Origin of the sequence: Mesorhizobium sp. WSM2240 (assembly GCF_040438645.1) — a bacterium.
GTDB lineage: Bacteria > Pseudomonadota > Alphaproteobacteria > Rhizobiales > Rhizobiaceae > Allomesorhizobium.
Genome location: NZ_CP159253.1, coordinates 1,708,507 through 1,763,670 on the forward strand (window position 1 = coordinate 1,708,507; position 55,164 = coordinate 1,763,670).

Here is a 55,164-nt window from a genome sequence, read left to right on the forward strand (position 1 = left end):
ATGGGCGAGCGCAGCGATTCTTCGAAGAGCTTGCGGCCGCCTATGACGGCGCAGCCGGCGAGAATAGTGGCGCTGCGAAAGAAGAGGATCTGCCATACGGTGATGCCGGTGACCAGCAGCTTGATCGACGCGTCCTGCAGGGAAAACAGGAAATAGGCGAGGCTGGTGAGCACGATGCCCGCATAGACCCGTTCGCGCGTGTCGAGAATGGCGGCGTCGGCCATGCGGCTGGGTTCCTGGGGCGTTCGACAAACGCAGAACGTCGGGTTGGCAGGATCAGCTATAGGGCCGTGCCGATTTGGCAAGCAGCGCCAGCGGGCGGCGAACGTTGGGGCAGCAGCTGCGGCGATGGCCGCATGACCTTGTCCGAAAAGTCTGCACCTTTTCGGGATCATGCTCTAGCATGCAGGTCCAAGCGAAGGAGGACAGCCATGGACGCGGCGGAACTGAAATCGGTGCAGGGGCCGCTGAAGCAGGCTTATCGCGACAATGCCGAAAGCGCGGTGATCACACTGCGCGCCAAAGGCTCGATCGACGATCAGGCGATCGCTTGCAAGGTCGAGACCGGCAGGGCGATCGCAGTCGCCGGGCTGCATCCGGCGACAGGCGGCTCGGGGCTCGAACTCTGCTCCGGCGACATGCTTTTGGAGGCGCTGGTGGCGTGCGCCGGCGTGACGCTGAAGGCAGTGGCGACCGCGCTGGAATTCCGGCTCGACGGCGCGAAGGTCGAGGCTGAAGGCGATCTCGATTTTCGCGGAACGCTGGGCGTCGCCAAGGATGCGCCGGTCGGCTTTCGCGCCATCCGGCTGCGCTTCGAACTGGACACCGACGAGCCGCAGGACCGCATCGACACGCTGATAAAGCTGACCGAGCGCTATTGCGTGGTGTTCCAGACCATCAACCAGAAACCGGAACTCTATGTGACCGCCGAGCCGCACCGGCCTGCAGCGCGGATGTGAGCGAGCGCCGGATCAGTTCGTGGCGAAGCAGTAGAACAGGCCGTCACCGCCCGTGCTCCTGAGTGCTTCCTGGCTGCAGCCGCCGCGCGAAGGATGCGACGAGTTCCACGATTTGGCCGCAGCCGAATCGTCGAGGCCCATGCGATCATGGTGACCAACCATGGCCACGCCTTCCGCGCCGCCTAGGGTCCAGTCGCCGCAGGTCTGGTCCGCCGCCACCGTGCCGTCCGGCATGGAGCCGGTCAGGATGTCGTGCCGGTTCGGCTCGTCGCCGCGGCCGCTGACCACCTCGCCTTTTTCGTTGAGCGCGGTCTCCTTGGTGATGTTGTTGGCGTCGCTGTGCAGCGAGGCGACGTCGTCGGCGATCTTCTCGCCCTTGGCATTGAACCAGGGGCCGGAACCGATGCGGTCTTTTGCATTTTCGCTGCTGGTCGAGAGATAGGCGCGCCAGGTCTTGCCGCTCGATCCGGCCGCTTCGGCGAGGCTTTGGCAATGGGCGTCTGCGCCGGCGAGACCGCCGAGATCCGCGCCGTTGCCGAGGCCTTGGCTGGTGATGAAGAAGCTCATCGCGTTGTCTTGCGCGCCGGCGAGCGAGATGGTCGCGGCGAACGCCGCGGACGCCAGAAAGAGGCTGCGTTTCATTGAAATTCCTCCCGGATGCAACCCGCCCGGGAGAAAACTAGGAGGGCGTCGGAGGCCGGCCAATCACAAGCGCGTGTTGGCGGAGGCGCTATTCCGGCATCCGGTAAGTGACGAAGCGCTCTTGACGCGCCTCATATCGCAGCCCCGTTTCCGTGAGCGACGGACTGGCCAGCGGAATGATCTTGGCGGCGATTTCGGCCGGGGTGGGCAGCGTCTCGGGATTTTCGCCCGGAAAGGCCTGGGCGCGCATGGCGGTGCGCGTTCCGCCGGGATTGACGCAATTGATTCTGAGCGGCAGGTTTTTCGTCTCGTCGGCCCAGGAGCGGGCGAGCGCGTCGACGGCGGCCTTGGAGGCGGCGTAGGGAGCCCAGAAGGCTTTCGCCGAATGCGCAGCGCCCGACGACATGATGATGGCGCGGCCGGCGTCCGACACGCGCAGCAGCGGGTCGACCGAGCGGATCAGCCGCCAAGTGCCGGTGACGTTCACCGCCATGACCTTTTCGAAGACCTTCGCCTCGACATGGCCTATCGGCGCGATGACGCCGAGGATACCGGCATTGGCAACGAGGATGTCGAGCTTCTTCCAGCGTTCGTGGATGGCGCCGCCGAGCCGGTCGATGCCGGCCATGTCCGTCAGATCGAGCGGCACCAGCGTCGCCTCACCCTTGCCGGTGCGGGCGTTTTCGGCCTTGATCTCGTCGTCGAGCTCTTCCAGGCCGCCGACAGTGCGGGCGACCGCAACGACATGCGCGCCCGCCGCCGCCATCTGCTTGGCGATATGATAGCCGATGCCGCGCGATGCGCCGGTGACGAGGGCGACGCGGTTGGTGAGGTCGGGGGTGGGGATCATGCGGGCATCCAGTTCGGGCGTATCGGAACAGGGCCCAGATAGGACTTATTTGCCGCGAACGGAACCCTGGAATACAGATTCGCAAATCCGACCTGAGTCACGGCACACTTTAGAGTGGAATTTTTGAAAGCTAATGTCGGAAATGCGCGCTGCCTCGCGTCCTAGGTGTAAATTCACATCGCTGGAGAATGGAACCAATGAGCAAGACTGTTGCAATCCTCGTCGCAAGGCTGATCTTCGCCGGCCTCTTTGCGATGGCCGCAAGCTTCAAATTCGCGGGCATGTCGGACACGGCCGGCTACATCGCCGCGGCGGGATTTCCGTTCCCGCTGCTTCTGGCCTGGCTCGCAGCCATATTCGAAACGGCGATCGTACTGGCCTTCCTGACCGGCGCCTTCTTTTCGGAAGCAGCGCTGCTCGCCGGCATCTATGTGATCTTCCTGGCCTTCGCCTTCCACGGCCCGTCGCACTGGGAAGGAAACCAGGCCGAATTCGGCTTCTTCGTCGACCACTTCACCTTCCTGGCGGGACTTCTCTACGCGGCCGTTCACGGGCCGGGCGAGCGGCTGGCCGTGCATCGGGGCTTCATCTGGAAGCGCGAAGCCGCGCCGGCGGCGCGGCTAGGCTAGTGGCGAAATTCGTGGGGATAGCGGTTACCAAAGCGCAAGCAGCTAATTGCGCTAAAAGAATGCGCTTAGGAACGCGGCCGCTTCATCCGAGATGCCGACGATCTTGTTCGTTGCCTGACGATAGAATTTGAAATTGAGCTCAGTCCCGGGCTGGCCGTCATTCCAGTCAGTGAGATGTTTGAGCTCGCTCCGCCCCAACGACCGCACCGCGAGCGCTGTGCGTCTAATGGAGAGGCTCACACGCGGTGTTTGCCGGGCGATGCCGGGCTTCTTCGCGATCGCTTCGGCGGAAGTGACGACGCCGCGCGCAATGAGGCCTTGCCCGCCCTCGTTTTCGCTGGCGAACACGAAAATCGTGTCACCTTCGGCGATATGCTTACCGCCATACATCGTCTTTTGCGCAATGAACGCGAACGTCTTTGCCCGCCGATCGCAAACCTCTGCTTTGATCGCGAACGCCATGCTTCACAGCACCGGCGGCGGCGGCAAAGACTACTGCCCGCCGGCGGCGAGCAGCGAGAGCGTCCGGACATTGTCCGCGCCTTCGTGGTCGAGCAGGCGGGTCGGATATTCGGCTGTGAAGCAGGCGTCGCAGAATTGCGGCTGTTCGTTTTCGCGGCGCGCTTCGCCGACAGCTCGGTAGAGCCCATCGATCGACAGAAAGCCGAGCGAATCGACCCGGATGAACTCGGCCATCTCCTCGATCGACATGCGCGAGGCCAAAAGTTTCGCCGTCTCCGGCGTGTCGACGCCGTAGAAGCATGAGGAGCGGGTCGGCGGCGAGGCGATGCGCATATGCACTTCCTTTGCGCCGGCATCGCGCACCATCTGCACGATCTTCTGGCTGGTGGTGCCGCGCACGATCGAATCGTCGACGAGCACCACGCGCTTTCCCTCAATCATGCGGCGGTTGGCGTTGTGCTTGAGCTTGACGCCCATATGGCGGATGGAATCGGTCGGCTGAATGAAGGTGCGGCCGACATAGTGGTTGCGGATGATTCCGAGCTCGAAGGGCAGGCCGGCGCCCTGGGCGAAGCCGATCGCGGCCGGCGTACCGGAATCGGGTACCGGCACGACGATGTCGGCGTCGACCGGGTTTTCGATGGCGAGTTCCATGCCGATGCGCTTGCGCACATCATAGACGTTGCGGCCTTCGACCATGGAATCGGGCCGGGCGAAATAGACATATTCGAAGATGCAGAAGCGCGACTTCTGCTTTTCGAACGGGAAAAGGCTCTCTATGCCCTTGGCGGTGACGATAACCATCTCGCCGGGTTTCAGGTCACGCACGAAGCGCGCGCCGATGATGTCGAGCGCGCAGGTTTCGGAGGCGAGGATCCAGGCGCCGTCGAGATCGCCAAGCACAAGCGGGCGGATGCCGAGCGGATCGCGGCAGCCGATCATCTTCTTCGACGTGAGCGCGACCAGCGAGAACGCGCCCTCGAGCGCGCGGACCGCCTCGATGAAGCGCGAATTGACGTCCTTCTCGCGGCTGGTGGCAACGAGATGCAGGATCGTCTCGGTATCGGAGGTCGAAGAAAAGATCGAGCCCTGCTTCTGCAGCGTGCGCTGCACGGTCATGGCGTTGGTGATATTGCCGTTATGGGCGACGGCGAAACCGCCGTCGGCGAGTTCGGCAAACAGCGGCTGGACGTTGCGAATGCCGGAGCCGCCGGTGGTGGCGTAGCGGGTATGGCCGATCGCGCGGTTGCCCTTCAGGCTCTCGATGACGCGCGGCTTGGTGAAGGTGTCGCCGATCAGCCCGACATGGCGTTCGACGTGGAACTGCGTGCCGTCATAGGAGACGATGCCCGCCGCCTCCTGGCCGCGATGCTGCAGGGCATGCAGGCCGAGCGTGACGATCGCCGCGGCGTCCTGCCGGCCGAAAATGCCGAAGACGCCGCATTCGTCATGGAAATGATCGTCGGCCTCTGCGGAGAGGAGTTTATCTGCGTCAACCATCGGGCCGCGGTCCAGTGTCGGAAAGCCGTCATATAGGGCAACAACGCCGGCAATGCCACCAGCAAATCAGCATGGCCGTATTGCAGGGTTGCGCCGCCTGGCTTCGGTCCCAATTACTCCCGGTGGAGTTTTTGCGGAAAAAGCCGATCGAGGTGTCCCGATGCTCAGGATAGGTTCCATTGTCTGGGGCGTACGAGATGTGCCACGTGCAGTCGCATTCTGGACGAAAGCCCTGGGCTACCGGCCGCGCGAGGCGCCATCAGACGACTGGGCGGTCCTTGTTCCCGGCAGCGGGCAGGGAGTTCAGATGGCGATCAAGCTCGTCACCTCGGAAGCATCGAGCCATCAACGCCATCATCTCGATGTGTATGTGGACGATGCCGGAACCGAAATCGATCGACTGATCGGATTGGGCGCACGGCGCGTCGAGTGGCACTATCCACCAGACGCTGACTATACCGTCCTTGCTGACCCTGACGGCAACACATTCTGCGTGGTCGAGAAGAGAGACAGATAGCAAAAGGCGTTCCCAAAGGTCGGGCCGCCGTTCCTTGACGCAAAATATTCCACTGGCCTAGCGTGATGGCGCTGCTGTAGGGCGCATCGGCACACAGCTGATTGCGTTCGCAGGAGGCAGGAGCGGCTAAATCCGCTTTATCCAAGCCGAATTCGGCTGGGCCATCATCAAGATCAATTGTTGGCCGGCGGCGCTTCCCCAGCAGGCGGCTGCTCCGTTGGAGCGGCGTCGGCCGCGGGCGGCTCGGCGGCCGGCGGCGCTTCGGTTCCCGCCTCGGGAGCCTCGTCGACCTGCAACCGCTTCAGGATCGAATTTTCCGGGTCGTCGGGCAGCATGGATTCGAGCGTGCCGCCGATCGATTCGAGCAGCGGGCGCGATTTTGCCTCTGCGATCCAGGACGGCGGATTTGTGCCGACCAGCCAGTTGAAGAACAGCAGGCCGACCGCGACCACCAAAATGCCGCGCGCCGCGCCGTAGAGGAAGCCCAGCGTGCGGTCGAGCGCGCCGACTCGGCTGTCGATGATGAAATCGGCGATCTTCATCGTGATGACCGTGACGACGATCAGCGCGACGATGAAGACGATGCCGGCCGCCGCCGCCATGGCGAGATGCTCATTGTCTATATAGGGCTGCACATAAGGCAGCACCGGCCTGTAGAAGAAGAATGCCGCAGCCGCCGCCGCCGCCCAGGACGCGATCGACAGGACCTCGCGGGAGAAGCCGCGCACCATGGCCAGCATGGCCGAAACCAGGGTGAAGCCGACGAGAATTCCGTCAAGCAGCGTTATCGGCATTGTTTTCCCACTCCATCTCCGGGTGCGTTGATATTCAGGCGATGCCGGCACGCAAATAGCGGCTTTCTGCACTTCCGGTACTCACGTACTCAAAGTACGCTCCGTTCCGGCTCTCGAAATCCACCACTTCGACTCGGCCTGACCTGAACCTCCACACACCCACGGCCGCCTGCAAATGCGACCGGTTCAGTCTTCCGCGTTCCGACGCAATGTGCCTGCGATCCGCACCACCAGATCGGTGAGCGTTTCAGGCTGAAAAGCGCCGGATCCGTTCCCCCCGGAAATTTCCTCGCTGCCGCGCGGCAGAACCGCCTGTCCAAACCCCAGCTTTTCCGCTTCCTTGAGCCGTTGCTGCGCATGCGCAACCGGCCTGATGGCGCCCGAAAGGCTGATTTCGCCGAAATAGACGCAATCGGCGGGAAGGGCAATACCGGTGAGCGAGGAAACCAGGGCGGCGGCGACGGCGAGATCGGCGGCAGGCTCGGTGATGCGGTAGCCGCCGGCAACGTTGAGATAGACGTCGTGCGTGGCGAAACGCACGCCGCAATGGGCTTCGAGCACGGCGAGGATCATGGACAGCCGCGCCGAATCCCAGCCGACCACGGCGCGCCGCGGCGTGCCGAGCGGCGAAGGAGCGACCAGCGCCTGGATTTCAACCAGAACCGGCCGTGTGCCTTCCATGCCGGCGAAGACCGCCGCACCCGGAGATTTTGCGTGGCGTTCGCCGAGGAAAAGCTCGGACGGATTGGACACCTCGCGCAGGCCCTTGTCGGACATTTCGAACACGCCGATCTCGTCAGTCGGGCCGAAGCGGTTCTTCACGGTGCGCAGGATGCGGTAGTGGTGACCGCCTTCGCCCTCGAAATAGAGCACGGCGTCGACCATGTGCTCGACGACGCGAGGGCCGGCAATCTGGCCCTCCTTGGTGACGTGGCCGACCAGGACGACGGCGGCTCCGGTCGACTTGGCGTAGCGGATCATCGCCTGGGCCGACGAGCGCACTTGGGTGACCGTTCCCGGCGCCGAATCGGCCATGTCGGTCCACAGCGTCTGGATGGAATCGAGGATGAGGAGGTCGGGGCGGCGGCCGTCGGCGATTGTCGCCAGAATGTCTTCGACATTGGTTTCGGCGGCCAGTTCGACCGGCGTCGCGGCGACGCCGAGACGCTGGGCACGCAGCCTGATCTGGGCGACGGCCTCTTCGCCCGAGACATAGACGATGCGGTGGCCCTTGGCGGCGAGGGCGGCGGCGGCCTGCGTCAGAAGCGTCGACTTGCCGATGCCGGGATCGCCGCCGACGAGAAGCGCCGAGCCACGGACAAAACCGCCGCCGGTGGCGCGGTCGAGTTCGCCGATGCCCGAGGCGATGCGCGGCGCGTCCTCGATATCGCCCGAAAGCGTGGTGAGCGCCACCGCGCGGCCCTTACGGGCGCTGCGCATGGCCGCCGGACCGCTGCCTATGCCGCTGTTGGTGCCTTCCTCTACGAGTGTGTTCCACTCGCCGCAGGCATCGCATTTGCCGGCCCAGCGCTGATGCACCGAGCCGCAATTCTGGCAGATGAACTGGATGCGGGATTTAGCCATGGGGTTACCCTCCCCCTTGCGGGGAGGGTCGGCGAAAGAGCGTTGCAAAGCAAAGCGATTGTGTGGGGGTAATGAAGAACACAAGATTCTTGCAGGACGGAGCACGTCGTCTCCACCCCCACCCGGCCCTTCGGGCCACCCTCCCCGCAAGGGGGAGGGCAAGGCGCTTGCGCCTACTCATATCGTTCCGGCAAATGGTGCTCTTCCGCCAGGTCGGAGAACCGGGTGAATTCGCCGGTGAAGGCCAGCGAAACCGTGCCCGTGGGGCCGTGGCGCTGCTTGGCGATGATGACTTCCGCCTTGCCGCGCACCTCGTTCATATCGAGTTCCCACTTGATGTATTCCTCGGTGCCGGGCTTGGGCTCCTTGTTCTTGAGGTAATATTCCTCGCGGTAGACGAAAAGCACCACGTCGGCGTCCTGCTCGATGGAGCCGGATTCGCGCAGGTCCGAGAGTTGCGGGCGCTTGTCGTCGCGGCTTTCGACCTGACGCGACAGCTGCGACAGCGCGATTATGGGAACGCCGAGTTCTTTTCCCAGCGCTTTAAGGCCCGTAGTGATCTCGGTGATTTCCTGGACGCGGTTCTGCGAGGCCTTGGCGGAAGAGCCCTGCATGAGCTGGATATAGTCGATCACGATGACGTCGAGACCGCGCTGGCGCTTCAGGCGGCGGGCGCGCGCCGCAAGCTGCGCGATCGAGATGCCGCCGGTCTGGTCGATGAACAGCGGGATCTTCTGCATGGTCTGCGAGCAGGCGACGAGCTTTTCGAAATCGGTCTCGGTGATTTCGCCGCGGCGTATCTTCGACGACGGGATTTCGGTCTGCTCGGAAATGATGCGGGTGGCGAGCTGCTCGGACGACATTTCGAGCGAGAAGAAGCCGATGACGCCGCCATTGGCGGCCTTGAACGAGCCGTCAGCCTGCTGCGCCGGCTCGTAGGCATGAGCGATGTTGAAGGCGATGTTGGTGGCGAGCGAGGTCTTGCCCATGCCCGGGCGTCCGGCGAGCACGATAAGATCGGAAGGCTGCAAGCCGCCCATGCGGCGGTCGAGGTCGCGCAGGCCGGTGGCTATGCCCGAAAGATGGCCGTCGCGCATGTAGGCGGCATTGGCCATGTCGACCGCAGTCTTGACCGCATCGGTGAAGCTTTCGAAGCCGCCATCGTAGCGGCCGGTTTCGGCAAGCTCGAACAGCCGGCGCTCGGCGTCCTCGATCTGGTCGGAGGGCGACATGTCGACGGGCGCGTCATAGGCGATGTTGACCATGTCCTCGCCGACCGTGATCAGCGCACGCCGAGTGGCAAGGTCGTAGATGGCGCGACCGTAATCGGCGGCATTGATGACGTTGACGGCCTCGGCGGCGAGGCGGGCGAGATAGTGGGCGACGGTCATATCGCCGACCTTCTCCTCGGACGGCAGGAAGGTCTTTATGGTGACCGGATTGGCCATCTTGCCCATGCGGATGAGCTCGGCCGCGACCTCGTAAATCTTGCGGTGCAGGGGTTCGTAGAAATGGCCGGACTTCAGAAAATCCGAAACGCGGTAAAAGGCGTCGTTGTTGACCAGGATCGCGCCGAGCAGCGCCTGTTCGGCCTCTATATTGTTGGGCGCCTCGCGATAAAGCGGTTGCTCCGCCACGCCGAACTTGCGCGCTGCCTCTGCCATTTCTGTCCCCGGTCCTGTCTTGCGTCATGGGTATCAGAAGCCGCGGCCGGCGACCGAACAAAAGCCAGGTTTTCCCGCTTGTGCCCGCGATCCACAGGAGTTGGGAAAATGCCTTCGGCTGTCAGATTCCCGATTGACGCGAATCAATTGGCAAGCATAACGCGTGAATGAAGAACAAAACAAGAAAATGTGGTGCTCCACCCCGACCGATGGAGCCTGCATTCGGGAATTCATCGGATGGCCCTTCCTTGTTAGGTTCGCGTGATTCCGATCGAGAGCAAGAGAGCGAGGCGGCATGAGAGTTCTGGTTACGGGAAGCGCCGGTCACTTGGGCGAGGCGCTGGTCCGCGCCCTGAGGGATTTGCGATATGAGGTCGTGGGTCTCGACATTTCGGCGTCGCCGTTCACGACCGAAACCGGCTCGATAACCGACCGCGCTTTAGTGGGGCGATGCATGGACGGCGTGCAGGCCGTGTTCCATGCGGCCACCTTGCACAAGCCGCACGTTGCCACCCACAGCCGGCAGGATTTTGTCGATACCAATATTTCGGGCACGCTCAATCTTTTGGAAGAGGCGACAAGGGCGGGCGTCAGATCGTTCATCTATACGAGCACGACCAGCGTCTTCGGCGACGCGCTCGTGCCGCCGGCCGGAGCGCCGGCCGCTTGGGTGACCGAGGAGGTCTCTCCTCGGCCAAAGAACATCTATGGCGTCACCAAGTCGGCGGCCGAAGACCTTTGCCATTTGTTCAGCAGGAACCAAGGGCTTGCCTGCATCGTGCTGCGGACCTCCCGCTTCTTTCCGGAGGAGGATGACAGCAGGGACGTGCGCGACGCCTATTCGGACGAGAACGTCAAGGCGAACGAGTACCTCCATCGCCGCGTCGATATCGAGGATATTGTCAGCGCGCATTTGCTTGCTGCGGAACATGCGCCGGCGATCGGGTTTCGCAAATACATCGTCAGCGCGACCACGCCCTTTCAGCCCGGGGACCTCACCGACCTGCGCGCAGATGCGCCGCGCGTGGTGGGAAAGCGCGTTCCCGCCTATGAGGCGGAATACCGGCGGCGGGGCTGGAAAATGTTTCCGAGCATCGAAAGGGTCTATGTAAACGAGCGCGCGCGAAAAGAACTCGGCTGGCGGCCGCGCCATGATTTCGGGTCGATCGTCGATCGGTTGAGCAAAGGCGGCGAGGTCGCCAGTCCCTTGGCCCGGCTTGTCGGGTCGAAAGGGTATCATGCCGAAACATTCGCCGAGGGGCCGTATCCGGTGGAATGAGCCTTGGCCCGTCCGCTCGGTCGGGCTCCAGGCATCGCATCTGGCTGATGCTCCTGCTCCGCGGGAGAGGCCGGCAGAATTATTCGCCCGGCTCCGAAATCCGCTTCGCGCGCGATTTTCGGGCGGCTGCCGGCTTCCGGTGCGCTTCCTCGTGGATGGCCAACGCCCTCTCGCATTTGCCGATATAGTCGCGGGTCACCGGGAGCGTGTCGTTGCGGCGCGTAAGCTGGATCTGGAAAACCATCAGGTCCTGCCAGCGGAACGAGGCTTCCGAGCCGGCGAGGTAGAATTCCCACATGCGGCAGAAGCGCTCGTCGTAGATCGCCTTGGCGCGATCGCGATTGGCGAGGAAGCGCTCGCGCCAATGCTTCAGGGTTTCGGCGTAGTGCAGGCGCAGGATCTCCACGTCGGCGAGCATGAGCCCTGACTTTTCTATCGCCGGCAGCACCTCGGAAAGCGCCGGGATGTAACCGCCGGGGAAAATGTGTTTGCGGATGAAGGCGTTGGTCGCCCAGGGCGGGCCGTTGCGGCCGATCGAATGCAGCAGCATGACGCCGTCTGGCTTCAGCAGCGAAGCGCATTTGTCGAAGAAGGTGGCGTAGTGGTTGACTCCGACATGCTCGAACATGCCGACCGAGACGATGCGGTCGAAACGCTCGGTGAGGTCGCGATAGTCCCTGAGCTCGAAATGGACGTGATTTTCCAGGCCTTCGGCATGGGTGCGCTCGGCGGCGACGGCATGCTGTTCGGTCGAAAGCGTGACGCCGAGCACCTCGGCCTCGAAGGTTCGCGCCAGATAAATGCCGAGGCCGCCCCAGCCGGAACCGATGTCGAGCACCGTCTGGCCGGGCTTCATCGCCAGTTTCGCGGCGATGTGCCGCTTCTTGGCCGCCTGCGCCTCCTCCAGCGTCATGCCGGGGCGCTCGAAATAGGCGCAGGAATACTGCATGTCCGCGTCGAGGAAGAGCTTGTAGAATTCGCCCGAGAGATCGTAGTGGCGCTGGACGTTGCGGCGGGCGCGCGCCGCGGTGTTGACCTGCTGCAGTCGGCGGAAGGCGTGGCGGAAACCTTCGACGGCCTTGGTCCACGACGCCTCGATGCCGCCCGGTCCCATATTCTGGTAGACGATTTTCAGGAGGCCGAGCATATCGCCCTGGATGACATCCAGTTCGCCTTCCATGAACGCTTCGCCCAGCGCCAGCATGGGATCGAAGGTGATGGCGCGTTCGGCGTGCTTTGTCTTGATGACGACGTGGACTGGATCGCCGCTGCCGTCGCCGAAAACATGGTTGGTTCCGTCTGGACCGGTGACGGTGAGATTCCCCGTCCTTACCAGCCGTTCGACAACATGCTGCAGCAGTTTGTTCATCGCAATGCCCTCGATCGTCGCAAGGCGACACCCAAGTTCGTGCGGTCCCAATAGATTCCAAATAGCAAAAAAAAGCCCGGGCACAAGGCCCGGGCATTGGTCCAGCATTATGCGAACCGGATTAGGCTTCTTCGCCTTCCTCCGCATTCGGATCGAAGAAGTTATCCGGGCGCGCATTGTCGTTGATGTCCTCGCCGTAGATCGCCTCGGCGGTGGTCAGGGTTTCGCCCTTGGCCTGGCGCTCGGCTTCGTCGGCCGTGCGGGCGATGTTGAGCGTGATCGTGACCTCGACCTCGGGATGCAGCGCGATCGCCACATTGGTGAGGCCGATCGTCTTGATCGGCTGGTTGAGCTCGACCTGGTTGCGGCTGACCGTAAAGCCTTCCGCGGTGACGATCTCGGAAATGTCGCGGGTCGAGACCGAGCCGTAGAGCTGGCCGGTTTCGCCGGCCGAGCGCACGACGATGAAGCTCTTGCCGTCGAGCTGGTCGGCGATATTCTGGGCTTCCGACTTGCGCTCGAGGTTGCGCGCCTCAAGCTGGGCGCGCTGGCCTTCGAACTTCTTCTTGTTGGCCTCGTTGGCGCGCAGCGCCTTGCCCTGCGGCAGGAGGAAATTGCGGGCGAAGCCGTCCTTGACCTTGACGGTTTCACCCATCTGGCCGAGGCGGGAAATGCGTTCTAGAAGAATGACTTCCATTGTCTTGTCCTTTCAGAGCCTGAAGCGGCTGATTCAAAAGACGAGGTCAGGAAGCAAGATGGCGGCGCGGCCGCCTGTGTCGCTGTCCTGCCTGTCGCGGCAGTTAGGGTTCAGAACCGAGAGAACCCAACCCGGGATTTGATGTCGCCCGAACCGCGCCCGTCGCGGAAGGGGAATGGCAGCGGGCGGCAAACCGCCCGCTGCCGAAGAGATTTACCTGACTACGTAAGGCAGGAGGCCGAGGAAACGGGCGCGCTTGATCGCCTTGGCGAGTTCGCGCTGCTTCTTCTGGCTGACCGCCGTGATGCGCGACGGCACGATCTTGCCGCGCTCGGAGATGTAGCGCTGCAGGAGACGCACGTCCTTGTAGTCGATCTTCGGAGCGTTGGCGCCGGAGAACGGGCAGGTCTTGCGGCGGCGATGGAACGGGCGCCGGGTCGGGATCTGGTTGATGTCGACCATTATTCTGCACCTCCTTCAACGCCTTCGCGCGGACGGCGCGGGCCACGATCCCCACGATCACCGCGGTCGCCGCGATCACGGTCGCCGAACGAGCGCGGGCCGCGGTCGCCGAAGCCACGGTCGCCGCGGTCGGAACGCTCTTCGCGCTTCTGCATCATCGCGGACGCGCCTTCTTCATGCTTCTCGACCTTGATCGTCAGGAAGCGCAGCACATCCTCGGAGAGGCCCATCTGGCGTTCCATCTCGCTAAGAGCGGCCGGAGGACAATCGAGATCCATCAGCGTGTAGTAAGCCTTCCGGTTCTTCTTGACCCGGTAGGTAAGGGACTTCAGTCCCCAGTTCTCGACCCTGCCGATCGACCCGCCATGCGAGGAGACGACGTCCCTGTAATGCTCCACAAGGGCGTCGACCTGCTGCTGCGAGAGGTCCTGCCGGGCAAGAAACACATGTTCGTATAGAGCCATTGTTCTTTGCCTTTCTTCGTTTCCCTGTCCGGTTCCCGGCGGCTAAAGCCTCTGCAACTTCTCTTGGACCCTTCGAGGCCTTGCGGCCTCCTCAGGGGAAGAAAGGAGCATGACGAGACGGTCGAGAGCGGAGACACGGGAGGCGGAAGCACTTTTGCTTCACACGGCGGCTTTCCTGAAGAAAACCTCCGGCCCTCCGTTCAGCCCCCAGCTGGGACCGGCAGATTGCGCGGGTCTATACAGCATTCCTGCCGGAAGGCAAGGCTTGCGGGAAACCGTGCGGCAAAGCACGTCAAGGGCGTGGCAAATATTGGTTAACCACAGTCACCATCGCAGCCGCAGGCATCGGAAACCATAAGCCTATTTTCACCAAGAGCAGGCAGAAATCGCCATGCAGGTTTTTTTGGGGGTTCACAATGCTTCTCAAGCGGTTCTGGCGCTCGACGGCCGGAAATTTCAGCATGATGATGGTGGTCACGCTGCCGGCTACCCTCGGGGCCGCGGGCCTGGCAATCGACGTGACCAATCTTCTGACGGCCAGAACCAATCTTCAGAACGCGCTGGATTCGGCGGTGCTTGCCGCCTCGCGCCTGATGGATGGATCGAAGTCGCGCCAGGAGGCGTTCGATGGCTTCTTCGCCGCCAATATCTACGGCCGCAACGGTCTGGAGAACGCCGAAGCCGATTTATCGGTGGAGGAGGGGGTCAACTACATCAAGACGTCCGCGACCGCGCACGCCGATGTCAACCTGCATTTCGCCTTCCTCTTCGGCAAGAGCGCCAGAGTGACCGCCGAAGCCAGCGCCTATGAATCGACCGCAAACCTCGAAGTCGCCCTGGTGCTCGACAATACCGGCTCGATGGGAGCCACTAACATGAAGGCGTTGCGGGAAGCCGCGACCGACCTGATCGAAACCCTGCAAGCCGAACAAAAGGCAAAGCCCGACCGCGAAATCCGCGCGGCTCTCGTTCCTTTCGTCACCGCGGTGAACATCAAGACCCCGGGTGAAAACTACATGTCATGGATCGACACCAGGACGAACCTGCCCGAGAACGACCCCGGCTTGAACGGGAAGAATTTCGAGCCCAACGAGCAAGGGAAGCGTGTCGGTCACTGGTTATTGTTCAACAAACTGCACGCAATTATCCCTGAGGTTGAGTGGAAAGGCTGCGTGGAGGCGCGGCTTGCCAGGTTCAATGCGGACGGCACGCCCAAATTGGGGGACTCGCCGAATCTCGACGACACGCCGCCCGATCCGTCGAAGCCTGAAACCTTGTTCGTGCCCTATTTCGCTCCGGACGAGCCCGGGAAAGCTCGCGCGGCGATCAACAGTTCAAACGAACTGAACAACACCTATCTCGACGACACAGACGTTCCCAACAATGCGGACGCGCGAACGATTCAGAAGTCGCTCGCCAAATACAGCGTCAAGGGCATCGCAAATGTCATCAGCGAAAAGGCGCCGACGACAAGCGGCCCGAACTATGCCTGCGCGACACCGATAGCCCCGCTCACCAAGGATCTGACGGCGCTCAAGACCGAAATCGGAAAGATGGTTTACTGGTATGGCTCCGGCACGAACGTGTCCGAGGGGCTGGCCTGGGGTCTGCGGGTGCTGTCGCCAGGCAAGCCATATACGCAAGGAAACCCGTTCGACGCCAAGGAGACGACGAAGGTGGTCGTGGTCTTCACCGATGGCGAGAACAACGTCTTCGGCGCTGCCAACGCCTCGATCAACAAGTCCGACTACGGCTCATACAATTTTCTGGACACAGGCCGAATGGGAACGACCGACCGGAGCAAGGCGCTGGACAACGTCAACAAGATGACCCTGGGGGCGTGCAATCTTTTGAAAGACAAGGATGTCCGGATATTCACCGTCGTGCTGGGCGCCGATTCGAAGAAAAACCGGGATCTCTACAGCACCTGCGCGACCAGCCCGGCCGACTACTATCCGACGAAGAACCCCGCCGAACTCAAAGCTGCCTTCCAGCAGATCAGCTACTCCATCTCGCAGCTTTCGGTTACGAACTGACGGGGGCGGGCTGGGAGTTCAGCTGGTCCCGGGGTGCTGTTTCTTCGTTGTTTCCGGGAAGAACGTTTTCGCGCCGTGGCGCTTGCCGAACATGATGTCGAACTGCAGCAGGCGGAAATCGCGGATCGCCGGATCGATCTTCTTGTCGCGCGCCCAGTCCGGCGTCGCCATCCCCCGCGGGGTCACGAGCACGTTGCGGTCGACAACGCGGAAACGCTGGCGCATATCGCCGAGGAAGCCAGTGTAATAGGGGTGGCTGATACCGGCCGTCTCCAGCACATGCAGCGGCAGGAAGGCCGGGCTGATCGACCCGAGATTGCCGACCGGGCCCTGGCGATTCGACCAGATCACCAGCGGCGTCTCGTGCTGCGCTTGCATATTGGCGAGCGGCGCCTTGCGGTCGGCGACCGGCTTTTTCATGAAACCGGTCTCGACGAAGACAGGACCGAGCGGTGGAAGGTGGTCGCCGAAGAAGGCGATGACGGTCGGGCGTTCGCGCTTTTCAGCCCACTCGATAAGCCGGGCCAGGCCGTGGTCGGCATCGGCGGCACCCTCGGCGAAGGTCAGGATCGAACCCTTGGCCCAGGCGCTCGCGGTAGTCTCGACCGTGTGCGTGGTCCCGGTATAACGGTTCGGCTCGTAGGGGCCGTGGCTCTGCAGCGTCACTGCGAAGAAGAAGAACGGCTCGGCGGTCGCTTCGGCCTGCCGGATGATCTCCTCGGTAAGCGCTGCATCCGACGCGAGCGGTCCGCGCTTTTCCAGCGGCGGCAAATTCTCTTCGGACATGAAGCGGTCGAAGCCGAACGCATCATAGACCGGAGCGCGATTCCAGAACCAGCCTTCGAACGGGTGGATCGCGCGGGTGGCATAGCCCTGGGTCTTGAGGAAGGTGGCGAGCGAGGGCATCGGCTCCCGGACATACTGCTGGTAGGGGATGCTGCCATAGGGCAGGAAGGCGTTCGAGAAGCCGGTCAGCGCCTCGAACTCGACATTGGCGGTCATGCCGCCGAACTCCGGCGAAAATACATGGCCGGACTGGATCGCGCGGACATTGGCGATCGGGTCGGGCGTGATCGTGACGCCCGGCAGCCGGGTCGGATCCCAGAAGGATTCGCTCATCACAACGATGATGTCGGGCCGCTCGGCCGGAACCGTCGGGGCGGCGTCGCCAGGCTTGCGGATCGCCTCTATCGCTTCCTTCGAATAGCCGTCGGGCGCATTCACCTTGGCCATCGGCACGTTGAGCGCAAAGGCGATGGCAAAGCCGTTCGAGGCGTAATTTTCCTTCTGGTCCCACATCATCGGGATGATCTGCAGCCGGTCGCGCGCCCAGGAGAACGTCGCGTAGTCCATGATCGAGCCGAAGAACAGGAGCGCGGGGAGGGCGACGGCGAGCCGTGCGGCGCGGGCCTTCAGCGGCAGGGCCGGAAATCGCCGCCGCCAGAAACGCCACAGGCTCACCAGAAGCGCGATGCCTGCCACCACGGAAACGCCGAGCACGACGGCCAGAATCGGGCGCTCGCGCACCAGGAGCGGCGCCAGCTCGATAATTTGGCGCGCGTAGAGGAAATCGGTCGGATAGAGTGGATCGCCGAGATAATGCGACTTCTGGTGGCCGACAAAGGCCAGAAGCAGAACGGCGGGCGCAACCACCAGCAGCGCGAGATAGGCGCGGCCCAGAAGCGCGTCGAAGAAGAGGATGAGCAGCGCGAACAGGAGGACCGTGGTCCAGCCGGGGCGGAAGGGCTGCTGAAAGAAAAGCAGCGTCTCCGCGAGTGAGCCGCGCACGATCAGTTCGACCGAAAACACAAGGATGGTCGACACCAGTAGCGTCAGCCCGACCGATCCTGCAAGGCGCAGTAGATATCTGCGACGCCCATCCGTTCTGACCGTCCGCCCTACCTCAAATCCGTTTTGCGCCACCGACCCTTGGCCTGTAACGATTTTTCCCAACTCAATATCCTCAACCGCAATAAAAACGTCATGCAAGTGTCATCGTTCCGTCACAGAAGCTAGAGCCCGTGGCAAAATTGAGAAGGGGGCGGCCTGCGCGCGCGTTCAAAGCAGGACCTGCCGGCATTTTCGGCACGAAGCCGGCGTGGGCTTGACTCGCCGGCCCGCCTCGCGTCACACGGCAGCGGACGAGACACTGCGGAGCGAGAGATCATGGCCGTCGCATTCACCTTTCCGGGGCAGGGCAGCCAGGCTGTCGGCATGGGCAAGGATCTGGCCGACTCTTTTCCCGAAGCGAGACGGGTTTTCGAGGAGGTCGACGATGCGCTCGGCCAGAAGCTTTCGAAAATAATATGGGAAGGGCCTGAAGAGACGCTGACGCTGACGGCCAATGCGCAGCCGGCGTTGATGGCCGTCTCGCTTGCAGCGGTGCGTGCGCTGGAGGCGCGCGGCTTCTCGCTGAAGGACAGGGTTTCCTACGTCGCCGGTCATTCGCTCGGCGAGTATTCCGCACTCGCCGCCGCCGGCATGTTCTCCATCGCCGATACGGCCAGGCTCCTGCGCATCCGCGGCAATGCCATGCAGGCTGCGGTTCCGGTCGGCGAGGGCGCGATGGCCGCGATCATCGGGCTGGAGCAGGGCGATGTCGAGGCGGCCTGCGCCGAGGCTGCGAAAGGCTCGGTGTGCCAGGTCGCCAACGACAATGGCGGCGGCCAACTGGTGATCTCCGGCGCCAAGGCGGCGGTGGAACTGGCGGCGAGGCTCTGCACGGAAAAGGGCGCCAAGCGGGCGCTGATGCTCCAGGTCTCCGCGCCGTTCCATTCGGCGCTGATGGCGCCGGCCGCAGAGATAATGCGCGAGGCGCTGGCGAGCGTGACAAAGCACGCACCGATGGTGCCCGTTGTGGCGAACGTTACCGCGACGCCGCTGAGCAACCCGGACGAGATCGTTGCGCGCCTGGTCGAACAGGTGACCGGACGCGTGCGCTGGCGCGAGACGGTGGAATGGTTCGCGGCAAACGGCGTGACCGTGCTCTACGAAGTCGGAGCAGGAAAAGTGCTGTCGGGGCTGGCGCGGCGTATCAACAAGGAAGTCGCGACCAGGGCGGTCGGCAGCGCAGCGGATGTCGACGCGGCGCTCTGATCCGCCGGGTTGCGTAAACTGGCCCGGTGAGATACATTGAATACATGTATCTCACCGGGATTCGATATGCCCACATCCATCAGACTGTCGGAAGAAACCGAGACGCGCCTGAATGTGCTCGCGCAACGCACGGGTCGCACCAAGGCCTATTATCTACGCGAACTGGTCGAGCGCGGCCTGGAAGACCTTGAGGATTATTATCTCGCCGTGGAAGTCATGGAGCGCATACGCCGTGGCGAGGAGGATATCCTAACTTCCGAGGAAGCCTGGCGTGGCCTGGACGATTGAATACTCGCGAACCGCACGCAAGTTCTTCGAGAAAACGGACTCACGGACACGCCGGCAGATCAGGGATTTTTGCGAGGTGCGCTTGGCGACACTCGATGATCCCCGCAGCCTCGGAAAGGCGTTGAAGGGCCAGTTGGGCAGTTTCTGGGGCTATCGGTCGGGCGATATGCGCATCATCTGCGATATCCAGGATAAGAAGCTCGTCATTCTTGTTGTCGCGATTGGAAATCGGCGGGACGTGTACAAATAGCCGATTTGAAGGGAAAAGGTTTCATAGATGTTCGACTTGACTGGAAAAAAGGCGCTCGTCACCGGGGCAAGCGGTGGTATCGGCGAGGCCGTAGCGCGGGCGCTGCACGCGCAGGGCGCGACCGTCGGCCTGCACGGCACGCGTGTCGAAAAGCTTGAGGCGCTGGCCGCGGAGCTTGGCGAGCGGGTGAAGCTGTTCCCGGCGAATCTTTCGAATCGCGACGAGGTCAAGGCATTGGGCGCAAAGGCTGAAGCCGATCTCGAGGGCGTCGACATATTGGTCAACAATGCCGGCATCACCAAGGACGGACTCTTTGTCCGCATGTCGGACGCGGATTGGGACGCCGTGCTGGAGGTGAACCTGACCGCGGTGTTCCGGCTCACCCGCGAACTGACCCATCCGATGATGCGCCGCCGCAGCGGCCGGATCGTCAACATCACCTCGGTCGTGGGCGTCACCGGCAATCCTGGCCAGGCGAACTATTGCGCCTCCAAGGCCGGCATGATCGGCATGTCGAAATCGCTCGCGCAAGAGATCGCGACACGCGGCGTGACGGTCAACTGCGTGGCGCCGGGTTTCATCGAATCAGCCATGACCGACAAGCTCAACGACAAGCAGAAGGAGGCGATCATGGCCGCCATTCCGGCAAAGCGCATGGGCACCGGCGCGGAGGTCGCCTCCGCTGTGGTTTACCTGGCCTCGAACGAGGCCGCCTACATCACCGGGCAGACGATTCATGTGAATGGCGGCATGGCAATGATTTAGGTGCATCGATATTCGGGTGAGGCCGGCCTGCGCGGCTCGGCCTGACCTGAATCTCAACGCACCTAACCGTCTGCCGCACGCTCCGCTCCGGATCTCTGCTCGGCATCTATGTTGCCCCTGGCGCTGCGGCGCCCCGTTCTCAACAATCATCGCACGGACCGAGTTATCCAACAGCCATACCGCTGGTGTCGGTGGAGAAGCTGTTTTCGCCTTGGACGTGCGCGTTTTTTCGTGTAATGCCGCGCTCAACCCGGCGGTTCGCACCTGTTCGCGCCGCGGCGATTGCGTTCCTGCAGGGAACATCTTTCAGCTTGATTAGCGGCATTCCGCCCGCTAACGAGGACCAGACAAACACATAGACGAGGATGCCCAAATGAGTGACACCGCAGAGCGCGTCAAAAAGATCGTTGTCGAACACCTCGGCGTCGAAGCCGAAAAGGTGACGGAAGGGGCGAGCTTCATCGACGATCTCGGCGCCGACAGCCTTGATACGGTCGAACTCGTTATGGCCTTTGAGGAAGAATTCGGCGTCGAGATCCCGGACGATGCGGCCGAGACGATCCTGACCGTCGGCGACGCCGTCAAGTACATCGATAAGGCATCGGCCTGACGCTTTCGCCAGCGGTCAGTTCGGGAATTCCGCAATGAGACGTGTAGTCGTCACCGGCATGGGTCTGCTCTCGCCGTTCGGCGTGGGCGTCGAACATGGCTGGCGTGAATTGCTCTCCGGCCGCAGCGCCGCCAAGCGGATCACCGAATTCGAGGTCGAGGATCTGCCCTGCAAGGTGGCGCACGTCATCCCTCGCGGCGACGGCACGGGCGGCACCTTCAATCCTGAGGCGTATCTCGAGCCGAAGGAACTCAGGAAGATAGGCGACTTCATCCTCTACGGGATCGCGGCCGCCGACGAGGCACTGAAGGATGCCGGCTGGGAGCCGCAAGCCGAGGAAGACCGTTGCGCCACGGGCGTCATGATCGGCTCCGGCATCGGCGGCATCGACGGCATCGCCGACAACGCCATGGTGCTGAAGGAGCGCGGTCCGCGCCGCATCAGCCCGTTCTTCATTCCAGGCAACATCATCAACCTTGTGTCGGGCCAGGTGTCGATCCGGCACGGGCTCAAGGGTCCCAACCACGCCGTGGTGACCGCCTGTTCCACCGGCGCGCACGCGATCGGCGACGCGGCTCGGCTTATCATGTTCGGCGACGCCGACGTGATGCTGGCCGGCGGCGCGGAATCGCCGGTCACGCGCCTGTCGCTCGCGGGCTTCGCTGCTTGCAAAGCGTTGTCGACCGACCGCAACGACGCCCCTGGTACCGCCTCGCGCCCCTATGACCGCGACCGCGACGGCTTCGTCATGGGCGAGGGCGCTGGCGTCGTGGTTCTGGAAGAGCTGGAGCACGCCAAGGCGCGCGGCGCGAAAATCTATGCCGAGGTGACCGGCTACGGCCTGACCGGCGACGCCTACCACATCACGGCCCCGGCGGCCGACGGCGACGGCGCATTCCGCTGCATGAGCGCGGCGATCAAGCGGGCCGGACTGGCGCCCGCCGATGTCGACTACATCAACGCCCATGGCACCTCGACCATGGCCGACACGATCGAGCTCGGCGCTGTCGAGAGGCTGGTCGGCAATGCGGCGTCGAAAGTCTCGATGTCATCGACCAAATCGTCGATCGGCCATCTGCTCGGCGCGGCCGGCGCCGCCGAGGCGATCTTCTCGGTTCTCGCCATTCGCGACAACGTCGCGCCGCCGACCATCAATCTCGACAATCCCGAGCGCGAATCGGCGATCGACCTCGTGCCGCACAAGCCGCGTTCGCGCCAGATAGATGTCGCGCTGTCGAATTCCTTCGGCTTCGGCGGCACCAACGCATCGCTGGTTTTCCAGCGCTACAATGGCTGAGCGCCGGAACAGCGCTGCTTCGCCGCGAATTTTGCCATACTCTGGTGGTTGAGGAATGATGCGCGGCGGGGCCGGCGCATGTGGATTTGTCGAGGCAATATGAACACCAGTCCAGCGAACCCGGGGGAGTTCGGCCAGCGTACCGAAGCGCCAAAGCCGATTGTGCCCAAGACCGCGAGCGAGGCCCTGAGGCCGGAAATCGGGACGCCGCCGCCGAAGCGGTCGCGCGCCTCGCGCAACCAGATCGTGGTGTTCATGAACTTCATAGTCTCGTCGGCGATGCTCCTGGTGCTGGCGGCGGGTCTCGCCGTCTATCTCGGCAAGCGCGAATTCGACGGTCCCGGCCCCACGGAGACTACGCAGACCTTCCTGGTCAAGCCCAATAGCGGCCTGATCGACATTGCCGACCAGCTCGAACGGCGCGGCCTGATCAGTGATGCGCGCGTCTTCCACCTCGGGGTTCGCGCCTATGGCAATGAAGGATCGCTGAAAGCCGGCGAGTACGAAATTGCAGCCGGCGCCTCGATGCGCGATATCATGGAGATCCTGAAGAGCGGCAAGTCGGTGATGCAGTCGCTGACCATTCCCGAAGGGCTGACGGTCGTGCAGGCTTTCCGCAGGATCGCCGAGCATGAGGCGCTGACCGGCGACATGCCTTCCGATATCCCGCCGGAGGGCAGCCTGGCCGCCGATACGCAGCGCTTCACACGCGGCGCCGACCGCAAGCAGATCATTGACAAGATGCTGGCCGACCAGAAGAAGCTGGTGGAGGAAATCTGGGCGCGCCGCGTGCCCGACCTGCCGCTGGCCGATATAAACGAATTCGTCACGCTGGCCTCGATCGTGGAAAAAGAAACCGGCAAAGGCGATGAGCGTTCACGCGTCGCCGCGGTGTTCCTCAACCGCCTGAAGAACAAGATGCGGCTGCAATCGGACCCGACGATCCTCTATGGTCTGTTCGGCGGTTCCGGAAAACCAGCCGACCGGCCGATCTATCAGTCGGACATCGAGAAGCCGACGCCGTACAACACCTATACGATAGACGGCCTGCCGCCGACGCCGATCGCCAATCCGGGCAAGGCCGCGCTTGAAGCCGTGGCCAATCCGTCGAAGACCGACGACCTCTATTTCGTTGCTGATGGCACCGGTGGGCATGTCTTCGCCAAGACCCTGGAAGAGCACAACGAGAACGTTGCTCGCTGGCGCAAGATACGGAAGCAGCAGGCGGAGGAAGCTGCCAAGGCGGCTTCCGGCGCAGCGGTGGAGCCGGCCGCCGCGCAGTAGCGTGGCATGAGCCTGGTTCGTCGGGGTCGAACCGGGCTGTTTGAGGCATTGCCCATTCCGGGCCATGCCGTTGGGGGGACGCGGGGCGCGCTATGAATCTGCAGAGCATGACCGGCTTTTCGCGTGCCGCCGCCGAACATGACGGCGCGTCGATCGCCTGGGAGCTGAAATCTGTGAACGGCAAGACCATCGAAGCCAGGCTGCGTCTGCAGCAAGGCTTCGAAAGGCTGGAGCCGATCGTCAGGCAATTGGTGCAGAAACGCTTTTCGCGCGGCAACATCCAGGCGTCGCTGACCGTCGGTCGGGCTGCGGGAACTTTGGTGCAGCCGGTCATCAACGAAGCGTTCCTGAAGGATTTGGCAGGGCTGGCAAAACGTCTGGAAGAGCAGTTCGGCTTGGCGCCCGCGAGCGCCGACGGGCTTTTGGCGCTGCGCGGCGTGCTCGAAATTCCCGAAGCGACCGAAACGGAGGAGGCGCGCGCCGCAATCGACGCCGCCGTTCTTTCCGTGCTGGAGAGGGCTCTGGACGGGCTCGAGCAGGCGCGACAAGCCGAGGGTGCTGCGCTGAAGGCCGTACTCGGCGTCCATATCGGCACGATTGAAGTGCTGGTGCTGAGGGCCGAAGCCGACCCGTCGCGTGAGCCGGCTGCGATACGCGCCCGCATCGCTGAGCAGGTGGCGCTGCTGATGGACGCGTCGGCCAATCTCGACGAGAGCCGGCTGCACCAGGAAGCGGCGTTCCTCGCCACCAAGGCCGACATACGCGAGGAGATCGATCGGCTGAAGACGCATGTCGCTTCGGCGCGCGCGCTCCTCGACGGCGGCGGCGCGGTAGGCCGCAAGCTCGATTTTCTTGCGCAGGAATTCAACCGCGAATCGAATACTCTGTGCTCGAAGTCCAATGCTGCAACAGTGACCGCTATCGGGCTGGAGCTGAAAGCGGTGGTCGACCAGTTCCGGGAACAGGTTCAGAATCTGGAGTAGTAGCGCATGAGCGCGGAAAACCCCTCGGCCGCCATTCGCCGTCGCGGTCTGATGCTGGTTCTGTCGTCGCCCTCGGGCGCCGGCAAATCGACGATCGCGCGCAACCTGCTGGAAAACGACCACGATCTCAGCCTGTCGGTCAGCGTCACCACGCGGCCGCGCCGCGCCAGCGAGATCGAGGGCGTGCATTATCATTTCGTTTCGCAGCGCGAGTTTGACCGACTGCGCGATTCGGACGCCCTGCTGGAATGGGCGGAGGTTCACGGCAATTGCTATGCGACGCCGCGCGAGCCGGTGGAAAAGGCGATGGCCGAGGGTCGCGACATGCTGTTCGACATCGACTGGCAGGGTGCGCAGCAGCTCAAGGAAAAGATGCGCGCCGACATCGTCTCGATCTTCATCCTGCCGCCTTCGATGCGCGAACTGAAGGCGCGGCTGAAGCGTCGCGCAGAAGACCAGGAGGCGGTGATCGAGACGCGGCTGACCAATGCCCGCACCGAGATCGAGCACTGGAAGGAATACGACTTCATCGTCATCAACAACGATCTCGACCGCGCCTATGCCGAGGTGAAGGCGATCGTCACCGCCGAAAGGCTGAGGCGCGACCGCCGGCCGGGACTGTTCGATTTCGTGTCGGGACTGCTGGACGAGAAGACCGGATAGGGCAGCTCACTGAGCCAAGCTTCACACCGCGTTGGCCAGCGCCACGAACTCCTCGACGGAAAGCGTCTCGGCGCGGCGGGTTCCATCGATGCCGGCGGCTTCCAGCAGGCGAGCGCCCTCCATGCTCTTGAGGCTCTGGCGAAGCATCTTGCGGCGCTGGCCGAAAGCCGCCTCGGTGACACGGCCGAGCGTGCGGACATCGGCTGGCAACGGAGCCGGCCGCGGAACCAGATGGACCACGGACGAGGTGACCTTGGGGGGCGGCGTAAAAGCCTGCGGCGGCACGTCAAAGGCGATCCTGGCCTCGGTGCGCCAGCCAGCGAGAACGCCGAGCCTGCCGTAGGCGTCACTGCCCGGCCGCGCCACGATGCGCTCGGCCACCTCGCGCTGAAACATCAGCGTCATCGACTGGTAGAAGGGCGGCCATTCGGCGACGGTCAGCCAGCGCACGAGAAGCTCGGTGCCGATATTGTAGGGCAAGTTGGCGACGATCTTGACTGGGCCATCGCTGGCGATGGCAGCGAAATCGGTCTTCAGCGCGTCGCCGGAAATGGTTTCGAAGCGGTCGGGATAATGCGCTGCGATCTCCGCCAGCGCCGCCAGGCAGCGCTCGTCGCGCTCGATAGCGATTACCCGGGCAGCCCCGTTCATCAGCAGCGCGCGGGTGAGGCCGCCGGGGCCTGGGCCAACCTCGATGACGGTCGCTTGCGACAGATCGCCGGCGGCGCGGGCGACCTTGCCGGTAAGATTGAGGTCTAGCAGGAAATTCTGGCCGAGCGATTTCTTCGCCTGCAACCCGTGCCGCTCGATGACCTCGCGCAGCGGCGGCAGGCCGTCCGGAGAACTCATCTGGAGCGGCTTTCATTGTTGGCGAGATGCCGCGCCAGCTTCAGTGCCGCGATCAAGCTGTCCGGGCGGGCGATGCCCTTGCCGGCAATGTCGAAGGCCGTGCCGTGGTCGGGCGAGGTGCGGATGAAGGGCAGGCCGAGCGTGACATTGACGGTTTCGTCGAAGGCCAGCGCCTTGGCCGGGATAAGCGCCTGGTCGTGATACATGCAGATCGCCGCGTCGTAGTTTTGGCGGGCGCGGGCATGGAACATAGTGTCCGCCGGTAACGGCCCGAAGGCTTCGACGCCTTCGTTTTGAAGTGTCTCGATGGCCGGTCGGATGATCGTCTCGTCTTCAGTGCCCATCGCACCGCTTTCGCCGGCATGCGGGTTGAGGCCGGAGACGGCTAGGCGCGGCTTTGCAATGCCGAAGCGGGTCCTGAGATCGCGCGCGGTGATCCGCACGGTGCGCAGAATGGCATCTGTGGTCAGCGCGCCTGGAACTTCGGCCAAAGCTATGTGGATCGTTACCGGCACGGCGCGCAGGTCGGGTCCGGCCAGCATCATCACCGGCGATATTTCCGCGCCCGTCTTCAGGCCGGCCAGATAGGCGAGGTATTCGGTGTGGCCTGGAAAGCGGAAACCGGCGTCGTAGAGCGGCTTCTTGGCGATCGGGCAGGTGACGACCGCCGAAGCGTGACCGGACAAGGTATCGGCCACGGCGCGGTCGATCGCTTCCACGATGCCATCGGCATTGGCCTTGTCGGGCACGCCGGGCGCATCGACGAAGCGCGCCGCGAGCGGCACGACGGGCAGGGCGCCGGCAAACCGGGCGGCGGCTTTTTCGGGCGTCGTCTCTACCACCGGGACCACCAGCCCGAGGCGCTGGGCACAGGCCGCGACCGAAGCGGGATCGCTGAGGAGGTAGAATGGCGAGATGGCGTTTTCAGCGCGCCGAAACCACGCGGCGATGGCGATTTCGGGGCCGATGCCTGAAGGATCGCCCGCCGTCAGCGCCAGAGGCGGCCTGCTCACGGCGCGCTAGCGTTCGACGATGCGGGCTCTTTTCCGCAACTCGGCGATGTACTTCTTGTCGAGTTCGCTGGCCTGGTCGTCGGTCTTGGTTTCGGACTGGAACACCATCTTGGCGACCCGGTCGTCCGAGACTTCGCGGCTGCTGCAGATGCCGATGAATTCGACGCCGCGGTCGGTTTCCTTGACGGCGGTCGCACCGCCGGTCTTGGTATTCTTGATCTGGTCGGCCCATTCCGGCGGTAGCTCCGGGGCAAGCACACGGCCGAGATCGCGCACCGTCACGTCGAGCAGTCCCTTGGCGAATTCACGAGAGCTGTCGCAGCCGTTGAAGCGCGCGCGCATGGCCTCGGCTTCGCGCTTGCGCTGGCCCATCTTTCCTTTTTCCGCCGCAGGCACGACGAAGATGACCTGCTGGAGCATGTATTCGGTGGCGCTGGGCTTGTTGCCGCCTTGCTGCTGCATGCGGCGCACCACGTCCTGCTCGCTCATCGTGCCGCCCTGCGACTTGAACCGCGCGGAAAGCGCCTGGTTCCAGCCCATCTGGGAACGAATGAAATCCTTGAAATGTCCTTCGGTGATGCCGGCCTTGTTGAGGATTTCGGACATCTGCGCCGGCGAGAGCTTGTTGGAGCCTGCGAAACGCTTGAAAGCGGCATCGACCGCCTCGTCTGTGATCTTGATGCCGAGGCGCTTGATCTCGGCGGTCCGCAGGGTTTGCTCGACCATCTCGTCGGCTGCCATCTGGTTCAGATTGCCCTTGCGATTCTGCAGCTTCAGGAAGGCGGCGCGACGCTGGATGTCGTAAGTGGTGACCGGAACATTGTTGACGACATATTTGATTTCGCTCGCCGCCGCGGGCGAGGCGACTAGAACAACAGGCAGCGAGCCCGCTGCAACAGCCACAGCAAAACTTGCCGAAAACAAATATTTCCCGATCGAAAACATGCCAGACACTCCCCGCATTCCGCTTTTGTTCTGAATGGATACGGCCGTGATGCCCATCCTATGCGGCGAAACGATGACGCCGCGCCGTCCGCTACTGCTCGATGATCTCGCTGGTAGCCGAGCCGAAGTCGCCGAGCGTGCGGAACGAGATGTTGAAGCCGATCGAATGTTCGTCGTCTTCTCTCAACGAGACGTTCTGGTCGTTGTCCCGCTTGGTCGACCAAGTCATCGTGTAGGAAAAACATTCGTCGTCATAGGCGAATCCCACGGAATTCCTGACGAGCACCCCGGATTCGAAATCGTAGGTGCCGGAGCCGAAAGCCCGCCAGTTTTCGTGGACGCGGCCCGAGGCGGCCAGCGTGACTTCGCGGCGGTCCTGGCTGAAGCCGTAGAGCGGCTGCGCCTGGACGAAGGCATATTGAGCGGTGAGCGAGAGCGGCCTTGAGAAGTAGCCGACCTTGGTTTCGGCGCGCCGCACCTCGAAGGTCTGCTCGTCGAAGCGGGCGCTGACCGAGGCGGAGAGGCCGTTGGGCGCTATGAAGCCGGCCAGGCCAACATAGTCGGACGTGTCCGTGTCGAGCCCGGAATAGGCGCCGACATTGACCAGATCGGGCGCGGCGAAGGGGTTGTCGCCGGCGAGTTGGTAGGATTGGCCGAACAGGGCGTTGGTGGCCCAGCCATTGCCGAACGAGCCAGAATAGCGCAGGCCGATATTGGCGCGAGAGCCGCCTTCGATACGGTCATAGCCGGAGAATTTGTCGCGCTCGAACAGAGTCGAGGCGTCGAAGACGAAGCTCTGCGCATCCTCATTCGGGATGCCGAGCGTCTCTTCGTAACGGGCATCGGGACGCGCGAAAACCTGCGCCATGGGCTCCAGCACATGCGTAGCGCTGGTGGTGGAGAACAAAACGGGCCAGCGCAGTTCAAGGCCGGCGGTGGCCATGGCGCGGTAATAGGCAGAACGGATGTCGGTAGCCACGTCGATATCTGGATCGCTAGCCATGGCGTTGATTGCTTCTATCGACCGGTCCGACTGGCTCACATAGGTGGTGTCGGCCTGGAAGGCCAGCAGCGGCGTCACCACGAGGCCGCCATCAGTGATGTAGGAGCGTTTCCATTCGGCCTCGGCGGTCAGCCGGGTGGAATCGCCGTCTATGCCGCGGATAAGTGGCGAGCGCTCGTCATCTAGGCCGAGGGTGGCACACGGATCGTCCAGCGAAGTTGGCGTCGGATCCGGGACCAGACAATCCAAGGCAGAACGCCTGACCGAGCGCGCATTGATGTCGATGTTGAGTTCGCCGCCTGCGACGGGAGCATCCGGCGTGTAGGAATAATCGAAGGACGGGAGCACCCAGGGCTGCTTTTCGGCTGCGGAGCCGGAGGCGCTGTCGAAGGCATCCTCCTGTAACTGGAAATACATTCCGCGCAGATCGAAATAGTTCCGGTCGTGAAGGCCCGTCAAATAGACTTCCGATGTGTGGACGTATTTGTCGTATTTCTCGATTTCATAGGTGCGTGAGAAATTCTTGTCGGTCTGGACGAGCACGTCCCAGCCGAAAACCCAGCGCGGATTGATGTCGAAGCGCCCCTGGGTGCCGAACATACCGCGGAACTTGTTGGGGTCGTCTTCGCGTCCGGAATCGACGTTGCGGCGGCCGTTCTCGTCGATGAATGCGTCTGGATCGTTCTGGTGGATGCCGGCGATCTTCAGGCTGTATTCGCCATTGTTGAAGCGCTGGCGCCATTCAGCTTCGCCTAGGAAGCCCTGCTTCGTGTAACCGGTGCCGGTCAGTGTCAGATCGTAGGTCGGCGACAAAGCGAGGTAATAAGGGATTGATACGCCGGCCCCGAGCTCGCTCTTGTATTTGATGCCGGGGAACAGGAAGCCGCTCTTGCGCTTCACGGTCGGGTCGGCGATCTCAAAGGAGGGCAGGAATGCAAGGGGGAAGCCGAAGAACTCGAAACGCGAATTCTCGAAACGGATCGTCTTGGCCTTGCCGTCCCAGATGATCTTGCGCGCCTTGATGCGCCAGATCGGCGCCTGGTCCGGCTTTTCTTCGCAAGGCTCGCAGGCGGTATAGACGCCGTTGTTGAAGGTGGTCAGCCTACCGCCCTTCCGCTCGGCGCTCTCGGCCGCGAAATAGGTCTTGTCGACGGTTTCGACCCGCAGCGCATTGACGAAGCCGTCGCCGAAATCATCCGTGATGTCGATCTCGTCGGAGAATATCCTGGTACCGCTGCTGTCGACGATCTCGACATTGCCGCTGGCGATCAGACGCGCGGTCTTCCGGTCATAGGTTACACGCTGTGCGACGAGGCGGTTGCCGCCATAATCGATCTGCACGCCGCCGACCGCGGTCACCGTATTGGCGTCGTTGTCGTAGACGAGCGTGTCGGCCTCAAGCAGCATCTGGCTGCCTTCGGGAATATCCGCCCCGAGATCGGGCAGTTCCTGCGCCAAGGCGGGCAGGGCAGGCAAAACGCACGTCATGACGCATACAAGCGCCGTCGCGCCATACAGGCGCGCCAAACGGGCCGATTTGCGGTCAGATGTCACCGCCAACCCCACTAACCGTCCTCCTTGTAGAGCAGAAACGTCACCCCGAAAAATAATGCTACGACAACCGGCAGCCATGCCGCCACAAATGGCGGAACGAATCCGGCATTACCAAACGCTTTTACCAATACCGAAACGACATAAAGCAGAAAGCCGGCGAGGACGCCACCCAGAATCATCGTCGCCGACTGGCCCATTCTGGCGAAGCGCATCGACACGGTGGCGGCGATCAGCGTCATGGCCACGAGAAGCGGCGGAAGCGCCAGCAATGAGTGGAACTGCATGGCGAAAGCATTGGCCCTGAGGCCGAAGGAGCGGGCCACCTCGATCTTGCTCGGCAGGTCGAAAAACGGGATCGTTTCGGGTCTAGCCAGCCGCTCCTGCACGAATTCGGGTTTGAGATTAGTCGCGACGCGGTCCTGCTCAAGCGATTCGGCCGCGCCGCCGCGATAGCGCTTGACCTCGTTGAGTTCCCAGTAGCCGTCGCGCAGATAGGCCCGCTTGGCGTCCTTGCGCTCGACGATGTCGCCGTCGGCGTCGATCTCGAAGAACACCGCGTCGGCCAGTTCCAGCCCCTGATTCAGGATGGCACGGGCGCCGATGATGGTGTCGACATTGTTGGCCTTCTGGCGAATCCATGGCGCCGAGAACGCCGAAACCTGGTTGGACTCGCCCGAACGCAATCTGGATTCGAGGACCTCGGAGCGTGAAAATCCGTGTGCTGCAATAGGGTTGAGCAGGGTGACGCTCAGTATACCGAAAAGCAGCGCGCCGATGCAGGCCGGCAACAGGAACTGCCATGCGGAAATGCCGGCGGAGCGGGCGATGACCAGTTCGTATTTGCGGTTGAGCGAGATCAGTGTGGCCATCGCCGCAAACAGCGCGATGAAAGGCACCGTCTGCAGCATAATCATGGGAACGCGCAGCGCTGAAACCGCAAGCGCTGTCTGGAAGGTGAAGCCGGGCAGGCCGGAGGTCCGGCTGGAAAATTCCGTGAAGTCGATCAGGAAGACCAGCGCGAAGATGCCGACGAAGAACCATGCCGTGATGGCCGAATAGCGCACGAAGAAATAGCGGCCGAGCGTCCAGCCCATCATGCGCCTCCCGGTGAGGCGGCCCGGCGGCCGGCAAGTCTCTGCCAGAGCCGCCCGAATCGTTCGCCGGCATTGCGGCCGAAGGAGACCAGCCCCTCAGCCCACGAGATGGGCAGTTCCATGGTCCGGTTGCTTCTGATGAACCAGATCGCCGCGGCCGAGGCGGCGATGGGCACGGCGTAGACGAAGGGCGTGAAAGCCGCCGACGACTGCGCCTGGTTGGTCACGAAGAAGCCGAGCCAGCGGACGAAAAGCGCGATCGTCACCGCGGTTATCAGTGGATTGATTCGTGCCTCCCGATGCGAACGCGCATCGCCGGCGACGGCCAGCGCGATCAGGGCGAAAACTAATGGGTAGGTCCATTCGGTAAAGCGCCTGTGGAGCTCAGCGCGGAACGATTGCGGCTTTTGCTGATAGACGTCGTCATTGGGATCGGGATTCATGAGATAGGCGATCGTCCGGTCCTTCGGATACATCGTGATCCTGTCGCCGGACGACGAAAAGGCCGAGAGGTCGAAAGCGTAGGAGGTGAAGCGGATGACGGAGACCTCGCCGGCGGGTGTCTTCCGATGGACGACGCCGTCGGCCATCACCAGTAGGCTCTTATCATCGCTTTCGACCACCGAGCCTTTCTTGGCGTAGTAGACGAGGTCGATGCCTTCCTCGCGCGAATCGGCGACGAAGATGCTGCCGAGCTGGCCGTCCGGCAACCGCTCGCCGACCTGCACAAAGAGGCCCTCATCGATCTTGCGGAACGTTCCCTCCTGGATGACCAGCGACAGAAGATCGGCCCTGGCCGCGGCGACCAACTGGCGGCCGCGCTCACGCGCATAAGGATCGACGCCATTGTCGACCGCGAATGAGAAAACGCTCGCCGCGACTGCGAGAATGATGACGGGGCGGATGACCGTCGAGCGCGAACTGCCGGCGGCGGCAACGACGACCAGCTCCGAATCGGTATTCATCACGCTCAGCGTCTGCGCAACGGCGATGATCAGGGCAAAGGGAATGACGATCGGGATGATCGACGGCAGGATCAGCGTCGCGATTTCGAAGAAGGTGAGGGCGGACTGGCCGCTGTCGGTGACAAGGTCAATGCGCGCCAGAACCTGCGTGGTCCAGACGATCGCCAGCGTCCAGAACAGCGCGGCTGCAAAAACTTCGAGCGTGCGACGCAATATGTAGCGTTCGACGACCTTCATGAGACGCGCGATTCCGTTACGGGGGCGACTGTCCTGCCGCGGACAATCCCCGCAACCAGATACGTGCGCAAACTACCCGCCGGACGGCGGGAGCACAACCGGCTCGAATTGGTATCCGTCCCGTCTCGACTTTCCGGCATGCTCAAATTGTCCCCACTATTGGATAAGGAAGTGCCAACGCGAATGGTTACCTGGATATTAACCGGCTTTTGGCGGCCGCAAGATTGTGGCGGGGAATTGGAGCAAAAAGCTGGCGCAACGGCTTTCGCCTTGCCAAATGCCGTAAAACGACCAAATGTCGCGCACCACGACAGTCCATCCCCGAAAGCAGGTATCCATGACGTCCAGACCATCGATCAGCTTTGCGAAACCCGGCATGCCCAAAAAGGGCAGCGTCATCGTTCTGGCGACCGAGGGCGGCGCGCTGAGCGACGCAGCGAAGGCATGCGATCCCGGCGACACGTTTGCGCGCGCCTTTCCGGTGGCGGATTTCAACGGCAAGCTGGCCAGCGCCGTCGAGGTGCTGGCGCCGCAAGGCACGCAATTTGATCGCCTCGTGGCGCTCGGAGCTGGCAAGGTGGACAGCCTGGACGCTCACGCCTGGCTGAAGCTCGGCGGCGCGGTTGCGGGCCAGTTGCGCAAGGCGAGCGAAGTGGCGGTTGTCGCCGATCTTCCGGGCGCCGAAGTCGATGCGGCCGCGGTGGCGAACCTCGCCGCAGGCATCCTGCTCAGGACCTATTCCTTCGACAAGTACAAGACCAAGAAGGACAATGCCGAAGGCGAGCAGCCGAAAGCGGCCAAACCGGCCAAGATCACCATATACTGCGCAAACCCGGCGGCTGCCAAAAAGGCATTTGCCGATGCCGAGGCGGTGGTGGACGGGGTGACGCTGGCGCGCGACCTCGTCAATGAGCCGGCCAACATACTCGGCCCGGTGGAATTCGCAGCGCGCGCGAAGGAACTCGAGGCGCTCGGCGTGACGGTCGAGATTCTCACCGAAAAGGAGATGCGGAAGCTCGGCATGGGCGCGCTGCTCGGCGTGGGACAAGGCTCGGCCCGGCCCCCGCGGCTGGTCATCATGAGTTGGAACGGCGGCAAATCCAAGGACAAGCCGGTCGCCTTTATCGGCAAGGGCGTGGTCTTCGATTCGGGCGGCGTCTCGATCAAGCCGGCCGCCGGCATGGAAGACATGAAGGGCGACATGGGCGGTGCGGCCGCTGTGACCGGCCTGATGCATGCGCTCGCCGCGCGCAAGGCCAAGGTGAACGTCGTCGGTATCCTCGGATGCGTGGAAAACATGCTCGACGGCAACGCCCAGCGGCCCGGCGACATCGTCACCTCCATGTCGGGGCAGACCATCGAGGTCCTGAATACCGACGCGGAAGGGCGCCTCGTGCTCGCCGACGCGCTCTGGTATTGCAATGACCGCTTCCAGCCGAAATTCATGGTCAATCTGGCGACGCTGACCGGCGCCATCATGGTTGCGCTCGGGCAGAGCCATGCCGGCCTGTTCTCCAATAATGATGAACTGGCCGGGCGGCTGACCGCAGCCGGCCTCTCCACCCAGGAAAAGCTCTGGCGTATGCCGCTCGGGGCCGAATACGACAAGCTGATCGACACCAAGAACGCCGACATGAAGAATATCGGCGGACGCTTCGCCGGCGCCATCACTGCGGCGCAGTTCCTGCAGCGTTTCGTCAAGGATACGCCATGGGCGCATCTCGACATCGCCGGCACCGCGATGGGGTCGCCGTCGAGCGAGATCAACCAGTCATGGGGTTCCGGCTTCGGCGTGCGGCTGCTCGATCAACTGGTCCGTGACCATTATGAAAGCTAAATGCCTTCAGCGCTGGCCAGGATGACGGAAGTTCTGTTTTACCACCTGACCGAATCGACACTCGAGGAGGCGCTGCCGGGCTTGCTGGAAAAGAGCGTCCAGCGCGGCTGGCGCGCCGTCGTGCAGACCGGAACCGAGGAGCGGCGCGACGCGCTAGACGCGCATCTGTGGACATTCCGGGACGATTCGTTCCTGGCGCACGGGACGGATCGCGAGCCGCATGCAGCCGAACAGCCGGTGCTGCTGACGACGGAGGCGGAAAACGGCAACGGCGCCGAAATCCGCTTCATCGTCGACGGTGCGACACCGCCCGATGTCGCGGCCTATGAGCGGGCGGTGTTCATGTTCGATGGGCATGACGCCGCGCAGCTCGAAACGGCGCGTGAACACTGGAAGGCAATGAAGGCGGGCGGGCACGCTGTCACTTACTGGCAGCAGACGCCGGAGCGCCGCTGGGAGCGGAAGGCGTGACGGCCGGCGCGGCTAAGCAGGTTTCGTGATGCGCCTGCTGTTTCTCCTGATCTTCCTGATCGGCGCGGCGATGGGCGTCGGCTATCCCTATGTGATCCGGAATTTTTCCGGTCATGAGATCGGCACATGGCGGGTTTACGACAGCGTCGGCGGCTTCCGGCCGGTCGACGCGACGCTGGGCGCGACCGATGCGCCGGTCCGGGTACTGGTCGACATCACGAGCACGGCTGCGCCTGAGGTCGCCGAAAACGCAGCCATCCTGACCATCACGGCTGCGGCCGGTGGCCGGACGGTCCTGGCCGAGACGCTCGGGCTGGCCGGAGCGACAGCGCGTGACGACACCCCGCAAACGCCGCAGAAGATCTATCGCATCGACGCCGGCGCGATCGCCGAGGTCGAGGACGGTGTTCATACGTTCACGCTCGGCCCTGGAGATGCGGAAGAGGTCGATATCGAAGCCGTCGATCTGATCCTGCTCGCCGGCGCGGGCGCCTATGACCAGCGGGCGCAGCCGCTGGGCTTTTCGCTGATGGCGATCGGCTTCATCGGCTTCGTGCTGGCGCTGCGGCGCGGAAAGCCCGATCGAAACCCGAACTCGCAGCCGCCGAAGCCCCGCTGGGGCAGGGGCGGCGAGCGCTGAAGAGGGGCGGATGAACTACCGCCACGCCTATCATGCCGGCAATTTCGCCGACGTGGTCAAGCACGCGGTGCTGGCCCGGCTGGTCGAGTACCTGAAGCTCAAGGACAAGGCGTTCCGCGTCATCGACACCCATGCCGGTGTGGGGCTCTATGATCTCTCGGCGGAGGAGGCGCAGAAGACCGGCGAATGGCGAAGCGGCATAGCGCGCCTGCTCGAGGCGAGGCTTGCGCCCGAAGCGGCGGCGCTGCTGGCGCCTTATCTCGATGCGGTGCGGGCGGCTAATCCCGATGGCGGGCTTCTGTGCTATCCGGGCTCGCCGCTGATCGTGCGCGGGCTTTTGCGCAAGCAGGACCGCCTGTCGGCGATCGAACTGCACCCGCAGGATTTCGCAGTACTGAAAACCCTGTTCGCCGACGATTATCAGGTCCGGGTGCTGGAACTGGATGGGTGGCTGGCGCTCGGAGCGCATCTGCCGCCGAAGGAGAAGCGCGGCCTGGTGCTGGTCGATCCGCCCTTCGAGCAGGAGGGCGAGTTCGCCCGCCTGGCGGAGGGACTGCGCAAGGCTCATCGGCGCTGGCCGGGCGGCATCTACGCGCTGTGGTATCCGGTCAAGGACCGCCCCGCGGTGAGGAGGTTCCGCGAGGCCCTGGCCGGTTCCGGCATCCCGAAGATCTTGGACATTCGCTTCGATGTCAGGCCGGCTGCCGACGAGCCGCGTTTCGACGGGACCGGCATGATTATTGTCAATCCGCCCTTCACGCTGGAGAAGGAACTCGGCCTCATACTGCCTGCGCTGCATGCGGTGCTCGCCGAGACAAAGGCAGCCGGGTGGCAGGTCGAATGGCTGACGGGGGAAGACACCGCCGCCTGACGGCGGCTTGACCCTTGCGCGGCCTTTGCGCAAACTGCCGGCCATAGTGCTTCGCGCCGGCCATCATTAACGAGGACAGTATGACCCGCATCGCCCGTTTCGCCATGGCCGCAACGCTGGCCCTCGGTTCGTTCATGACGCCGGCAGCTGCGCCCGCCGCCGACATGAGGATTTACCAGCAGCAAGATTCTGGGGTCTGCGCCGACAGGCGCTTCCTGGCCAAGATCACCGACCGCTTCCGTTACCAGGTGCGGCACGTTCCGCACCTGCCCGACGTCGCGATTACCGATTTCCAGCGCATCCGCGCCACCCTTTTCGAGCCGAGAGCCGAGCGCAAGCCCATCGCGCGGCAATATTGCGAGGCCGAGGTCGTGCTTTCCGACGGCTACACACGTAATATCTGGTACCTGATCGAAGGCGGCATGGGATTTGCCGGCATCGGCGACAATGTCGAATTCTGCGTCGACGGCTTCGACCGCTGGTACGTCTATAACGGCCGCTGCCGCGTCCTACGCCCGGGTGTGGATAGGATCCAGGTGGGGACGGCCTACAAATGACGGCTTTCTGTGCTTCCGGTGCTCACGTACCTGAATGTACGCTCCGCTCCGGTTCTCGAAATCCGCCATTTTGGTCGCTGCGCGCCCTCTTCGATCCGGCTCGTCCTGACCTGAATCGCAACACACCCTAAGCCGACGCATGGCAGCGTATCGACGCTGGCTGTATGCCGCCGGGGCAGGACTGGCGCTGATCGCGGCGATCGCGTTCGGCTGGGACCTTGTCGGCCAGGGCGGCGTCGGGCAGATGGCTGAGCCGGCTGGCGTCCGCGCTGGAGGCGACGTGCCGGTCGGGACTGGTTTCGACTTCTACGTTCTGTCTCTCTCGTGGTCGCCTAGCTATTGCGAGGCGGAGGGAGAGGACGCCAATCGCCAGCAATGCCAGTCCGCGAGGCCCTATGCCTTCGTGGTGCACGGACTGTGGCCGCAATTCGAACGCGGCTATCCCGAAAATTGCCGGACGGACGAGGACAGCGTCGACAATGCGACGCTACGCACGCTCTACGACATCATGCCGTCGGCCGGCCTGATCCGGCATCAGTGGCGCAAACATGGCAGTTGTGCCGGACTTTCGCAGGACGATTATTTCGACGTGCTGCGCGCCGCCCGCGGGACGATCGCTATTCCCGCGGAATTCAACCGGCTCGATGCCCACAGAACGCTCGATCCGGACGACGCCGAGCGCGCCTTCCTCGGCGCCAATCCGGGGCTCGCCGGGGAAGGGATTGCCGTGACCTGCGACAGGCGTTTCTTGCGCGAGGTGCGCCTTTGCCTGACCAAGGATCTGGCGTTCCGCTCCTGCCCGGAGGTCGACCGCCGCGCCTGCCGGCTCGATAGGGTCGTGATGCCGCCGGTACGCTGAGATTCATGTCATGCCGGCCTGCAAACGGCAGTAGCCGGGCAGGTTCAGTGAATCGCGCCTCACCCTTACCCTCTCCCCGTGAAGAACGGGGGGAGGGGGTCGCCAGCGTTGCGGCCATCTTCTTGTAATACACGAGGACAGGGTGCCGGCAGGCGGATGAGGACGAATCGAACCGCTCCATCGCATACTGCCGACCCACCTCAGAAGATGTTCGCAGTCGGCAGGCCGAGCGCCGTCGCCCCGGCATATTCCGCCTGCGGTCCGGACTGGAGCGGGTGGTAGCGCGCGCCCTGTATGTCGCGAAAACGCCGCTCCAGGCCCTGGCTGCGGTAGAACCCGGCGCCGCCGGCGAGTTCCATTGCCAATTCGACGGCCTCTATCGCATGGCGGGCGACCAGAGTGCGGCCGATCATCGACTCATTGATCGAGTCCGCCGATGGCGCATTGCGCTCGGCGACTTCGATCATGTGCCGCTGCGCAAGCTGGGCGGCTCGCAGGGCGGTATCCATCCGGCCGGCGAGTTCCGTGGCATGGCGGGCGGCTGGTCTCTTCTTAGCCAGTTCGACCGCTATGTCGCGGGCGCTTTCGGCCACGCCGAGATAGACCGAATAGATCAGCGGGAAGGCGATGGTTGCGATTATCTGGAACAGCGGGTGCCATTCGCCGCTGCGCCGCGTGACGGCGACGCTCGCATCGGGAACGAACAGTCCCTCGATCAGTACGTCGTTCGACCCGGTTCCGCGCATGCCGAGCGTGCGCCAGGTATCGGCGATCTTTACTTCCGGCGCCTTCATCGAGACAGGGAAATGGATGACCATGTCCGGCTCGCCCTCCGACCGCACGATCGCGCTCGTCATCAGGAGGTCGCCCGCTTCAGCGCCGGAGGTGAATACCTTCCGCGCCGAGATCCGGTAGCCGCCATCGACCTTGACGGCCTGTCCCGAGCCGGAAATCCAGTCGGAACCGCCGCTCGACAGAAGAACGAGGCGTTCGCTGGCGACCCGTTTCAAAAGCGGTTCAACGGCGGCAACTTTTTGATGACGCCACCGCCATGCCGGAATGGCGACCTGGTGCGTGTGCATGGAGAAGGCGAGGGCGGTCGAGCCGCAGTGGCGCGCCAGTTCGCGCAGCATGGCCGCGAGTTCCGCGACTTCCGCGCCGCCGCCGCCGAGTTCGCGCGGCACCGCTGCCTCGACGAGGCCGGCTTGCTTGAGAGATTTGTAGTTCTCCGCGACGAAGCGATCATTCTCGTCCGCATCGGCGGCGCGAGCGGTAAGTTGCGGGCCGAGAGAGCGGGCGATTGCGACAAAGTCGGTGGGGGCCAGTTCTACCTGCTCGGTCGGCATGGCGACAGCAAGTCCTGTGGTGCTCATGGTTTTATTCCTCCTTGATTGTATTTTCAGACACCGCGGAAGAATTGCGCCGGGACAACATCCTGTCCAGTTCAGGAACTGTATCGCCATGCAACCCATGGAGGAGAGGGCATTGCGATACTGCGAGTCAACTTGGCAGGAGCGCTGCCGAGGCGTATCCTCGACATGAAAAATTGGTTTCCGGGGAACAGCATGGAAGAGCGAGGCGGATATGGACAGTTCTGTCCCGTAGCAATGGCCGCCGAAATACTGTGCACGCGGTGGACGACGTTGATAGTTCGCGAACTGCTGTGCGGCACGACGCGCTTTAATGATTTGAGGCGCGGCGTTCCCCGCATGTCCCCGTCCCTGCTGTCCAAGCGATTGAAAGAACTCGAGAAAGCCGGCGTCATCGCGACTGCGCGTAGTGCCGGCGGATCAGTCGAATACCGCCTGACGGCGGCCGGCGAGGAGCTTGGCCCGATCGTGATGGCGATGGGATTCTGGGGCCAGCGCTGGGTTGAATCGACCCTGTCTCTGAAGAACCTCGACCCGTCCCTGCTGATGTGGGACATGCGGCGCAAGCTCAATCCCCAGCCTTTGCCGCCCGGGCGGTGTACGATTCAATTTCAATACCCCGAATTGCCGCCGGCGCGACAAAACTGGTGGTTGGTCATCGAGGATGGGAGCGTCGATCTTTGCGGCTTCGACCCGGGCTACGAACTGAACCTCCTGGTCAGGAGCTCGCTGAAGGTCATGACCGCGATATGGATGGGCCTGACCGTCGTTCGCACGGAGATCGAGGCCGGACGCCTCGAACTGGACGGCGATCCGTCGATCGCAAATTCCATGCAGCGATGGCTCGGCCTTAGTCCTTTCGCCGCCGAGAGCCGGCGAGTTCCTGATCCGACCGGCAAATTTTCAGAACTGGCCTAGCAAATCCCGAGCGTATGAACGCTGTTAGCCGTTGCCTCCGGCCTTACGCGGCAATAGCGTTGCGCCGCAACGTCAGGAGCCAGCATGCCAAAGATCCTCTATTCGCCCACTTCCCCCTACAGCGCCAAGGTACGCATGGCCGCGGCCTATGCCGGCATTCCGCTGGAAATGGTAGTGGTCGACGCGAATTCGCAGGCGCCGGAACTGACCGGCCCCAATCCGCTGGGCAAGATCCCGACGCTGGTGACCGACGAAGGGCAGGGGATTTACGACAGCCGGACGATCACCCAGTATCTGAACCGCCTGTCCGGCAGTGCGCTGTTTCCGCGCAATCCTACCAAGCGGCTGGAGGCCGAAATGCTGGAGGCCCTGGCAGACGGCGTCTGCGACTGCCTGCTCGCCCACGTCTATGAGCGGCGCATGCGGCCGGCCGAGAAGGTGCACCAGCCGTGGCTCGACCTGCAATGGTCGAAGGCGATGCGGGCTTTCGATCTCCTGAACGCCAACCCGCCGAAGCTGCCCAAAAAGATCACCGCCGGCCATATCGCACTGCGCGCCTGCCTCGGCTACATCGACCTTCGCTTTCCCGGACAGTGGGAGAAGGGCCGCGCCAGGCTGAAACGCTGGGCGGCGCGCTTCGACGAGAAATTTCCAGAGTTGAAGCAATACGTCCCGGCTTGACCTTTCGGGAGCTGACACAAAAACCGGGCGTCGAAACGCCCGGTTTTTCTTTGAACGATTTTACGCCGATCAGAACTTCATGCCGACGCCGAAGGTGATGCGGTGATCCTTGGCATCGACATCGCCCGAACCGCCGGCTGTGGTGAACTCTTCACTGCCGTAATCCGTATAGCGATACTCGACGCGGCCGAACACCTGCTCCGTGATCTTGACGTCGGTGCCGACGCCGGCCGTCCAGCCGACCATGGTGTTGTCATCGGAGACGCCGCCTTCGGTGACTTCCATCTGCTTCGCGGCGCCACCGGCGGTGGTGTAGAGCAGAACGTCCGGGGTCACGACATAGCCGAGACGGGCGCGCAGCGAGCCCTCGACGCCGGATTCGACTTCGGTGCCGGCATTGTCGCCCTTGACGCCGCTGTAGCCGATATCGGCTTCAACGCCAGCCACGATGCCGCCGGTTTCCCAATTGTAGCCGGCGAAAGCGCCGCCGACGAAGCCGTCGGTGTCGATGTTGTTGTCGAACGACTCATCTTCGGATTCGCCGCCGAAGGCGTAGCCGGCGCTGAGACCGGCATAGGGGCCAGCCCAGGAAGCCACCGGCAGTTCCTCGATCGGCGCCGGTGCAGGCGGCTCTTCCATGATGACGTCGGCGGCGTTTGCCGCATTCACGCCCATGACGGCGATGAGCCCCAAAGCGGTGGCAGTCGGCCACGCGAGATTCAGTATGCTTTTCATTTTTTACTCCTTGCCACAGCGCACTCACGACAGACTGTGGTTTTCGTTCGATAGGAGCCCCTGCCCGCGGGGAGGATAAACGGGCTCGGCGCCTCACCGTCCGAATTTCGGGACCAAATACGGCTGGAGCTTACCAAAAATCGGGTCATTCCCTGGCGCCAATGAGGCAGAACCATGGCGTTGCACATGCGCAACAAGCCTGTCAGGAGCTTTGCCGGCGCGGGCCGAAACCCCGCTTGGTGCAAGGCGTCCCGGCCCCTATATTGCGGGCATGCAACTCTCGCCTTTGCGGCTCACGGCAGCGAGGCATAGGCCTGTCGCCACATTGCCGTCAAAAGAACGAACCGCAGTTTAACGAAACCGCCGCCGGGCATCGCATCGGGATCTCGACAATGGCGCAAGCCCGAAACACAGCATTGGTGACCGGCGGGGCCAAACGCATCGGCAAGGCGATCGTGGAAGATCTTGCGGCACATGGGTTTGCCGTGGCTATCCACTGCAACCGTTCGCGAGCGGAAGCCGAGGCCTTGGCCCGCGCGGTTCGTGACGGAGGCGGTCGCGCCGAAGTGGTCGCGGCTGACCTGACAGATATGGCGGCGGCTGGCGGATTGCTCGAAACGGCCGAACGCGCCGTCGGGCCGGTGTCGCTGCTCGTCAACAACGCGTCGGTTTTCGAGGATGATTCGGTGACGGATCCCGACTGGGGTGCCTGGGACCGGCATTTCGCCGTGCACGTCAAGGCGCCGGCGCTGCTGGCCGGGCGGTTTGCCGCCGCACTCCCCGATGGCGAGGAGGGATTGATCGTCAACATCATCGACCAACGCGTCTGGAAGCCGACGCCGCACTATTTCTCCTATGCGCTGTCGAAATCGGCCCTGTGGGCCGCCACGCGGACGATGGCGCAGGCGCTGGCGCCGCGGATCCGCGTCAATGCCATCGGGCCTGGGCCGACGCTCGCCAGCGTCCGGCAGGCGCCCGGCGACCTGGACGCCCAGATCGAAGGCCTGATTCTCGGGCGTGGGCCGCAGCTTTCGGAATTCGGCGTGACGATCCGCTATCTCTGGGAGGCGCGCTCGGTGACAGGCCAGATGATCGCTATAGATGGCGGCCAGCATCTTGCATGGCAGACGCCCGATGTGACAGGCATGGCGGAATGACGGTCAAGGACGACACGATGAAGCGGCCGCCGATACCGCGCGGCGACAAGGCAGGCGGCGACATAGCCGGCTATATGCCCGGCCATGACGTCGAGGACGACGAGCCGGCAGTCGAGGCGTCGCCCCTTGCCGGACCGGACGTGCCGTTCACCGCGATAGACTGGAGCGCGCATGCCGGCGATGCCGACGGCATGGTCGGCGCGGAGGTCATCCAGACGCTGGTCAAGCGCCTGCCTAATGCGCCTGGCGTCTACCGGATGATGAACGCGGCCGGCGACGTTCTCTATGTCGGCAAGGCGCGCAGCCTGAAGAAGCGGGTGACCAATTACGCGCAGGGCCGGTTCCACACCAACCGCATCGGCCGGATGGTACGCGAGACCGCGACGATGGAATTCGTCGTGACCCGCACTGAGGTCGAGGCGCTGCTGCTCGAAGCCAATCTTATCAAGCGCTTACGGCCGCGCTTCAATGTGCTTCTGCGCGACGATAAATCGTTTCCCTATATCATGCTGACCGGCGATCATCCTTCGCCCGGCATTTTCAAGCACCGGGGGGCGCGCTCGCGCAAGGGCGACTATTTCGGGCCGTTCGCCTCGGCAGGCGCGGTCGGGCGCACCATCAATTCGCTGCAGCGGGCGTTCCTTTTGCGCACCTGCACCGATTCGGTGTTTGAGAGCCGCACGCGGCCCTGCCTGCTCTACCAGATCAAGCGCTGCTCAGGTCCGTGCACGGGCGAGATCTCCGCGGCCGAGTACGGCGAACTGGTTTCGGAGGCGAAGGATTTCCTGTCGGGCCGCAGCCAGAAGGTGAAGACCGAGATTTCGGCGGCCATGCAGGAGGCAGCCGAAGACCTCGATTTCGAGCGTGCCGCGATCTACCGCGACCGGCTGGCGGCGCTGTCGCATGTGCAGAGCCATCAGGGCATCAACCCGCAATCGATCGAGGAAGCCGATGTGTTTGCCATCCACCAGGAAGGCGGACAGGTCTGCATCCAGGTATTCTTCTTCCGCACCGGCCAGAACTGGGGCAATCGCGCCTATTTCCCGAAAGCCGATCCGGCGCTTGAGGGAGCGGAAGTGCTCGGCTCATTCCTGGCTCAGTTCTATGACGACAAGCCGTGCCCGCGCTTGATCCTGCTGTCGCATGCGGTCGAGGACCAGGAATTGCTGTCGGCGGCGCTGGCGACCCGCGCGGGCCACAAGGTCACCGTCACCGTTCCGCAGCGCGGCGAAAAGAAGGATCTCGTCGACCACGCCGTCCAGAACGCCCGCGAGGCGCTAGGGCGCAGGCTCGCCGAGACCTCGACGCAAGGGCGACTTCTGGCCGGAATGGCGGAGACGTTCGGGCTGGAAAAGCCGCCGGTGCGCATCGAGGTTTACGACAACTCGCATATCATGGGCACGAATGCCGTAGGCGCCATGATCGTGGCCGGGCCGGAAGGCTTCGTGAAGAACCAGTACCGCAAGTTCAACATCCGCTCGACCGAGATCACGCCGGGCGACGATTTCGGCATGATGCGCGAGGTGATGGAACGGCGCTTCTCGCGGCTTTTGAAGGAGCATGGCGAGAACAGTGATGCAACGGAAAACGAGGCGGACGAGGTCAACGGCTCCGGCTTCCCGGCCTGGCCCGACGTGATCCTGATCGATGGCGGGCAGGGGCAGATGACGGCGGTCCGTTCAATCCTGGAAAATCTCGGCATCGCCGACCGGGTCCAGGCGATCGGCGTCGCCAAGGGCCAGGATCGCGACGCCGGCCGCGAGCGCTTCTTCGTCAAGGGACGCGAATCCTTCTCGCTGCCGGTCCGCGATCCGGTGCTCTATTTCGTCCAGCGCCTCCGCGACGAAGCGCACCGCTTCGCCCTCGGCTCGCACCGCGCCCGGCGCAAGAAGGAGATGGTGAAGAATCCGCTCGACGAGATCAGCGGCATCGGGCCGGGACGCAAGCGGGCGCTGCTCCTTCATTTCGGAACAGCCAAGGCGGTGAGCCGTGCCGCGGTGGAAGATCTGATGGCCGTCGACGGAATTTCGGAATCGATGGCAAAATTGGTCTACAATCACTTCCATGAAAATTGACATAATTGCGCTGGCTCATTGCTTTTCGATGATTGACCCCCCACGGAGGCATCTGATTTGAGTATCTCTGGATCTGGAGAATTGCGGAAAGACATGGGCAAGCGGGCATTCAATCTTCCCAATATGCTGACGTATGCGCGAATTCTTGCCGTGCCGATGGTCGTGCTGTGCTTCTTTCTGGAAGGCCGGCTGCAGTCGAGCGAGTTCGCGCGCTGGACCGCGCTTGCCATTTTCATCGCCGCCAGCGTGACCGATTATCTCGACGGATATCTCGCCCGCGCCTGGCAGCAGACTTCGAATATCGGGCGCATGCTCGACCCGATCGCCGACAAGCTTCTGGTCGCGACCTGCCTGCTGCTGCTCGCCGCGGACACCGACAGGACGATCGCCGGCTGGTCGCTTTGGGCTGCGATCATCATACTGTGCCGCGAAATACTCGTGTCGGGCCTGCGCGAATACCTCGCCGCGCTGAAGGTAAGCGTGCCGGTGACGCAGCTCGCCAAATGGAAGACCGCGATCCAGATGGTCGCCATCGCGTTCCTGCTGCTCGGCCCGGCGGGCGACAAGATGGTCCCCTATTGGACGCAGATCGGCATATTCCTGCTCTGGGTCTCGGCCATCGTGACGCTCTACACCGGCTATGACTATTTTCGCGCCGGCGCCAAGCATATCATGGACGAATGACAGAGCCCCTGACCAAACTCGTTTACTTCGCCTGGGTTCGGGAACGGATCGGCAAGCCCGAGGAAGAGGTTTCGCTGCCTCTAGCGGTCAAGACAGTGGCCGACCTCCTGCAGTGGTTGAAGGCGCGCGGCGAGGAATATGAAAACGCGCTGCAATATCCGGATGTGATCCGCGTCGCGATCGATCACGAGCATGTTGATCACCGAGAGAAAATCGCCGGCGCGCGTGAGATCGCGCTGTTTCCGCCGATGACCGGAGGCTGAAATGCCGGCCGGCGTCGCGCCCGTCGTTCGCATCCAGCGGGAAGATTTCGACGTCGCTGCCGAGATCGGCCGGCTGACCGAAGGGCGCGCCGATGTCGGCGCGGTCGTGACGTTCTCCGGCCTGTGCCGCGACGAGGCGGGCACGCTCGCCGCGCTCGAGCTCGAGCACTATCCGGGCATGGCCGAAGCCGAGATCGCGCGCATCGCCGACGAGGCTCTGGGCCGCTGGCCGCTCATGGGCCTTATCGCAATCCACCGTTTCGGCAAGATCGCTCCCGGCGAAAACATCGTGCTCGTCGTGGCGGCGTCCGCGCACCGGCAGGCGGCATTCGAGGCGGCGTCCTTCCTGATGGACTATCTGAAGTCGCGCGCGCCTTTTTGGAAAAAGGAGCATCGCGCCGACGGATCCGAAGGCAATTGGGTCGACGCTAAGGAAGCCGACGACCAGGCTGCCGCACGCTGGAAAACTCAAAGAGATTTCGGCTAGTGGCTGAAACCTGCCGTTAAGCATGCGTTTCGACTGTTTGCCGGTTTAGAGTTTTCTAAAGTTGTCCTAATTACCTTCGCTGGCGACAAACCGCATCGCGAAGCAGAATGCATCCATTGCTGAGTTCATTGTTCGACGTTTGGGCCGGCAAGGACTGGCTGATCGCCGCAAACGTCGTATTGGCGGCTTTTGTCGGGCTTTGGACCGTTCGCTACCGCGGCCTCTACTTGCGGGCGCTCGCCGAGCAGGAAAACAATAGCGATCTGGTCGAGCACCTGTCGGAAGGCATCTACCGGGCGCTGCCGAACGGGCGGCACATCAAGAGCAACCGGGCTTTGGTGCGGCTGAACGGCTACGAGAGCGAAGAGGAGATGCTTGCGGGCATCCTCGACAGCGATCAGCCGTGGTATGTCGAGCCGGACCGCCGTAACGAATTCCACGGCGTCCTGATGCGCGACGGCAAGGTCGAGGATTTCGTCTCCGAAATTTACCGCCACAAGACGCGCGAGCGCATCTGGATCACCGAGTCGGCGAGGCTCGTCCATGACAGGAAAACCGGCCGAAAGCTGTTCTACGAGGGATCGGTGCGCGAGATCACCGAAACCATCAAGCGGCTCAAGCTCGAGGAGCAGTTCCAAAAGCTGACCAGCCAATTGCCGGGCGGCCTGTTCCAGTTCAGGAGCGCGCCTGGCGAGAAGCATGAAATGCTCTATGTCAGCGCCGGCATAGAGCAGATTTCAGACATTTCGCCCGAAGAGCATCTGGCGGATCCGTGGGCGTTTACAAACCTGGTCGTCGAGGAAGATCGCGAGGCCTATCTCGCGTCCCAGCAGGAAGCGGCCGAGAAGCTGGAGTCCTGGAATTGCGAGGTCCGGATACGCACTCGGGGCGGCAAGGAAAAATGGGTGAGCCTCGATGCGCGGCCGGAAAGGTCGGGCGACTGCGTGACGTGGCATGGCTATGTCTCCGACATTTCGGTGCGCAAGCGGCACGAAATGGAAATCGAGGAACTGGCCTATTTCGATCCGCTGACCCGGCTGCCAAACCGCCGCATGTTCCTCGATCGCATGACCCAGGCCATCGCCGCCTGCGAGCGGCGAGGCGACACCGGGGCGCTTCTGTTCATCGACCTCGACAACTTTAAGACGCTGAACGACACGCAGGGCCATGACATAGGTGATTGCTTCCTGGTGCAGGTCGCAGACCGGCTGCGCCGCTGCATCAATCCGCGCGACATGGTCGCCCGCATCGGCGGCGACGAGTTCGTGGTCGTGCTGGAGGAAACCGGCTCCGAGGCTGCACACGGCACGCTTCGAGCCATCACCACGGCTAATCAGATACTTTCGGCGCTGAACAGGCCGTTTGAACTCGGCCCGTTGCGCCATGTCGGGTCGGCCAGCGTCGGCGTAGTAGTGTTCGACGGCGGCGAAAAGCGTGCCGACGAGATTTTGAAGCGCGCCGACATCGCCATGTACCAGGCCAAGGCCGCGGGCCGGAACAGCACAGCGCTGTTCGATCCGGCGACGATGGACCGGGAAGCGCAGCGCTACCGGATGCTCAGCGACCTTCGCACGGCGTTTTCCGACGACCAGCTAGACCTCTATTTCCAGCCGCAAGTGGATCATACCGGCCGCGTGACCGGCGCCGAGGCGCTGGTGCGCTGGGAGCATCCCACACTGGGAAGAATTCATCCGGACGAGTTCGTCGCGCTGGCCGAGCAGTTCGGTCTCAACGACGAGCTTGCCGAATTCGTGTTCGTCAAGGGCCTGGAAGCGCTGGCGTGCTGGCAGCGTGACCCGGTGATGGCGCATTTGCGGCTGGCCCTGAATGTCAGCGTGCAGTCGTTCTCGTGCAACGGTTTCATTGCAATGGCCCGGAGTAAGATCAAGGCCTATGGCGTCGATCCGACAATGCTGACTTTCGAGCTGACCGAGCATGTCATGGCCAAGGACCATCAGCTTGTCGCCGCCAGGATGGCCGAGGCCAAGAAGCTGGGCGTCCGCCTGTCGCTCGACGATTTCGGCACCGGCTATTCGTCGCTGGCCTACCTCAAGCAATTGCCGTTCGACGAGCTCAAGATCGACGGCGGCTTCGTCGCCGATATCGAGAATTCAGACGGCGACCGGGCGCTGGTGAAGACGATACTGGCGATGGCGCGCACACTAGGCCTGTCGGCGGTAGCCGAGCATGTCGAGAACGTCCGGCAGGAGGCTTTCCTGAGGGCCTTCGGATGCGATTTCTTCCAGGGCTTCCTGTACAGCCCCGCCGTCCCTGCCGACCGCTTCGCGGAACTGTTTCACGGCGCGCGACCGCAGGTTGCCGCGCCACTGCCAGCCATGCTGCAGAGGGCATGAAAAAAGCCGGAGCGTTTGCCCCGGCTTTTTCATTTTTAATTCAGGCGCTTACAGCGTGAAACGGACTCAAATAGTCAGCCGACGATCTCGGTGTCTGAAAACCAGTACTTGATCTCCTGCGCGGCGGTCTCGGGCGCGTCGGAACCGTGCACCGAATTCTCGCCGATTGACAGGGCATGGACTTTGCGGATCGTCCCTTCGGCGGCGTTGGCCGGGTTGGTGGCGCCCATCACGTCGCGGTTCTTGGCAATGGCGTTCTCGCCTTCAAGGACCTGCACGACCGTCGGGCCCGACGACATGAATTCGACGAGCTCGCCGAAGAAGGGGCGTTCCTTGTGGACAGCGTAGAAGCCCTCGGCCTCGCGGCGGCTCATCCAGACGCGGCGGGAAGCGACGACACGTAGGCCGGCATCCTCCAGCATCTTGGTGATTGCGCCGGTCAGGTTGCGCCGGGTCGCGTCGGGTTTGATCATCGAAAACGTGCGTTCGATCGCCATAGTGTATCCTTCTGAGCAATGGGGATGAAAAGGTGGCGGACCTATACAGACCGCCCGCTGCATTGCCAAGCCCGAGGCGCTTCGGTCGCTCTATGCCGCAGCCGGAACCTTTCGGCCAATGCCGCCGTGCAGATCGAGGCAGCGGCCGAACCATTCGGCCACCGGATCAACCGCGGCGAGCGCCTGGAAGGGGGAGGTGATGCGCACCCACTGGAATGCGCCGAAGACGATGTAGTCGGCGAACAGCGGCGAAGCGCCGCCGATCCAGGGCTGGTAGGAAAGCATTGACCTAAGCGGTTCCAGCGAGGTGCGGAACGCGGCGAGGCCGGCCTCGCGGCCGGCCGGCACCTCTTCGAGCGGCTTGCCGAAGCGCGCCTCGCGGCTTTTGCGGAAATAGGCCTGATCCTCCGGCGCCAGAACGTCGTGGATGTCCATCAGCGCCGCCGAACCGAGATAAGGATGGATAATCAACTGTGACCAGCGCTCTATGAAGCGCGCCATCGCCTTGCCGCCGTCACCGCCGAACAGCGTCGGCCGGTCCGGATAGGCGTCCTCCAGATAAAGCGCGATTGCGAAGGAATCGGCGATAGTCTTATCGCCGTCGCGGATCACCGGAACGATCTTGCTGACGCCGCCCTCGACGCCCGGCACCGCGGTGAATGGCGTCGGCACGCTCTTGAAATCCAGGCCCTTGTGGGCAAGCGCCATCGCCGTCTTCCAGCAATGTGGGCTGAACGGGCGGGACGCATCGCGGCCGACGAGATCGTAGAGCAGAATGGTCATTGGCGCTTCTTTCACTGCAGTTTAGGAATGGCGCGCATATTCAGCGCTTCGCGCGTCAAAGGTAAAGTCCATGAAACAGCATTTCACGATGTTCGCGGCCTATAATTCATGGGCCAACCAGCGGGTCTATGACGCGGCGGCGGCACTCTCGCCCGAAGAGTTCCGGCGCGATACCGGGGCGTTCTTCAAGTCGATGATGGGCACGCTCAACCATCTCGTGGCAGCCGACCGCATCTGGATGAAGCGCTTCACCGGCGAGGGTGATGCGCCGACCGCGCTCGACGCCATCATCCACGAGGATTTCACCAAACTCCGGGCGGCGCGCGAGGCGGAGGACAAGAGGATCGCCAAATGGATCGGCAGCCTGGGCGAAAAGGCGTTCTCGGGGCGATTCACTTACATGACCGTCACCGACATGCGTACCGTATCTCAACGGCTCGCGCCCGCGCTCGACCATTTCTTCAACCATCAGACCCACCATCGCGGACAGGCGCACATGATCCTGACTGTGCTCGGCAAGCCGTCGCTTCAGCTCGACCTGATCTACTTCCAGCGCACCGAAGAGGGCAGGGCCTATGCGTGAGCCGGCGGTGGGCTCGACCAGGGACCGGCTCGAAGAAATCCTCGCGCGGCTCGCCGATCGCGCGGACGATGAACGGGTTTTCCTGAAGCTCTATTCCGAGCTGGCCAGGCTCGCTGCTGATGCGGCGGATGCGCGCCGCAAAGCGGGGATTTCGCTCGGCCCGCTCGACGGCAGAATTGTCTCGATCAAGGATCTGTTCGATGTCGCCGGCGAGACGACGACTGCTGGTTCGGCAGCACTTGCCGAAGCACCGCCAGCGGCCCGGGACGCCGCAGTCGTGGGGCGGCTGAGGCGGGCAGGGGCCGTGATCATCGGCAAGACAAATATGACTGAATTCGCCTTTTCCGGCATCGGCCTCAACCGGCATTTCGGCACGCCGGGCAACGCGGCGGATGCGACGCGCGTTCCGGGCGGCTCGTCGTCGGGCGCAGGCGTATCCGTTGCGGAAGGGACGAGCGATATCGCTATCGGCTCGGATACGGGCGGATCGGTGCGCATTCCCGCTGCGTTGAACGGCGTGGTCGGCTTCAAGCCAACGGCCGGGCGCGTTCCGCTCTCAGGCGCATTTCCGCTGTCCGCGACGCTCGATTCGATTGGCCCGCTGGCGCGCAACGTGGCGGATTGCGCAATCGCTGACGCGGTGATGGCCGGTGAGGAGCCGGACGCACTTGAGCCATTTCCTCTGGCCAGCATGCGCATCGGCATTCCGCAAGGCCGCCTATTCGGCGACATCGATGCTGCCGTGGCCGAGGGCTTTGCGCGCAGCCTGAAACCGCTGGAGGCAGCCGGCGCGATAATCGCCGACCATTCAGTCGACGACCTGCTGAACAATATGGCCGAAGCGACGAAAGGAGCCTCTATCGCATCGGTGGAGGCAGCAGAAATTCATGCCGACTTGGCCGCGACTCCGGCATGGTCGCTGGTTGATCCGCGTATCGGCGGGCCGATCAAACGCCGCGCCGCCGTTCCGGCACACGCCTATATAAGGATACTGCGAAAGCGGGCGGCGCTCGCCGCCGCCATGGACCGGCGGCTGATGCCGGTAGATGTGCTGGTTTTGCCGACGACGCCGATCGTCGCACCGGCCATCCAGCCGCTGCTGGAGGACGATGACCTCTACGACCGCACCGACGGATTGCTACTTCGAAATCCGCAGGTCGCCAACCAGTTCGATCTGGCCGGCATTTCGCTGCCGATGCCGGGCATGAGCCTTCCGGGCGGCTTCATGCTCTTGGCGCGCAACGGCCACGATCGGCGCCTGCTGAGCATCGCAGCCGCCGTCGAGGAATCTTTCCGCCGCGCTTCCTGAGATTACGTCTTCAACCGGTAGCCGGTGCGGAAGATCCAGGCGACGACGGCGAGGCAGATTGCCAGGAAGACGAGCGTCATGCCGAGGCTGATGCCGACGCTGACGTCGGCCGCGCCGTAAAAACTCCAGCGGAAGCCGCTGACTAGGTAGAGTACCGGGTTGAACAGTGTCACGTTCTGCCAGAAGGGCGGCAGCATGCTGATGGAATAGAAGCTGCCGCCGAGGAATGTCAGCGGCGTGACGATGAGGAGCGGCACAAGCTGCAGCTTCTCGAAGCCGTCGGCCCAGATGCCGATGATGAAGCCGAACAGGCTGAACGTGACCGCCGTCAGCACCAGGAACAGGATCATCCAGAAGGGATGAACGATCGTGAGATCCACGAAAAGCGCCGCGGTCGCCAATATGATCGTTCCGAGGATGACCGATTTGGTTGCCGCCGCCCCGACATAGGCGATGGTGATCTCCAGGAACGACACCGGCGCCGAGAGGATTTCATAAATCGTGCCGACGAATTTCGGGAAATAGATGCCGAACGAGGCGTTGGAGATGCTCTGGGTGAGCAGCGACAGCATGATCAGCCCCGGCACGATGAAGGCGCCGTAGCTGACGCCGTCGATCTCTGGGATGCGTGAGCCGATGGCCGCGCCGAAGACGACGAAATAGAGCGACGTCGATATGACCGGCGAAACGATGCTTTGCAAAAGGGTGCGCCAGGTGCGCGCCATCTCGAAGATGTAGATCGCGCGGATCGCGTGGAAATTCATGACCGCTCCCTCACCAGACTGACGAAGATCTCCTCGAGCGAGCTCTGGTTGGTCTGGATATCCTTGAACCGTATTCCCGCCGCACTGAGATCCTGCAGCAGCGTCGTGATGCCGGTTCGCTCGCCTTGGGTGTCGTAGGTGTAGACCAGTTCGTGGCCGTCTTCGGCGAGTTCCATTCCGTATGAGCGCAGGTTCTCCGGGATGGCGGCCAACGGGTGCTGGAGTTGCAGCGTCAGCCGTTTCTTGCCGAGCTTGCGCATCAGCTCGACCTTGTCCTCGACGAGGATGAGCTCGCCATGGCTGATCACCCCGATACGGTCGGCCATCTCCTCGGCCTCCTCGATGTAGTGGGTGGTGAGGATGATGGTGACGCCGGTATCGCGCAATGAGCGCACGACATTCCACATGTCGCGGCGCAATTCCACGTCGACGCCGGCGGTCGGCTCGTCGAGGAACAGGATTCGCGGCTCGTGCGACAGCGCCTTGGCGATCATCACCCGGCGTTTCATGCCGCCCGAGAGCGTCATAATCTTGCTGTCCTTCTTGTCCCAGAGCGACAGGTCGCGCAGCACGCGCTCTATATGCGCTGGGTCGCGCCCTTTGCCGAACAGGCCGCGGCTGAAGCTGACCGTCGCCCAGACCGTCTCGAACGCGTCCGTCGTCAGTTCCTGCGGCACGAGGCCGATCTGCGAGCGGGCCTGACGGTAATCGGAGATGATGTCGTAGCCGTCGGCGTGGACCGTTCCTTCCGTCGGATTTACGATGCCGCAGATGATGCCGATCAGCGTGGTCTTGCCGGCGCCGTTTGGTCCCAGAAGCGCGAATATCTCGCCGCGCCTGATCTCCAGGTTGATGTTCTTGAGCGCCTGGAACCCGGACTCGTAGGTCTTGGAAAGGTTCGAGACGGAAATGACTGGCTGCATGGGAATGGCGATGCGGTTGGAGGGGCGACGCGAGACGCTGGGTGGATCGCAATATGGCGGGATCGAAAAGTCAGACGAATATATGGGCTGCGGGTGAATGCACAAGGTGGCCAAGCCGGTATGCTGTCAAGCGCGCCTTGTGGCCGCGCGAATGGCGGCCCTTGCCTTCCGCGGTAGTCTCGGCCAAAACGCCGCCCATGCTAATCATCAATGATCTTTCGCTCCGTATAGCCGGACGCCTGCTCCTCGATCACGCCTCGCTGACGCTGCCGGCGGGAACGAAGGCTGGTCTTGTCGGCCGCAACGGCACCGGCAAGACCACGCTGTTCAAGGCGATTACCGGCGACATGTCGGCCGAGACCGGCTCTGTCAGCCTGCCCAAGAACACGCGCATCGGACAGGTGGCGCAGGAGGCGCCCGGCACCGAGGAGCCGCTGATCGACATCGTGCTCAAGGCCGACGTCGAGCGAACCGCGCTGCTCGCCGAGGAGCAGACGACGACCGATCCGCACCGCATTGGCGAGATTCACATGCGGCTGGCCGACATCGACGCGCATTCGGCGGAAGCGCGCGCGGCGACCATCCTGGCCGGCCTGGGCTTCGACTCCGAGGCGCAGAAGCGGCCGGCTTCTTCTTTCTCCGGCGGCTGGCGCATGCGCGTGGCGCTGGCGGCAGTGCTGTTTTCTGAGCCGGACCTTCTGCTGCTCGACGAACCGACGAACTATCTCGATCTCGAAGGCACGTTGTGGCTGGAAACCTATGTTTCGAAATATCCGCACACTGTCCTGCTGATCTCGCATGACCGCGACCTGCTCAATCGTGCGGTCAATTCGATCGTGCATCTGGAGAAGCAGAAGCTGACTTTCTGGCGCGGCGCCTACGACCAGTTCGAGCGCCAGCGCGCCGAACAGGCGCTGCTGCAGGAGAAGAGCCGCGCCAAGCAGGAGGCGGCCCGCAAGCACATGGAATCCTTCGTGGAGCGGTTTCGGGCCAAGGCTTCCAAGGCGCGCCAGGCGCAGTCGCGGCTTAAGGCGCTGGAGCGGATGAAGCCGATTGCCGCGGTGGTAAACGAGACGGTGCGGCCGTTCTCCTTTCCTGAGCCGGTGAAGACGGTGGCTTCGCCGATCATTGCGCTCGACCGCGTCGATGTGGGCTATCAGCCGGGTCACCCGATCCTGAAAAAGATGACACTCCGGATCGACGCCGACGACCGTATCGCGCTGCTCGGCGCCAACGGCAACGGCAAGTCGACCTTCGCCAAGCTTCTGGCTGGCCGGCTGAAGGCGGAGACCGGCACGATGACGATCGCTCCGGGGCTGAAGGTCGCGATTTTCGCCCAGCACCAGCTCGACGATCTGCGGCCGGAGGAGAACGCCTATGAGCATGTCCGTCGCCTGATGCCGGAGGCGCCGGAATCGAAGGTGCGAGCGCGGGTCGCGCAGTTCGGCCTGGCGACGGAGAAGATGAATACGCCGGCCAAGGATCTGTCCGGCGGCGAAAAAGCGCGGCTGTTGATGGGGCTCTCGGCATTCGAGGGCCCGA

Annotated in this window: 57 protein-coding genes (2 of these 57 cut by a window edge); 31 read left to right on the forward strand and 26 right to left on the reverse strand. The window is 63.1% G+C overall.

The window, feature by feature from the left end:
• A protein-coding gene (locus ABVK50_RS08150; RefSeq protein ID WP_353642039.1) for a DMT family transporter crosses the window boundary here: on the reverse strand, positions 1-224 show its 5' portion. Its footprint begins 667 nt before the window's first position; the window shows 224 of its 891 coding nt (coding positions 1-224); it begins with the start codon at positions 222-224; the stop codon falls past the left edge of the window.
• 207 nt (positions 225-431) lie between these two features.
• On the opposite strand from ABVK50_RS08150, the gene ABVK50_RS08155 reads away from it, so the two are divergent.
• Positions 432-959 (forward strand): OsmC family protein, encoded by a 528-nt coding sequence (locus ABVK50_RS08155; RefSeq protein ID WP_353642038.1) that lies wholly within the window; start codon positions 432-434, stop codon positions 957-959.
• A gap of 12 nt (positions 960-971) precedes the next feature.
• On the opposite strand, the gene ABVK50_RS08160 is transcribed toward ABVK50_RS08155, so the two are convergent.
• Together ABVK50_RS08160 and ABVK50_RS08165 are read right to left on the reverse strand one after the other, a co-directional pair.
• Positions 972-1,601: a hypothetical protein gene (locus ABVK50_RS08160; protein ID WP_353642037.1), complete on the reverse strand. Its 630-nt coding sequence runs from the start codon at positions 1,599-1,601 to the stop codon at positions 972-974.
• Positions 1,602-1,689: 88 nt separating this feature from the next.
• Complete coding sequence (locus tag ABVK50_RS08165) at positions 1,690-2,451, reverse strand: SDR family NAD(P)-dependent oxidoreductase (RefSeq protein ID WP_353642036.1); 762 nt, start codon at positions 2,449-2,451, stop codon at positions 1,690-1,692.
• 197 nt (positions 2,452-2,648) lie between these two features.
• Here ABVK50_RS08165 and ABVK50_RS08170 point away from each other — a divergent pair, with 197 nt between their 5' ends.
• On the forward strand, positions 2,649-3,080 hold the full coding sequence (locus ABVK50_RS08170) for a DoxX family protein (protein WP_353642035.1): 432 nt from the start codon (positions 2,649-2,651) through the stop codon (positions 3,078-3,080).
• A 51-nt stretch (positions 3,081-3,131) separates the two neighbouring features.
• Here the strand turns inward: ABVK50_RS08170 and ABVK50_RS08175 are convergent, their stop codons facing one another.
• Entirely contained in the window at positions 3,132-3,542 is a 411-nt protein-coding gene (locus ABVK50_RS08175) for a hypothetical protein (RefSeq protein ID WP_353642034.1), read from the reverse strand.
• A gap of 30 nt (positions 3,543-3,572) precedes the next feature.
• A complete protein-coding gene (gene purF / locus ABVK50_RS08180) occupies positions 3,573-5,042 on the reverse strand; it encodes an amidophosphoribosyltransferase (RefSeq protein WP_353642033.1) in 1,470 nt (489 codons plus the stop codon).
• A 160-nt stretch (positions 5,043-5,202) separates the two neighbouring features.
• Between purF and ABVK50_RS08185 the strand changes: the two genes are divergently transcribed.
• Positions 5,203-5,559, forward strand: a complete 357-nt coding sequence (locus ABVK50_RS08185) for a VOC family protein (protein ID WP_353642032.1) — start codon at positions 5,203-5,205, stop codon at positions 5,557-5,559.
• Between the two features lie 173 nt (positions 5,560-5,732).
• Here the strand turns inward: ABVK50_RS08185 and ABVK50_RS08190 are convergent, their stop codons facing one another.
• From ABVK50_RS08190 to ABVK50_RS08200, 3 genes are all read right to left on the reverse strand, one after another.
• Entirely contained in the window at positions 5,733-6,353 is a 621-nt protein-coding gene (locus ABVK50_RS08190; RefSeq protein WP_353642031.1) for a CvpA family protein, read from the reverse strand.
• A 186-nt stretch (positions 6,354-6,539) separates the two neighbouring features.
• Positions 6,540-7,937, reverse strand: coding sequence for a DNA repair protein RadA (gene radA / locus ABVK50_RS08195; protein WP_353642030.1), 1,398 nt, complete (start codon positions 7,935-7,937; stop codon positions 6,540-6,542).
• A gap of 173 nt (positions 7,938-8,110) precedes the next feature.
• On the reverse strand, positions 8,111-9,601 hold the full coding sequence (locus ABVK50_RS08200) for a replicative DNA helicase (protein ID WP_353642029.1): 1,491 nt from the start codon (positions 9,599-9,601) through the stop codon (positions 8,111-8,113).
• A gap of 295 nt (positions 9,602-9,896) precedes the next feature.
• Here ABVK50_RS08200 and ABVK50_RS08205 point away from each other — a divergent pair, with 295 nt between their 5' ends.
• Entirely contained in the window at positions 9,897-10,880 is a 984-nt protein-coding gene (locus ABVK50_RS08205) for an NAD(P)-dependent oxidoreductase (RefSeq protein WP_353642028.1), read from the forward strand.
• A 79-nt stretch (positions 10,881-10,959) separates the two neighbouring features.
• Here ABVK50_RS08205 and ABVK50_RS08210 read toward each other — a convergent pair whose 3' ends face one another.
• From ABVK50_RS08210 to ABVK50_RS08230, 5 genes are all read right to left on the reverse strand, one after another.
• Positions 10,960-12,249 (reverse strand): cyclopropane-fatty-acyl-phospholipid synthase family protein, encoded by a 1,290-nt coding sequence (locus tag ABVK50_RS08210; protein ID WP_353642027.1) that lies wholly within the window; start codon positions 12,247-12,249, stop codon positions 10,960-10,962.
• 121 nt (positions 12,250-12,370) lie between these two features.
• Complete coding sequence (rplI, locus tag ABVK50_RS08215; protein ID WP_353642026.1) at positions 12,371-12,946, reverse strand: 50S ribosomal protein L9; 576 nt, start codon at positions 12,944-12,946, stop codon at positions 12,371-12,373.
• Between the two features lie 213 nt (positions 12,947-13,159).
• On the reverse strand, positions 13,160-13,408 hold the full coding sequence (gene rpsR / locus ABVK50_RS08220) for a 30S ribosomal protein S18 (RefSeq protein WP_006203718.1): 249 nt from the start codon (positions 13,406-13,408) through the stop codon (positions 13,160-13,162).
• The gene (gene rpsF / locus ABVK50_RS08225; RefSeq protein WP_353642025.1) at positions 13,408-13,872 is read right to left on the reverse strand and encodes a 30S ribosomal protein S6; all 465 of its coding nucleotides are present in this window, start codon (positions 13,870-13,872) and stop codon (positions 13,408-13,410) included. Before rpsF ends, rpsR begins: the two co-directional genes overlap by 1 nt.
• Before the next feature lie 292 nt (positions 13,873-14,164).
• Positions 14,165-14,350 (reverse strand): hypothetical protein, encoded by a 186-nt coding sequence (locus tag ABVK50_RS08230; protein ID WP_353642024.1) that lies wholly within the window; start codon positions 14,348-14,350, stop codon positions 14,165-14,167.
• Here ABVK50_RS08230 and ABVK50_RS08235 point away from each other — a divergent pair.
• Positions 14,334-15,908, forward strand: coding sequence for a pilus assembly protein TadG-related protein (locus ABVK50_RS08235; RefSeq protein ID WP_353642023.1), 1,575 nt, complete (start codon positions 14,334-14,336; stop codon positions 15,906-15,908). The genes ABVK50_RS08230 and ABVK50_RS08235 overlap by 17 nt on opposite strands.
• An 18-nt stretch (positions 15,909-15,926) precedes the next feature.
• Here the strand turns inward: ABVK50_RS08235 and ABVK50_RS08240 are convergent, their stop codons facing one another.
• On the reverse strand, positions 15,927-17,732 hold the full coding sequence (locus ABVK50_RS08240) for an LTA synthase family protein (RefSeq protein WP_353642022.1): 1,806 nt from the start codon (positions 17,730-17,732) through the stop codon (positions 15,927-15,929).
• A gap of 342 nt (positions 17,733-18,074) precedes the next feature.
• Here ABVK50_RS08240 and fabD point away from each other — a divergent pair, with 342 nt between their 5' ends.
• The 9 genes from fabD to gmk all read left to right on the forward strand — a co-directional run bounded on the left by fabD (position 18,075) and on the right by gmk (position 25,144).
• Complete coding sequence (fabD, locus tag ABVK50_RS08245) at positions 18,075-19,004, forward strand: ACP S-malonyltransferase (protein WP_353642021.1); 930 nt, start codon at positions 18,075-18,077, stop codon at positions 19,002-19,004.
• 66 nt (positions 19,005-19,070) lie between these two features.
• A complete protein-coding gene (locus ABVK50_RS08250) occupies positions 19,071-19,292 on the forward strand; it encodes a DUF6290 family protein (protein WP_353642020.1) in 222 nt (73 codons plus the stop codon).
• A complete protein-coding gene (locus ABVK50_RS08255; protein ID WP_353642019.1) occupies positions 19,276-19,542 on the forward strand; it encodes a type II toxin-antitoxin system RelE/ParE family toxin in 267 nt (88 codons plus the stop codon). The genes ABVK50_RS08250 and ABVK50_RS08255 overlap by 17 nt, the downstream gene beginning before the upstream one ends.
• A gap of 27 nt (positions 19,543-19,569) precedes the next feature.
• Positions 19,570-20,307, forward strand: coding sequence for a 3-oxoacyl-[acyl-carrier-protein] reductase (fabG, locus tag ABVK50_RS08260; protein ID WP_353642018.1), 738 nt, complete (start codon positions 19,570-19,572; stop codon positions 20,305-20,307).
• A gap of 373 nt (positions 20,308-20,680) precedes the next feature.
• Complete coding sequence (locus ABVK50_RS08265; RefSeq protein ID WP_353642017.1) at positions 20,681-20,917, forward strand: acyl carrier protein; 237 nt, start codon at positions 20,681-20,683, stop codon at positions 20,915-20,917.
• Between the two features lie 34 nt (positions 20,918-20,951).
• Positions 20,952-22,214: a beta-ketoacyl-ACP synthase II gene (gene fabF, locus ABVK50_RS08270; protein WP_353642016.1), complete on the forward strand. Its 1,263-nt coding sequence runs from the start codon at positions 20,952-20,954 to the stop codon at positions 22,212-22,214.
• 99 nt (positions 22,215-22,313) lie between these two features.
• A complete protein-coding gene (gene mltG, locus ABVK50_RS08275) occupies positions 22,314-23,498 on the forward strand; it encodes an endolytic transglycosylase MltG (protein ID WP_353642015.1) in 1,185 nt (394 codons plus the stop codon).
• Between the two features lie 92 nt (positions 23,499-23,590).
• Positions 23,591-24,481: a YicC/YloC family endoribonuclease gene (locus ABVK50_RS08280; RefSeq protein ID WP_353642014.1), complete on the forward strand. Its 891-nt coding sequence runs from the start codon at positions 23,591-23,593 to the stop codon at positions 24,479-24,481.
• Positions 24,482-24,487: 6 nt separating this feature from the next.
• Complete coding sequence (gene gmk, locus ABVK50_RS08285; RefSeq protein ID WP_353642013.1) at positions 24,488-25,144, forward strand: guanylate kinase; 657 nt, start codon at positions 24,488-24,490, stop codon at positions 25,142-25,144.
• 21 nt (positions 25,145-25,165) lie between these two features.
• Here the strand turns inward: gmk and rsmA are convergent, their stop codons facing one another.
• From rsmA to lptF, 6 genes are all read right to left on the reverse strand, one after another.
• The gene (rsmA, locus tag ABVK50_RS08290; protein WP_353642012.1) at positions 25,166-25,993 is read right to left on the reverse strand and encodes a 16S rRNA (adenine(1518)-N(6)/adenine(1519)-N(6))-dimethyltransferase RsmA; all 828 of its coding nucleotides are present in this window, start codon (positions 25,991-25,993) and stop codon (positions 25,166-25,168) included.
• On the reverse strand, positions 25,990-27,006 hold the full coding sequence (pdxA, locus tag ABVK50_RS08295; RefSeq protein ID WP_353642011.1) for a 4-hydroxythreonine-4-phosphate dehydrogenase PdxA: 1,017 nt from the start codon (positions 27,004-27,006) through the stop codon (positions 25,990-25,992). Before pdxA ends, rsmA begins: the two co-directional genes overlap by 4 nt.
• A gap of 6 nt (positions 27,007-27,012) precedes the next feature.
• Positions 27,013-27,951 (reverse strand): peptidylprolyl isomerase, encoded by a 939-nt coding sequence (locus ABVK50_RS08300; protein ID WP_353642010.1) that lies wholly within the window; start codon positions 27,949-27,951, stop codon positions 27,013-27,015.
• A 91-nt stretch (positions 27,952-28,042) separates the two neighbouring features.
• Complete coding sequence (locus tag ABVK50_RS08305; protein WP_353645982.1) at positions 28,043-30,442, reverse strand: LPS-assembly protein LptD; 2,400 nt, start codon at positions 30,440-30,442, stop codon at positions 28,043-28,045.
• 77 nt (positions 30,443-30,519) lie between these two features.
• Entirely contained in the window at positions 30,520-31,605 is a 1,086-nt protein-coding gene (gene lptG / locus ABVK50_RS08310) for an LPS export ABC transporter permease LptG (protein ID WP_353642009.1), read from the reverse strand.
• The gene (gene lptF / locus ABVK50_RS08315) at positions 31,602-32,804 is read right to left on the reverse strand and encodes an LPS export ABC transporter permease LptF (RefSeq protein WP_353642008.1); all 1,203 of its coding nucleotides are present in this window, start codon (positions 32,802-32,804) and stop codon (positions 31,602-31,604) included. Before lptF ends, lptG begins: the two co-directional genes overlap by 4 nt.
• A 337-nt stretch (positions 32,805-33,141) precedes the next feature.
• Between lptF and ABVK50_RS08320 the strand changes: the two genes are divergently transcribed.
• From ABVK50_RS08320 to ABVK50_RS08345, 6 genes are all read left to right on the forward strand, one after another.
• Positions 33,142-34,641 (forward strand): leucyl aminopeptidase, encoded by a 1,500-nt coding sequence (locus tag ABVK50_RS08320; protein ID WP_353642007.1) that lies wholly within the window; start codon positions 33,142-33,144, stop codon positions 34,639-34,641.
• Positions 34,642-34,662: 21 nt separating this feature from the next.
• Positions 34,663-35,112 carry a DNA polymerase III subunit chi gene (locus tag ABVK50_RS08325; protein ID WP_353645981.1) on the forward strand — a complete coding sequence of 150 codons (450 nt, stop codon included), beginning with the start codon at positions 34,663-34,665 and terminating at the stop codon, positions 35,110-35,112.
• A 28-nt stretch (positions 35,113-35,140) separates the two neighbouring features.
• Positions 35,141-35,752: a hypothetical protein gene (locus ABVK50_RS08330; protein ID WP_353642006.1), complete on the forward strand. Its 612-nt coding sequence runs from the start codon at positions 35,141-35,143 to the stop codon at positions 35,750-35,752.
• Between the two features lie 10 nt (positions 35,753-35,762).
• Entirely contained in the window at positions 35,763-36,623 is an 861-nt protein-coding gene (locus tag ABVK50_RS08335; RefSeq protein ID WP_353642005.1) for a 23S rRNA (adenine(2030)-N(6))-methyltransferase RlmJ, read from the forward strand.
• 80 nt (positions 36,624-36,703) lie between these two features.
• Positions 36,704-37,180 carry a hypothetical protein gene (locus ABVK50_RS08340; protein WP_353642004.1) on the forward strand — a complete coding sequence of 159 codons (477 nt, stop codon included), beginning with the start codon at positions 36,704-36,706 and terminating at the stop codon, positions 37,178-37,180.
• 244 nt (positions 37,181-37,424) lie between these two features.
• The gene (locus ABVK50_RS08345) at positions 37,425-38,039 is read left to right on the forward strand and encodes a ribonuclease (protein WP_353645980.1); all 615 of its coding nucleotides are present in this window, start codon (positions 37,425-37,427) and stop codon (positions 38,037-38,039) included.
• A gap of 200 nt (positions 38,040-38,239) precedes the next feature.
• On the opposite strand, the gene ABVK50_RS08350 is transcribed toward ABVK50_RS08345, so the two are convergent.
• The gene (locus ABVK50_RS08350; RefSeq protein WP_353645979.1) at positions 38,240-39,385 is read right to left on the reverse strand and encodes an acyl-CoA dehydrogenase family protein; all 1,146 of its coding nucleotides are present in this window, start codon (positions 39,383-39,385) and stop codon (positions 38,240-38,242) included.
• Positions 39,386-39,604: 219 nt separating this feature from the next.
• Here ABVK50_RS08350 and ABVK50_RS08355 point away from each other — a divergent pair, with 219 nt between their 5' ends.
• Together ABVK50_RS08355 and ABVK50_RS08360 are read left to right on the forward strand one after the other, a co-directional pair.
• Positions 39,605-40,327, forward strand: a complete 723-nt coding sequence (locus tag ABVK50_RS08355; protein ID WP_353642003.1) for a helix-turn-helix domain-containing protein — start codon at positions 39,605-39,607, stop codon at positions 40,325-40,327.
• Between the two features lie 84 nt (positions 40,328-40,411).
• Complete coding sequence (locus ABVK50_RS08360) at positions 40,412-41,008, forward strand: glutathione S-transferase (RefSeq protein ID WP_353642002.1); 597 nt, start codon at positions 40,412-40,414, stop codon at positions 41,006-41,008.
• Between the two features lie 69 nt (positions 41,009-41,077).
• Here ABVK50_RS08360 and ABVK50_RS08365 read toward each other — a convergent pair whose 3' ends face one another.
• Positions 41,078-41,743, reverse strand: a complete 666-nt coding sequence (locus tag ABVK50_RS08365) for an outer membrane protein (protein WP_353642001.1) — start codon at positions 41,741-41,743, stop codon at positions 41,078-41,080.
• Positions 41,744-42,135: 392 nt separating this feature from the next.
• Between ABVK50_RS08365 and ABVK50_RS08370 the strand changes: the two genes are divergently transcribed.
• The 6 genes from ABVK50_RS08370 (at position 42,136) to ABVK50_RS08395 (ending at position 48,763) form a co-directional block, all read left to right on the forward strand.
• Complete coding sequence (locus ABVK50_RS08370) at positions 42,136-42,900, forward strand: SDR family oxidoreductase (protein ID WP_353642000.1); 765 nt, start codon at positions 42,136-42,138, stop codon at positions 42,898-42,900.
• Between the two features lie 74 nt (positions 42,901-42,974).
• On the forward strand, positions 42,975-44,975 hold the full coding sequence (uvrC, locus tag ABVK50_RS08375; protein ID WP_353645978.1) for an excinuclease ABC subunit UvrC: 2,001 nt from the start codon (positions 42,975-42,977) through the stop codon (positions 44,973-44,975).
• Between the two features lie 93 nt (positions 44,976-45,068).
• Positions 45,069-45,659 (forward strand): CDP-diacylglycerol--glycerol-3-phosphate 3-phosphatidyltransferase, encoded by a 591-nt coding sequence (gene pgsA / locus ABVK50_RS08380; RefSeq protein WP_353641999.1) that lies wholly within the window; start codon positions 45,069-45,071, stop codon positions 45,657-45,659.
• Between the two features lie 8 nt (positions 45,660-45,667).
• Positions 45,668-45,922 (forward strand): molybdopterin converting factor subunit 1, encoded by a 255-nt coding sequence (gene moaD / locus ABVK50_RS08385; protein ID WP_353645977.1) that lies wholly within the window; start codon positions 45,668-45,670, stop codon positions 45,920-45,922.
• A gap of 1 nt (position 45,923) precedes the next feature.
• Positions 45,924-46,409: a molybdenum cofactor biosynthesis protein MoaE gene (locus ABVK50_RS08390; RefSeq protein WP_353641998.1), complete on the forward strand. Its 486-nt coding sequence runs from the start codon at positions 45,924-45,926 to the stop codon at positions 46,407-46,409.
• Between the two features lie 116 nt (positions 46,410-46,525).
• On the forward strand, positions 46,526-48,763 hold the full coding sequence (locus tag ABVK50_RS08395) for an EAL domain-containing protein (protein ID WP_353641997.1): 2,238 nt from the start codon (positions 46,526-46,528) through the stop codon (positions 48,761-48,763).
• 74 nt (positions 48,764-48,837) lie between these two features.
• Here the strand turns inward: ABVK50_RS08395 and ndk are convergent, their stop codons facing one another.
• Together ndk and ABVK50_RS08405 are read right to left on the reverse strand one after the other, a co-directional pair.
• Positions 48,838-49,260: a nucleoside-diphosphate kinase gene (gene ndk / locus ABVK50_RS08400; RefSeq protein WP_353641996.1), complete on the reverse strand. Its 423-nt coding sequence runs from the start codon at positions 49,258-49,260 to the stop codon at positions 48,838-48,840.
• 90 nt (positions 49,261-49,350) lie between these two features.
• Complete coding sequence (locus tag ABVK50_RS08405) at positions 49,351-50,043, reverse strand: glutathione S-transferase family protein (RefSeq protein ID WP_353641995.1); 693 nt, start codon at positions 50,041-50,043, stop codon at positions 49,351-49,353.
• Between the two features lie 70 nt (positions 50,044-50,113).
• Here ABVK50_RS08405 and ABVK50_RS08410 point away from each other — a divergent pair, with 70 nt between their 5' ends.
• Positions 50,114-50,626 carry a DinB family protein gene (locus ABVK50_RS08410; RefSeq protein ID WP_353641994.1) on the forward strand — a complete coding sequence of 171 codons (513 nt, stop codon included), beginning with the start codon at positions 50,114-50,116 and terminating at the stop codon, positions 50,624-50,626.
• Positions 50,627-50,633: 7 nt separating this feature from the next.
• Positions 50,634-51,935 carry an amidase gene (locus ABVK50_RS08415; protein ID WP_353645976.1) on the forward strand — a complete coding sequence of 434 codons (1,302 nt, stop codon included), beginning with the start codon at positions 50,634-50,636 and terminating at the stop codon, positions 51,933-51,935.
• Positions 51,936-51,937: 2 nt separating this feature from the next.
• Here ABVK50_RS08415 and ABVK50_RS08420 read toward each other — a convergent pair whose 3' ends face one another.
• Positions 51,938-52,699, reverse strand: coding sequence for an ABC transporter permease (locus ABVK50_RS08420; RefSeq protein ID WP_353641993.1), 762 nt, complete (start codon positions 52,697-52,699; stop codon positions 51,938-51,940).
• Complete coding sequence (locus tag ABVK50_RS08425; protein WP_353641992.1) at positions 52,696-53,622, reverse strand: ABC transporter ATP-binding protein; 927 nt, start codon at positions 53,620-53,622, stop codon at positions 52,696-52,698. The genes ABVK50_RS08420 and ABVK50_RS08425 overlap by 4 nt, the downstream gene beginning before the upstream one ends.
• A gap of 197 nt (positions 53,623-53,819) precedes the next feature.
• Here ABVK50_RS08425 and ABVK50_RS08430 point away from each other — a divergent pair, with 197 nt between their 5' ends.
• A protein-coding gene (locus tag ABVK50_RS08430; protein WP_353641991.1) for an ABC-F family ATP-binding cassette domain-containing protein crosses the window boundary here: on the forward strand, positions 53,820-55,164 show its 5' portion. It continues 533 nt past the right edge of the window; the window shows 1,345 of its 1,878 coding nt (coding positions 1-1,345); the start codon lies at positions 53,820-53,822; its stop codon lies off the right edge, out of view.

Excerpts from the sequence above, each read along its gene's own strand:
- ABVK50_RS08405 (WP_353641995.1), bottom strand. The coding sequence starts at position 50,043 with ATGACCATTCTGCTCTACGATCTCGTCGGCCGCGATGCGTCCCGCCCG.
- ABVK50_RS08165 (WP_353642036.1), bottom strand. The coding sequence starts at position 2,451 with ATGATCCCCACCCCCGACCTCACCAACCGCGTCGCCCTCGTCACCGGC.
- ABVK50_RS08350 (WP_353645979.1), bottom strand. The coding sequence starts at position 39,385 with ATGCCGACCGAGCAGGTAGAACTGGCCCCCACCGACTTTGTCGCAATC.
- ABVK50_RS08330 (WP_353642006.1), top strand. The coding sequence starts at position 35,141 with ATGCGCCTGCTGTTTCTCCTGATCTTCCTGATCGGCGCGGCGATGGGC.
- ABVK50_RS08360 (WP_353642002.1), top strand. The coding sequence starts at position 40,412 with ATGCCAAAGATCCTCTATTCGCCCACTTCCCCCTACAGCGCCAAGGTA.
- rplI (WP_353642026.1), bottom strand. The coding sequence starts at position 12,946 with ATGGAAGTCATTCTTCTAGAACGCATTTCCCGCCTCGGCCAGATGGGT.
- rpsR (WP_006203718.1), bottom strand. The coding sequence starts at position 13,408 with ATGGTCGACATCAACCAGATCCCGACCCGGCGCCCGTTCCATCGCCGC.
- purF (WP_353642033.1), bottom strand. The coding sequence starts at position 5,042 with ATGGTTGACGCAGATAAACTCCTCTCCGCAGAGGCCGACGATCATTTC.
- fabG (WP_353642018.1), top strand. The coding sequence starts at position 19,570 with ATGTTCGACTTGACTGGAAAAAAGGCGCTCGTCACCGGGGCAAGCGGT.
- ABVK50_RS08190 (WP_353642031.1), bottom strand. The coding sequence starts at position 6,353 with ATGCCGATAACGCTGCTTGACGGAATTCTCGTCGGCTTCACCCTGGTT.
- lptF (WP_353642008.1), bottom strand. The coding sequence starts at position 32,804 with ATGAAGGTCGTCGAACGCTACATATTGCGTCGCACGCTCGAAGTTTTT.
- ABVK50_RS08300 (WP_353642010.1), bottom strand. The coding sequence starts at position 27,951 with ATGTTTTCGATCGGGAAATATTTGTTTTCGGCAAGTTTTGCTGTGGCT.
- lptG (WP_353642009.1), bottom strand. The coding sequence starts at position 31,605 with ATGATGGGCTGGACGCTCGGCCGCTATTTCTTCGTGCGCTATTCGGCC.
- ABVK50_RS08425 (WP_353641992.1), bottom strand. The coding sequence starts at position 53,622 with ATGCAGCCAGTCATTTCCGTCTCGAACCTTTCCAAGACCTACGAGTCC.
- ABVK50_RS08320 (WP_353642007.1), top strand. The coding sequence starts at position 33,142 with ATGACGTCCAGACCATCGATCAGCTTTGCGAAACCCGGCATGCCCAAA.
- radA (WP_353642030.1), bottom strand. The coding sequence starts at position 7,937 with ATGGCTAAATCCCGCATCCAGTTCATCTGCCAGAATTGCGGCTCGGTG.
- ABVK50_RS08280 (WP_353642014.1), top strand. The coding sequence starts at position 23,591 with ATGAATCTGCAGAGCATGACCGGCTTTTCGCGTGCCGCCGCCGAACAT.
- pgsA (WP_353641999.1), top strand. The coding sequence starts at position 45,069 with ATGGGCAAGCGGGCATTCAATCTTCCCAATATGCTGACGTATGCGCGA.
- fabF (WP_353642016.1), top strand. The coding sequence starts at position 20,952 with ATGAGACGTGTAGTCGTCACCGGCATGGGTCTGCTCTCGCCGTTCGGC.
- ABVK50_RS08410 (WP_353641994.1), top strand. The coding sequence starts at position 50,114 with ATGAAACAGCATTTCACGATGTTCGCGGCCTATAATTCATGGGCCAAC.
- ABVK50_RS08420 (WP_353641993.1), bottom strand. The coding sequence starts at position 52,699 with ATGAATTTCCACGCGATCCGCGCGATCTACATCTTCGAGATGGCGCGC.
- ABVK50_RS08365 (WP_353642001.1), bottom strand. The coding sequence starts at position 41,743 with ATGAAAAGCATACTGAATCTCGCGTGGCCGACTGCCACCGCTTTGGGG.
- ABVK50_RS08335 (WP_353642005.1), top strand. The coding sequence starts at position 35,763 with ATGAACTACCGCCACGCCTATCATGCCGGCAATTTCGCCGACGTGGTC.
- gmk (WP_353642013.1), top strand. The coding sequence starts at position 24,488 with ATGAGCGCGGAAAACCCCTCGGCCGCCATTCGCCGTCGCGGTCTGATG.
- ABVK50_RS08325 (WP_353645981.1), top strand. The coding sequence starts at position 34,663 with ATGACGGAAGTTCTGTTTTACCACCTGACCGAATCGACACTCGAGGAG.
- ABVK50_RS08250 (WP_353642020.1), top strand. The coding sequence starts at position 19,071 with ATGCCCACATCCATCAGACTGTCGGAAGAAACCGAGACGCGCCTGAAT.
- uvrC (WP_353645978.1), top strand. The coding sequence starts at position 42,975 with ATGCCCGGCCATGACGTCGAGGACGACGAGCCGGCAGTCGAGGCGTCG.
- ndk (WP_353641996.1), bottom strand. The coding sequence starts at position 49,260 with ATGGCGATCGAACGCACGTTTTCGATGATCAAACCCGACGCGACCCGG.
- ABVK50_RS08235 (WP_353642023.1), top strand. The coding sequence starts at position 14,334 with ATGATGATGGTGGTCACGCTGCCGGCTACCCTCGGGGCCGCGGGCCTG.
- ABVK50_RS08205 (WP_353642028.1), top strand. The coding sequence starts at position 9,897 with ATGAGAGTTCTGGTTACGGGAAGCGCCGGTCACTTGGGCGAGGCGCTG.
- ABVK50_RS08200 (WP_353642029.1), bottom strand. The coding sequence starts at position 9,601 with ATGGCAGAGGCAGCGCGCAAGTTCGGCGTGGCGGAGCAACCGCTTTAT.
- ABVK50_RS08155 (WP_353642038.1), top strand. The coding sequence starts at position 432 with ATGGACGCGGCGGAACTGAAATCGGTGCAGGGGCCGCTGAAGCAGGCT.
- ABVK50_RS08185 (WP_353642032.1), top strand. The coding sequence starts at position 5,203 with ATGCTCAGGATAGGTTCCATTGTCTGGGGCGTACGAGATGTGCCACGT.
- ABVK50_RS08355 (WP_353642003.1), top strand. The coding sequence starts at position 39,605 with ATGGAAGAGCGAGGCGGATATGGACAGTTCTGTCCCGTAGCAATGGCC.
- rsmA (WP_353642012.1), bottom strand. The coding sequence starts at position 25,993 with ATGAGTTCTCCGGACGGCCTGCCGCCGCTGCGCGAGGTCATCGAGCGG.
- ABVK50_RS08305 (WP_353645982.1), bottom strand. The coding sequence starts at position 30,442 with ATGACGTGCGTTTTGCCTGCCCTGCCCGCCTTGGCGCAGGAACTGCCC.
- ABVK50_RS08340 (WP_353642004.1), top strand. The coding sequence starts at position 36,704 with ATGACCCGCATCGCCCGTTTCGCCATGGCCGCAACGCTGGCCCTCGGT.
- fabD (WP_353642021.1), top strand. The coding sequence starts at position 18,075 with ATGGCCGTCGCATTCACCTTTCCGGGGCAGGGCAGCCAGGCTGTCGGC.
- ABVK50_RS08370 (WP_353642000.1), top strand. The coding sequence starts at position 42,136 with ATGGCGCAAGCCCGAAACACAGCATTGGTGACCGGCGGGGCCAAACGC.
- ABVK50_RS08170 (WP_353642035.1), top strand. The coding sequence starts at position 2,649 with ATGAGCAAGACTGTTGCAATCCTCGTCGCAAGGCTGATCTTCGCCGGC.
- ABVK50_RS08265 (WP_353642017.1), top strand. The coding sequence starts at position 20,681 with ATGAGTGACACCGCAGAGCGCGTCAAAAAGATCGTTGTCGAACACCTC.
- mltG (WP_353642015.1), top strand. The coding sequence starts at position 22,314 with ATGAACACCAGTCCAGCGAACCCGGGGGAGTTCGGCCAGCGTACCGAA.
- rpsF (WP_353642025.1), bottom strand. The coding sequence starts at position 13,872 with ATGGCTCTATACGAACATGTGTTTCTTGCCCGGCAGGACCTCTCGCAG.
- ABVK50_RS08175 (WP_353642034.1), bottom strand. The coding sequence starts at position 3,542 with ATGGCGTTCGCGATCAAAGCAGAGGTTTGCGATCGGCGGGCAAAGACG.
- ABVK50_RS08160 (WP_353642037.1), bottom strand. The coding sequence starts at position 1,601 with ATGAAACGCAGCCTCTTTCTGGCGTCCGCGGCGTTCGCCGCGACCATC.
- ABVK50_RS08390 (WP_353641998.1), top strand. The coding sequence starts at position 45,924 with ATGCCGGCCGGCGTCGCGCCCGTCGTTCGCATCCAGCGGGAAGATTTC.
- ABVK50_RS08345 (WP_353645980.1), top strand. The coding sequence starts at position 37,425 with ATGGCTGAGCCGGCTGGCGTCCGCGCTGGAGGCGACGTGCCGGTCGGG.
- ABVK50_RS08210 (WP_353642027.1), bottom strand. The coding sequence starts at position 12,249 with ATGAACAAACTGCTGCAGCATGTTGTCGAACGGCTGGTAAGGACGGGG.